The organism is Streptomyces sp. DSM 15324 (assembly GCF_001514285.1).
Classification (GTDB): domain Bacteria; phylum Actinomycetota; class Actinomycetes; order Streptomycetales; family Streptomycetaceae; genus Streptomyces.
The window spans coordinates 55,678-112,596 of the sequence record NZ_KQ949039.1 but is presented as its reverse complement, the minus strand read 5'-3'; the positions used below and the strand labels follow the sequence as shown (position 1 = coordinate 112,596).

Annotated in this window: 50 protein-coding genes, 1 pseudogene and 1 riboswitch (2 of these 52 cut by a window edge); of the genes and pseudogenes, 25 read left to right on the top strand and 26 right to left on the bottom strand. The window is 72.7% G+C overall.

Annotation, left to right across the window (positions count from 1 at the left end):
• The 3 genes from AQJ58_RS37425 to AQJ58_RS37415 all read right to left on the bottom strand — a co-directional run.
• On the bottom strand, positions 1–652 hold the start of the coding sequence (locus tag AQJ58_RS37425) for a hypothetical protein (RefSeq protein WP_199844779.1). 785 nt of this gene lie to the left of the window's left edge; the window shows 652 of its 1,437 coding nt (coding positions 1–652); it begins with the start codon at positions 650–652; its stop codon lies beyond the left edge, outside the window.
• Between the two features lie 170 nt (positions 653–822).
• The gene (locus tag AQJ58_RS37420; RefSeq protein WP_067258718.1) at positions 823–1,959 is read right to left on the bottom strand and encodes an alpha/beta hydrolase; all 1,137 of its coding nucleotides are present in this window, start codon (positions 1,957–1,959) and stop codon (positions 823–825) included.
• 547 nt (positions 1,960–2,506) lie between these two features.
• The gene (locus tag AQJ58_RS37415; RefSeq protein ID WP_067258716.1) at positions 2,507–3,160 is read right to left on the bottom strand and encodes a class II aldolase/adducin family protein; all 654 of its coding nucleotides are present in this window, start codon (positions 3,158–3,160) and stop codon (positions 2,507–2,509) included.
• 163 nt (positions 3,161–3,323) lie between these two features.
• On the opposite strand from AQJ58_RS37415, the gene AQJ58_RS37410 reads away from it, so the two are divergent.
• From AQJ58_RS37410 to cobI, 9 genes are all read left to right on the top strand, one after another.
• On the top strand, positions 3,324–4,586 hold the full coding sequence (locus AQJ58_RS37410; RefSeq protein ID WP_067258715.1) for an inorganic phosphate transporter: 1,263 nt from the start codon (positions 3,324–3,326) through the stop codon (positions 4,584–4,586).
• 34 nt (positions 4,587–4,620) lie between these two features.
• Complete coding sequence (locus tag AQJ58_RS37405) at positions 4,621–4,842, top strand: hypothetical protein (protein WP_067258713.1); 222 nt, start codon at positions 4,621–4,623, stop codon at positions 4,840–4,842.
• Positions 4,843–4,992: 150 nt separating this feature from the next.
• Positions 4,993–5,125, top strand: a riboswitch (cobalamin riboswitch).
• Between the two features lie 121 nt (positions 5,126–5,246).
• Positions 5,247–6,188 carry a cobalamin biosynthesis protein gene (locus AQJ58_RS37400; protein WP_067258711.1) on the top strand — a complete coding sequence of 314 codons (942 nt, stop codon included), beginning with the start codon at positions 5,247–5,249 and terminating at the stop codon, positions 6,186–6,188.
• Positions 6,185–7,693: a cobyric acid synthase gene (locus AQJ58_RS37395; RefSeq protein ID WP_067258709.1), complete on the top strand. Its 1,509-nt coding sequence runs from the start codon at positions 6,185–6,187 to the stop codon at positions 7,691–7,693. The genes AQJ58_RS37400 and AQJ58_RS37395 overlap by 4 nt, the downstream gene beginning before the upstream one ends.
• Complete coding sequence (gene cobN, locus AQJ58_RS37390; protein ID WP_067258707.1) at positions 7,690–11,343, top strand: cobaltochelatase subunit CobN; 3,654 nt, start codon at positions 7,690–7,692, stop codon at positions 11,341–11,343. The genes AQJ58_RS37395 and cobN overlap by 4 nt, the downstream gene beginning before the upstream one ends.
• Positions 11,340–13,340: a putative cobaltochelatase gene (locus AQJ58_RS37385; protein WP_067258706.1), complete on the top strand. Its 2,001-nt coding sequence runs from the start codon at positions 11,340–11,342 to the stop codon at positions 13,338–13,340. Before cobN ends, AQJ58_RS37385 begins: the two co-directional genes overlap by 4 nt.
• Positions 13,340–13,939 carry a cob(I)yrinic acid a,c-diamide adenosyltransferase gene (gene cobO, locus AQJ58_RS37380; protein ID WP_067258704.1) on the top strand — a complete coding sequence of 200 codons (600 nt, stop codon included), beginning with the start codon at positions 13,340–13,342 and terminating at the stop codon, positions 13,937–13,939. Before AQJ58_RS37385 ends, cobO begins: the two co-directional genes overlap by 1 nt.
• Positions 13,933–15,312, top strand: coding sequence for a cobyrinic acid a,c-diamide synthase CobB (locus AQJ58_RS37375; protein WP_067258702.1), 1,380 nt, complete (start codon positions 13,933–13,935; stop codon positions 15,310–15,312). Before cobO ends, AQJ58_RS37375 begins: the two co-directional genes overlap by 7 nt.
• The gene (gene cobI, locus AQJ58_RS37370; RefSeq protein ID WP_234360430.1) at positions 15,309–16,046 is read left to right on the top strand and encodes a precorrin-2 C(20)-methyltransferase; all 738 of its coding nucleotides are present in this window, start codon (positions 15,309–15,311) and stop codon (positions 16,044–16,046) included. The genes AQJ58_RS37375 and cobI overlap by 4 nt, the downstream gene beginning before the upstream one ends.
• Positions 16,047–16,057: 11 nt before the next feature.
• On the opposite strand, the gene AQJ58_RS37365 is transcribed toward cobI, so the two are convergent.
• The gene (locus AQJ58_RS37365; RefSeq protein ID WP_067258699.1) at positions 16,058–16,786 is read right to left on the bottom strand and encodes a ZIP family metal transporter; all 729 of its coding nucleotides are present in this window, start codon (positions 16,784–16,786) and stop codon (positions 16,058–16,060) included.
• Positions 16,787–16,896: 110 nt separating this feature from the next.
• Here AQJ58_RS37365 and cobM point away from each other — a divergent pair, with 110 nt between their 5' ends.
• The 5 genes from cobM (at position 16,897) to cobC (ending at position 22,710) form a co-directional block, all read left to right on the top strand.
• Positions 16,897–17,715, top strand: coding sequence for a precorrin-4 C(11)-methyltransferase (gene cobM / locus AQJ58_RS37360; protein WP_067258698.1), 819 nt, complete (start codon positions 16,897–16,899; stop codon positions 17,713–17,715).
• Complete coding sequence (locus AQJ58_RS37355) at positions 17,712–18,947, top strand: bifunctional cobalt-precorrin-7 (C(5))-methyltransferase/cobalt-precorrin-6B (C(15))-methyltransferase (protein WP_067258696.1); 1,236 nt, start codon at positions 17,712–17,714, stop codon at positions 18,945–18,947. Before cobM ends, AQJ58_RS37355 begins: the two co-directional genes overlap by 4 nt.
• Entirely contained in the window at positions 18,944–20,635 is a 1,692-nt protein-coding gene (gene cobJ, locus AQJ58_RS37350) for a precorrin-3B C(17)-methyltransferase (protein ID WP_067258694.1), read from the top strand. The genes AQJ58_RS37355 and cobJ overlap by 4 nt, the downstream gene beginning before the upstream one ends.
• 76 nt (positions 20,636–20,711) lie before the next feature.
• A complete protein-coding gene (locus tag AQJ58_RS37345; protein WP_067258693.1) occupies positions 20,712–21,653 on the top strand; it encodes a sirohydrochlorin chelatase in 942 nt (313 codons plus the stop codon).
• A complete protein-coding gene (gene cobC, locus AQJ58_RS37340; protein WP_067258691.1) occupies positions 21,643–22,710 on the top strand; it encodes an Rv2231c family histidinol phosphate aminotransferase CobC in 1,068 nt (355 codons plus the stop codon). Before AQJ58_RS37345 ends, cobC begins: the two co-directional genes overlap by 11 nt.
• Positions 22,711–22,718: 8 nt before the next feature.
• Here the strand turns inward: cobC and AQJ58_RS37335 are convergent, their stop codons facing one another.
• From AQJ58_RS37335 to AQJ58_RS37315, 5 genes are all read right to left on the bottom strand, one after another.
• Positions 22,719–23,672, bottom strand: coding sequence for an SCO1860 family LAETG-anchored protein (locus AQJ58_RS37335; protein ID WP_067258690.1), 954 nt, complete (start codon positions 23,670–23,672; stop codon positions 22,719–22,721).
• 137 nt (positions 23,673–23,809) lie between these two features.
• Positions 23,810–24,904, bottom strand: a complete 1,095-nt coding sequence (locus AQJ58_RS37330) for an amidohydrolase family protein (RefSeq protein ID WP_067258689.1) — start codon at positions 24,902–24,904, stop codon at positions 23,810–23,812.
• Positions 24,905–25,080: 176 nt separating this feature from the next.
• Positions 25,081–25,851: an amino acid ABC transporter ATP-binding protein gene (locus tag AQJ58_RS37325; protein WP_067258688.1), complete on the bottom strand. Its 771-nt coding sequence runs from the start codon at positions 25,849–25,851 to the stop codon at positions 25,081–25,083.
• Positions 25,848–26,681 (bottom strand): amino acid ABC transporter permease, encoded by an 834-nt coding sequence (locus AQJ58_RS37320; RefSeq protein ID WP_067258822.1) that lies wholly within the window; start codon positions 26,679–26,681, stop codon positions 25,848–25,850. Before AQJ58_RS37320 ends, AQJ58_RS37325 begins: the two co-directional genes overlap by 4 nt.
• Positions 26,678–27,565 (bottom strand): transporter substrate-binding domain-containing protein, encoded by an 888-nt coding sequence (locus tag AQJ58_RS37315; RefSeq protein WP_067258685.1) that lies wholly within the window; start codon positions 27,563–27,565, stop codon positions 26,678–26,680. The genes AQJ58_RS37320 and AQJ58_RS37315 overlap by 4 nt, the downstream gene beginning before the upstream one ends.
• A 174-nt stretch (positions 27,566–27,739) precedes the next feature.
• Between AQJ58_RS37315 and AQJ58_RS37310 the strand changes: the two genes are divergently transcribed.
• The 5 genes from AQJ58_RS37310 (at position 27,740) to thpD (ending at position 32,343) form a co-directional block, all read left to right on the top strand.
• Positions 27,740–28,840, top strand: coding sequence for a pyridoxal-phosphate-dependent aminotransferase family protein (locus tag AQJ58_RS37310; protein ID WP_067258684.1), 1,101 nt, complete (start codon positions 27,740–27,742; stop codon positions 28,838–28,840).
• A 292-nt stretch (positions 28,841–29,132) separates the two neighbouring features.
• Positions 29,133–29,645 (top strand): diaminobutyrate acetyltransferase, encoded by a 513-nt coding sequence (ectA, locus tag AQJ58_RS37305; RefSeq protein ID WP_067258683.1) that lies wholly within the window; start codon positions 29,133–29,135, stop codon positions 29,643–29,645.
• Positions 29,646–29,689: 44 nt separating this feature from the next.
• Complete coding sequence (gene ectB, locus AQJ58_RS37300) at positions 29,690–30,979, top strand: diaminobutyrate--2-oxoglutarate transaminase (RefSeq protein ID WP_067258682.1); 1,290 nt, start codon at positions 29,690–29,692, stop codon at positions 30,977–30,979.
• A 21-nt stretch (positions 30,980–31,000) separates the two neighbouring features.
• Positions 31,001–31,450 (top strand): ectoine synthase, encoded by a 450-nt coding sequence (locus tag AQJ58_RS37295; RefSeq protein WP_067258680.1) that lies wholly within the window; start codon positions 31,001–31,003, stop codon positions 31,448–31,450.
• A gap of 5 nt (positions 31,451–31,455) precedes the next feature.
• Positions 31,456–32,343: an ectoine hydroxylase gene (gene thpD / locus AQJ58_RS37290; RefSeq protein WP_067258821.1), complete on the top strand. Its 888-nt coding sequence runs from the start codon at positions 31,456–31,458 to the stop codon at positions 32,341–32,343.
• A gap of 43 nt (positions 32,344–32,386) precedes the next feature.
• Here thpD and AQJ58_RS37285 read toward each other — a convergent pair whose 3' ends face one another.
• The 5 genes from AQJ58_RS37285 to AQJ58_RS37265 all read right to left on the bottom strand — a co-directional run bounded on the left by AQJ58_RS37285 (position 32,387) and on the right by AQJ58_RS37265 (position 37,121).
• On the bottom strand, positions 32,387–33,439 hold the full coding sequence (locus AQJ58_RS37285) for an aminotransferase class V-fold PLP-dependent enzyme (RefSeq protein ID WP_067258820.1): 1,053 nt from the start codon (positions 33,437–33,439) through the stop codon (positions 32,387–32,389).
• 112 nt (positions 33,440–33,551) lie between these two features.
• Complete coding sequence (locus AQJ58_RS37280; RefSeq protein WP_067258679.1) at positions 33,552–34,268, bottom strand: DsbA family oxidoreductase; 717 nt, start codon at positions 34,266–34,268, stop codon at positions 33,552–33,554.
• Positions 34,269–34,344: 76 nt separating this feature from the next.
• Positions 34,345–34,860, bottom strand: coding sequence for a GNAT family N-acetyltransferase (locus AQJ58_RS37275; protein WP_067258677.1), 516 nt, complete (start codon positions 34,858–34,860; stop codon positions 34,345–34,347).
• A 44-nt stretch (positions 34,861–34,904) separates the two neighbouring features.
• Positions 34,905–35,513, bottom strand: coding sequence for a DUF1349 domain-containing protein (locus AQJ58_RS37270; RefSeq protein WP_067258672.1), 609 nt, complete (start codon positions 35,511–35,513; stop codon positions 34,905–34,907).
• Between the two features lie 78 nt (positions 35,514–35,591).
• Complete coding sequence (locus AQJ58_RS37265) at positions 35,592–37,121, bottom strand: aldehyde dehydrogenase (NADP(+)) (protein WP_079079469.1); 1,530 nt, start codon at positions 37,119–37,121, stop codon at positions 35,592–35,594.
• Positions 37,122–37,260: 139 nt separating this feature from the next.
• On the opposite strand from AQJ58_RS37265, the gene AQJ58_RS37260 reads away from it, so the two are divergent.
• The 3 genes from AQJ58_RS37260 to AQJ58_RS37250 all read left to right on the top strand — a co-directional run bounded on the left by AQJ58_RS37260 (position 37,261) and on the right by AQJ58_RS37250 (position 40,099).
• Positions 37,261–38,034, top strand: a complete 774-nt coding sequence (locus tag AQJ58_RS37260; RefSeq protein WP_067258668.1) for an IclR family transcriptional regulator — start codon at positions 37,261–37,263, stop codon at positions 38,032–38,034.
• A gap of 38 nt (positions 38,035–38,072) precedes the next feature.
• The gene (locus AQJ58_RS37255) at positions 38,073–38,543 is read left to right on the top strand and encodes a GNAT family N-acetyltransferase (protein WP_067258666.1); all 471 of its coding nucleotides are present in this window, start codon (positions 38,073–38,075) and stop codon (positions 38,541–38,543) included.
• A gap of 107 nt (positions 38,544–38,650) precedes the next feature.
• Positions 38,651–40,099 (top strand): peptidoglycan D,D-transpeptidase FtsI family protein, encoded by a 1,449-nt coding sequence (locus AQJ58_RS37250; RefSeq protein WP_067258664.1) that lies wholly within the window; start codon positions 38,651–38,653, stop codon positions 40,097–40,099.
• Positions 40,100–40,108: 9 nt separating this feature from the next.
• Here the strand turns inward: AQJ58_RS37250 and AQJ58_RS37245 are convergent, their stop codons facing one another.
• Positions 40,109–41,509 (bottom strand): NCS2 family permease, encoded by a 1,401-nt coding sequence (locus tag AQJ58_RS37245; RefSeq protein ID WP_199844778.1) that lies wholly within the window; start codon positions 41,507–41,509, stop codon positions 40,109–40,111.
• A gap of 257 nt (positions 41,510–41,766) precedes the next feature.
• Between AQJ58_RS37245 and AQJ58_RS37240 the strand changes: the two genes are divergently transcribed.
• The 3 genes from AQJ58_RS37240 to AQJ58_RS37230 all read left to right on the top strand — a co-directional run bounded on the left by AQJ58_RS37240 (position 41,767) and on the right by AQJ58_RS37230 (position 45,224).
• Positions 41,767–42,330: a SigE family RNA polymerase sigma factor gene (locus AQJ58_RS37240; RefSeq protein ID WP_067258660.1), complete on the top strand. Its 564-nt coding sequence runs from the start codon at positions 41,767–41,769 to the stop codon at positions 42,328–42,330.
• Complete coding sequence (locus AQJ58_RS37235; RefSeq protein WP_067258658.1) at positions 42,327–43,211, top strand: hypothetical protein; 885 nt, start codon at positions 42,327–42,329, stop codon at positions 43,209–43,211. Before AQJ58_RS37240 ends, AQJ58_RS37235 begins: the two co-directional genes overlap by 4 nt.
• Positions 43,212–43,538: 327 nt before the next feature.
• Positions 43,539–45,224, top strand: coding sequence for a rhamnogalacturonan lyase B N-terminal domain-containing protein (locus AQJ58_RS37230; protein WP_067258656.1), 1,686 nt, complete (start codon positions 43,539–43,541; stop codon positions 45,222–45,224).
• A gap of 88 nt (positions 45,225–45,312) precedes the next feature.
• Here AQJ58_RS37230 and AQJ58_RS37225 read toward each other — a convergent pair whose 3' ends face one another.
• The 11 genes and pseudogenes from AQJ58_RS37225 to AQJ58_RS37180 all read right to left on the bottom strand — a co-directional run.
• The gene (locus AQJ58_RS37225) at positions 45,313–46,467 is read right to left on the bottom strand and encodes a right-handed parallel beta-helix repeat-containing protein (RefSeq protein ID WP_067258654.1); all 1,155 of its coding nucleotides are present in this window, start codon (positions 46,465–46,467) and stop codon (positions 45,313–45,315) included.
• Between the two features lie 296 nt (positions 46,468–46,763).
• Positions 46,764–47,561, bottom strand: a complete 798-nt coding sequence (locus AQJ58_RS37220; protein WP_067258652.1) for an HAD family acid phosphatase — start codon at positions 47,559–47,561, stop codon at positions 46,764–46,766.
• Positions 47,562–47,700: 139 nt separating this feature from the next.
• The gene (locus tag AQJ58_RS37215; protein ID WP_067258651.1) at positions 47,701–48,813 is read right to left on the bottom strand and encodes a right-handed parallel beta-helix repeat-containing protein; all 1,113 of its coding nucleotides are present in this window, start codon (positions 48,811–48,813) and stop codon (positions 47,701–47,703) included.
• Positions 48,814–48,864: 51 nt separating this feature from the next.
• The gene (locus AQJ58_RS37210) at positions 48,865–49,890 is read right to left on the bottom strand and encodes a pectinesterase family protein (protein ID WP_067258819.1); all 1,026 of its coding nucleotides are present in this window, start codon (positions 49,888–49,890) and stop codon (positions 48,865–48,867) included.
• A gap of 7 nt (positions 49,891–49,897) precedes the next feature.
• Complete coding sequence (locus tag AQJ58_RS37205) at positions 49,898–51,013, bottom strand: pectinesterase family protein (RefSeq protein ID WP_067258649.1); 1,116 nt, start codon at positions 51,011–51,013, stop codon at positions 49,898–49,900.
• 99 nt (positions 51,014–51,112) lie between these two features.
• Complete coding sequence (locus AQJ58_RS37200) at positions 51,113–52,426, bottom strand: pectate lyase family protein (RefSeq protein ID WP_067258647.1); 1,314 nt, start codon at positions 52,424–52,426, stop codon at positions 51,113–51,115.
• 83 nt (positions 52,427–52,509) lie between these two features.
• Positions 52,510–53,301, bottom strand: coding sequence for a rhamnogalacturonan acetylesterase (locus tag AQJ58_RS37195; RefSeq protein ID WP_067258646.1), 792 nt, complete (start codon positions 53,299–53,301; stop codon positions 52,510–52,512).
• A 121-nt stretch (positions 53,302–53,422) separates the two neighbouring features.
• On the bottom strand, positions 53,423–54,760 hold the full coding sequence (locus tag AQJ58_RS37190) for an ABC transporter substrate-binding protein (RefSeq protein ID WP_067258644.1): 1,338 nt from the start codon (positions 54,758–54,760) through the stop codon (positions 53,423–53,425).
• 565 nt (positions 54,761–55,325) lie between these two features.
• Positions 55,326–55,629: pseudogene (locus AQJ58_RS45555) on the bottom strand (DUF6807 family protein); the annotation flags it as partial.
• Positions 55,629–56,783, bottom strand: coding sequence for a Gfo/Idh/MocA family protein (locus AQJ58_RS37185; RefSeq protein ID WP_067258643.1), 1,155 nt, complete (start codon positions 56,781–56,783; stop codon positions 55,629–55,631). The pseudogene AQJ58_RS45555 and the gene AQJ58_RS37185, both read right to left, overlap by 1 nt.
• Positions 56,780–56,919, bottom strand: the 3' portion of a protein-coding gene (locus AQJ58_RS37180; protein WP_067258641.1) for a hypothetical protein. The gene runs 121 nt beyond the window's last position; 140 of the gene's 261 nt are visible here — the last part of the coding sequence; its start codon lies beyond the right edge, outside the window — the gene reads right to left on this strand; its stop codon occupies positions 56,780–56,782. The genes AQJ58_RS37185 and AQJ58_RS37180 overlap by 4 nt, the downstream gene beginning before the upstream one ends.

Genomic DNA, 56,919 nt, shown 5'->3' with positions numbered 1-56,919 from the left:
CGGCGGCGTCGGCGGCGTAGGGGACCTCGCAGCGCTCGGTGCGCAGCTCGGTGACCCGCTGGCGCAGCAGGTCCAGCAGCTGGTCCACGGGGACGGGTCCGGCGGACAGCTGGAGGAAGGAGAGCACCTGGGGCATGGCCGAGACCACCTCGGCGACGGCCGCGGGCTCCTCCTCGGCGGGTTCCGGGGTGGCGAGGGACCAGGCGTCGAACAGGGCGACCCAGCCGCGCAGGACGGCGGTGTCGTCGCGGTCCCAGGCGCGCAGCCGCCAGCCGGGGCGGGCGCTGTCGCCGTGCACCTCGACGAGGCCCGCCAGCCGGGCGGTGTCCCAGTCGTGGCGGACCTGATCGGGGGTCAGGGCCAGATCGCGGGCCGCCCGTTCGGCGGTCGCGTCGGAGAGCGTGGCCTTGCCGTCCGCGGTCGCGGCGTCACCGCCGGGGCCGAGGACGCCGTCGGCCCAGCGCGCGACACGGGCCGCGGCGGCCAGACCTGAGCGTGCCATTCTGGCCAGCTCCGCCGGGGCCGGAGTGCCCTCCGGGGGGCGGGGCGCGGGGCGGCGCGGGCGCCGCTGGTTCACAGCTGTGGGGGCGGCGGCCAGGGGTCGCGGGCGGACGAGTCGAAGCCTGGAGTCGCGCGGGATACGGGACGTCACGGGGGCAGTCTTCCGGTTGACGGTCCGAAAACCCAAACGGAATGTCACCGCGGGCGACGGGACTGGCCAACGCACGGGGCCCGAGAAGCGCCGAGGAGACGGGTTCAGGCCAGTGGTACGGGCTTAAACGGAACCTTCGGGACCGGTACGGCGGGGAGGGGCCGCGCGGTTCAGCTGAGGGGGGTGAGGAAGCGGCGGAGGGCCTCTTCGTAGGCCGTGGGGTCCGCGTTCCACATGGCGCCGTGCGGGGCCTGCGCGACGGTGTGGAGGGCGACCAGGTCGGGGCGGCGGGCGGCGAGGCGCCGGGAGACGTGCCAGGGGGCCACGGTGTCGTCGGGGCCGTGGAAGATCAGGGTCGGCACGGTGAGCGCGGCCGGGTCGGCGATGTCGTCGCCCGCTCCGTCGGGGGTGGTGTGCAGACCGGTGCGGCCCTGGGCGGCGCGGACGGCGAGCGGCAGCAGCACGCCGGGGGTGTGCCGGGCGGCGGCCAGGGCGCGCAGGGTGGACGGCCAGTCCAGCACCGGGGAGTCCAGGACGAGCCCGGAGACGAGGTCGCGCAGTCCGGAGCGGGCGGCGGCGCGCAGGGCCATGGTGGCGCCGGTGGACCAGCCGAGCAGGACGAGGCGCTCGGCGCCGTAGCGGACGGCATAGCGCATGGCCGCGTCCAGGTCGCGCCACTCGGTCCGGCCGAGGTGGTTGAGGCCGTCGGTGGGGCGGGGGGCGCCGAGGTCGCCGCGGTAGGACAGGGCGAGTACGGGGAAGCGGCGTTGGTGCAGGAAGCCCAGGAGGTTCAGGGCCTGTTCGCGGGTGGTGCCGAGGCCGTGCACCGCGATGACCCAGGTGCGGCGGGCGCCGGGGACGAACCAGGCGGGCAGGTTGCCGAGTTCGCCGGGTACGTCGATGTCGGCGTGGTCGAGGCCCAGGGTGCCGCTCGGGGTGCCGACGTGGAGGTTGGGGGTGAGCCAGACCGCGTCGCCGGGGTCGAGGGTGCCGTGCGTCACCCGTTCGAGGCGGCGGACGACGGTGTCGGCGGAGTGGGCGGCACCGGCGACGACGGGGCCCACGACCGCGTGGGAGCCGTCGCCGGCGAGGCCGTAGGTCCCGGGGCGCAGGCTGGCGAGGTGCCGGGTGAGGGTCACCTGGCCGGCGGCGGTGCCGTGCACGGTGAGCCGGGGTTCGGTGGGCAGGGGTCGGCCGGGCGGCGCCTTGAGGGCGGCGTCGCTGGCGAGCCGGCCGGCGGCGACACTGGCGGCGCCGGCGGCCAGGGCTGCGGTGACGGCGGCGGCCGTCGCGGTGACAGTGCGCACCCGTCCAGTGTCCTGGCCATCCCTCTCGACGGCCAGTGGGGGCGACGTGGGTTGTGAGGGGCGAGGGGGGGGCCACGGGGTGAGGTGAGGGGCGAGGGGGAGTGAGGGGCGGCGGGGGTGCGGGAGGTTCGGCACCGCCGGTGTGCGCCGTCTGGGGCTGGGCACCGTCGCGGCGGCGAGACCCGACCGGCTGAAGAACAGGCGCCGGGACGAAAACACCGGCCCAAAACAGGGCGACAGGCGACGCCACCGGCAGGAGAGGGCGACGAAGGCGGGCAGGCTGCGGCGGCGAAGGTGCCGGAGGTTCGGCACCGCCCGTATGCGCCGTCTGGGGCTGGGCACCGTCGCGGCGGCGAGACCCGACCGGCTGAAGAACAGGCGCCGGGACGAAGGCACCGGCCGAGGGAAGGACCGCGGGACAGCCGGTGTCCGAGGGGAAGGCAGCGGGAGGAAGGCACCGGCCGAGGGAAGGGCAGCCGGGACGGAGTCACCGGGCGGAAAGCGGGCAGCCGGGGCGTGGGCGGCCGTCGGGGGGATCGGGGGCGGGTCAGCGTTGGCCGTAGGTGTGTAGGCGGGTGGCCGCCTCGGCTATCTGGGCGGGCGTCAGGAGGGTCGGGGTGTGGCCGGGGACCGAGGACGCGGTGAGCCAGAGGTGGCACATCCACTCCAGCTGGGCCGTTCGGTCGAAGGCCTGGTCGAGCGTGGCGCCGTAGGTGAGCGTGCCGTGGTTCTGGAGGAGGCAGCCGGTGCGGTCGGCCAGGGCGCGCAGGGCGTGCTCGGCCAACTCCTCGGTGCCGTAGGTCGCGTAGGGGGCGACCCGGACGGGGCCGCCGAGGGCGCCGGCCATGTAGTGGACGGTGGGGAGCTCGGCGACGAGGGTCGAGACGGCGGTGGCGTGCACGGCGTGCGTGTGTACGATCGCCCGCGCGTCGGTGTCGCGGTACACGGCCAGGTGCAGGGGCAGCTCGCTGGTCGGCACGAGGGTGCCGCGGACCTGCCGGCCGGTGAGGTCGACGCCCGTGACGTCGTCGGGCGTGAGACGGTCGTAGGGCACGCCCGACGGGGTGACGAGCACGGTGTCGCCGACCCGCACGGAGACGTTGCCCGAGGTCCCGACGACGAGGCCGTCCGTGACGGTGCGGCGGGCCGTCGCCACCAGCGCCGCCCAGGCCTGCCGTTCGTCGCTCAGATGTTCACCCATGCCCCCGATCCTGCCAGTGCGCGAGGCACTCGACACGGGGAGCTACCGAGTGAGGAGTGTCTCACTCCACAAGGACACCTTGACGCCCATCCCAGTTCACCTTCCGTTCACTCAGGTTACTTAACTTCAACGAACCAATGACTTCGAACGATTGCCTGGGTAAATGGAAAGCTTCTCGCTGATCCTCGCGATTGTGGTGATCACCGCACTCGCGTTCGATTTCACGAACGGTTTCCACGACACCGCCAACGCGATGGCCACCACCATCTCGACCGGTGCACTCAAGCCCAAGGTCGCGGTGGCCATGTCCGCCGTGCTCAACCTTGTGGGCGCCTTCCTCTCGGTGGAGGTCGCGAACACGATCTCCAAGGGTCTCGTCGACGAGACCGGCATCCGTCCCGAGGTCATCTTCGCCGCCCTGGTCGGCGCGATCCTCTGGAACCTGCTGACCTGGCTGGTGGGACTGCCCTCCAGCTCCTCGCACGCCCTCATGGGCGGCCTGATCGGCGCCACCATCGCCTCGGCGGGTCTGGGCGCGGTGCACGGTGACGTGCTGGTCACCAAGGTCCTGATCCCGGCCGTCGCGGCCCCGATCGTGGCGGGCGTCGCCGCGATGCTCGCGACCCGGCTGTCCTACACCCTGAGCAGGAAGGCCGACGGCAAGGCCGCGGCGAAGGGCTACCGCGCGGGCCAGATCGCCTCGGCCGGCCTGGTCTCCCTGGCGCACGGCACCAACGACGCGCAGAAGACGATGGGCATCATCACCCTGGCCCTGGTCGCGGGCGGCGCCGTCGCCCCCGACTCGGACCCGCCCACCTGGGTCATCCTCTCCGCCGGCCTGGCCATCGCGCTCGGCACCTACCTCGGCGGCTGGCGCATCATCCGCACCATGGGCAAGGGCCTGACCGACCTTCAGCCGCAGCAGGGCTTCGCCGCCCAGACCAGCGCGGCCACGGTCATCCTGGCCTCCTCCCACCTCGGCTTCTCCCTGTCGACCACACACTCCGTCTCCGGTTCGGTGATGGGCGCGGGCCTGGGCCGCACGGGCGGTGTGGTCCGCTGGTCGACGGCGACCCGGATGTTCGTGGCCTGGGGCCTGACGCTCCCGGCGGCCGCCCTGGTCGGCGCGCTGGCCGAGTCGGTCACCGGCCTGGGCGACTGGGGCACCGCGGTGGTCGCGGTCTTCCTGATCGCCTCCAGCGCCGCGATCTGGAAGGTCTCCCGCCGCGAGGTCGTGGACGCCTCGAACGTCAACGCGACCGAGGAGCCGCCCGGCGTCGTCACCACGGCGATCGCGGCGGTCACCCCGCCCCCCGCGGGCACGGTCACCGAGGACCTGACGGCCACCATCCCGTCCCCGGCCGCGACGGCCACCACGGTCACCCCGGCGGCCACCACCACCGAGCCCACGGCTCCGGCCGCCTGAGCCCGCCCACCCGGTACGAAGGAAGAGAATCAGCATGGACATCGACTGGGCGGCCCTGGGCTCCGTGTTCGGCGTCAGCCTCGTGGTCACGGTGGGCCTGGTGGCCCTGTTCACCCTCGGCGTCATGGGCCTGTCCCGCCAGGAGCGGGCCACCGCCGAGGGCGGCTCGGCCGGCCTCGCGGTGACGGGCGCGTACGTGTGCTTCGCGGCCTGCGCGGCGGCGGTGGCGTACGGGATCTCACTGATCGTCGCCTGACCCGCTGCGCCGACTCCGAAGGGGTGCGGGACGGATCGCCGTCCCGCACCCCTTCCGCATGCCCTGCCCGTATGACGTCGGGAACCACCCCCGTGTGGGCTTCTGCACACTCTCCCCGCGCAGGTCAACGGCAAGTTGACGGCCCTTCCGGGGGCGTGGTGGACTGCCGGGGCCATGTACGGCGGCAGAAGAGGAAGCCGGTGAGAATCCGGCGCGGTCCCGCCACTGTCACCGGGGTAGGTAGCCCCGGGAGCCAGGAACTCTCGCCGCCGGTCTCGTCGAACCAGGGCGTGGACACCCTGAGTGAGGACATATCACCATGCTCGCCTGCCGTTCGAGGGTCCGCCCGCGGGCTCTCGGGTACAGCCCAGGACCGCTGCCCGCCCCCACGGCCGGCTGAGCCGATGCGAGCCGATCGCGTCTTCGCGTACGGCGCCGCCGCCGGCCTCCTCGGTGACCTGCTCCTCGGCGATCCCCGCCGGGCGCACCCGGTCGCCGCGTTCGGGCGGGCCGCCGCTGCCGTGGAGCGGCTGCTGTGGCGGGACCACCGGGGACGGGGCGCCCTGCACACCGCCGTGTGCGCGGGTGGGGCGGTCGCCCTCGGGTCCCTCGCCGAGCGGGCCGTACGCCGCTCCCCCGCCGCCTCCGTCGCACTGACCGCCGCCGCCACCTGGGCCGTGGTCGGAGGGACCTCGCTGGTCCGCGAGGCCCGGACCGTCGGGCGGGCCCTGGAGGCGGGGGACGTCGGGGCGGCGCGGGCCCGGCTGCCGCATCTGTGCGGGCGGGACCCGCAGGCGCTCGACGCCGACGGGATCGCGCGGGCCGTCGTGGAGTCCGTCGCGGAGAACACCTCGGACGCCGTCGTGGGGGCCCTGGTGTGGGGCGCGGTGGGCGGGGTGCCGGGGCTGCTCGGGTTCCGGGCCGTCAACACACTGGACGCGATGGTGGGTCACCGGTCCGCCCGCTACCGGCGGTTCGGGTGGGCCTCGGCCCGGCTCGACGACGTCGCCGGGTGGCCGGGGGCACGGCTGACCGCCGGGCTCGCCGCGCTGGCCGGGGACGATCCGCGAGGTGCCGTACGGGCCTGGCGGCAGGACGCGGACCGGCATCCCAGCCCCAACGCCGGGCCCGTCGAGGCCTCGTTCGCGGGAGCCCTCGGGGTGCGGCTCGGCGGGACGCTGTCGTACGGCGGCCGGGTCGAGCACCGGCCCGTGCTCAACGGGGAAGGACGCGCCGTCGCCACGGGCGACATCGAGCGGGCCGTACGGCTCTCCCGGCGCGTCGGTCTGCTCGCGCTCGGCGTCTGTGTCGCCGGGCGCCTCATCGCAAGGGGGCACAGGTCATGAGCGGGGGTCTCCTCGTCGCCGGCACCACCTCCGACGCCGGCAAGAGTGTCGTCACGGCCGGGATCTGCCGGTGGCTGGTCCGCCAGGGCGTCAAGGTCGCGCCCTTCAAGGCGCAGAACATGTCGCTGAACTCCTTCGTGACGCGGGAGGGCGCCGAGATCGGGCGGGCGCAGGCCATGCAGGCGCAGGCCTGCCGCGTCGAGCCGACCGCGCTGATGAATCCCGTGCTGCTCAAGCCCGGTGGCGAGCAGAGCAGTCAAGTGGTGCTGCTCGGCAAGCCGGTGGGCGAGATGAGTGCGCGCGGCTATCACGGCGGGCGGCAGCGGAAACTCCTCGGGACCGTGCTCGACTGTCTCGCCGAGTTGCGGGGCACGTATGACGCGGTGATCTGTGAGGGGGCCGGTTCTCCCGCCGAGATCAATCTCCGGCGGACCGACATCGTCAACATGGGGATCGCCCGGGGCGCCGGGCTCCCGGTCCTCGTCGTCGGCGACATCGACCGCGGCGGGGTCTTCGCCTCGTTCTTCGGGACGGTGGCGCTGCTCTCCCCCGAGGACCAGGGGCTGGTCGCCGGGTTCCTCGTCAACAAGTTCCGCGGGGACGTCTCGCTGCTGGAGCCGGGCCTCGACATGCTGCACGGGCTGACCGGGCGGCGGACCTACGGGGTCCTGCCGTTCCGGCACGGGCTCGGGATCGACGAGGAGGACGGGCTGCGGGTGTCCCTGCGCGGGACCGTGCGGGAGTCGAACGTCTCGCCGCCCGTCGGCGAGGACGTGCTGCGGGTCGCGGTGTGCGCGATCCCGCTGATGTCCAACTTCACCGACGTGGACGCCCTCGCCGCCGAACCGGGGGTCGTGGTGCGGTTCGTGGACCGGCCGGAGGAGCTGGCGGACGCCGACCTGGTGGTGATCCCGGGTACCCGCGGGACCGTACGGGCGCTGGAGTGGCTGCGTGAGCGGGGGCTCGCCGAGGCCCTGCGGCGCAGGGCCGCCGAGGGCCGGCCGGTCCTCGGGATCTGCGGCGGCTTCCAGATCCTCGGCGAGCACATCGAGGACGACGTCGAGAGCCGGCGGGGGCACGTCGACGGGCTCGGGGTGCTGCCGGTCCGGGTGCGGTTCGCCCGGGAGAAGACCCTCACCCGGCCGGTCGGCCGGGCCCTCGGCGAGCCGGTCGAGGGGTACGAGATCCATCACGGGGTCGCCGAGGTAGGCGAGGGCGAGCCCTTCCTGGACGGCGTCCGGGTCGGGCAGACCTGGGGCACCCACTGGCACGGCTCGCTGGAGTCCGACGGCTTCCGGCGGGCCTTCCTGCGCGAGGTGGCGGCCGCCGCGGGCCGCCGGTTCGTGCCGGCGCCGGACACCTCGTTCGCCGCGCTGCGCGAGGAGCAGCTCGACCGGCTCGGCGATCTGATCGAACAGCACGCGGACACGGACGCGCTGATGCGGCTCATCGAGTCGGGCGCGCCGCAAGGACTGCCTTTCATTCCACCGGGAGCGCCCGCATGAGCACTGTGTTGTTGTTGTCGACCGCCGACACCGATCTGCTGGCGGCCCGGGCCGCCACCGGCGCCGGCTACCGGATCGGCAACCCGACCCGCGTCGACGTCACGGACGAGTTGCCCGGTCTCCTGGACGGCGCGGACCTCGTCGTCGTACGGCTGCTCGGCGGCAAGCGGGCCTGGGAGGACGGGCTGGCCGTGCTGAAGGCGTCCGGGATCCCGACCGTGCTGCTGGGCGGGGAGAGCGTGCCGGACGCCGAGCTGATGGCCGAGTCGTCGGTGCCGGCCGGTGTGGTGGCCGAGGCGCTGCGGTACCTCGTCGAGGGCGGGCCCGACAACCTCACCGAACTCGCCCGGTTCCTCTCGGACACCGTGCTGCTGACCGGCGAGGGGTTCGTCGAGCCGCGGAAGATGCCCGAGTACGGCGTCCACGGGGAGCGCGCCCGGGAGGCGGGCCGGCCGACCGTCGGCGTGCTCTTCTACCGGGCCCACGAGCTGAGCGGCAACACCGCTTTCGTGGACACGCTGTGCGAGGCGATCGAGGCGCAGGGGGCCAACGCGCTGCCCGTGTACTGCGGTTCGCTGCGCGGGGCGGACGCCGGGCTGTACGAGATCCTCGGCGGGACGGACGCCCTGGTCGCCACCGTGCTCGCCGCGGGCGGCACGCACGCCTCGCAGGCGTCGGCCGGCGGGGACGAGGAGGCGTGGGACATCGGGGCGCTCGCCGAGCTGAACGTCCCCGTGCTGCAGGGACTGTGCCTGACCTCCTCGCGGCAGGCGTGGGACGAGTCCGACGCCGCCCTGTCCCCCATGGACGCGGCGATGCAGGTCGCGATCCCGGAGTTCGACGGCCGGCTGATCACCGTCCCGTTCTCGTTCAAGGAGCAGGGGCCGGACGGCGTCCCGGTGTACGTCGCCGACCCCGAGCGGGCCGGGCGCGTCGCCGGGATCGCGGTGCGGCACGCGCGGCTCGCGCACAAGCCGAACGCCGAGAAGAGGATCGCGCTGGTCTTCACCGCGTACCCGACCAAGCACTCACGGGTCGGCAACGCGGTCGGGCTGGACACGCCCGCGTCGGCGGTCCGGGTGCTGGACGCGCTGCGGGACGCCGGATACGGCCTCACCGCGTACCCCGCCGAGGGCGACGAGCTGATCCACCGGCTGATCGAGGCCGGCGGGCACGACGTCGAGTGGCTGACGGAGGAGCAGCTGGCCGCCGCGCCCGCACGGGTGCCCCTCGCGGACTACCGGGCCTGGTTCGACCGGCTGGACCCGCAGCTGCGGGACGCCATGCTGGAGGCGTGGGGCGAGCCGCCCGGCTCGCTCTACGTCGACGGCGAGGACATCGTGCTCGCGTCGCTGCGGTTCGGGAACGTCGTCGTGATGATCCAGCCGCCGCGCGGCTTCGGGGAGAACCCGATCGCGATCTACCACGACCCCGACATGCCGCCGTCGCACCACTACCTGGCCGCCTACCGGTGGCTGGAGAACAGCTTCGGTGCCGACGCGATCGTGCACATGGGCAAGCACGGCACGATGGAGTGGCTGCCCGGCAAGGGCCTCGGCCTCGGCCGCGGCTGCGCCCCGGACGCGGTCCTCGGCGATCTGCCGCTGATCTACCCGTTCATCGTCAACGACCCGGGCGAGGGCACGCAGGCCAAGCGGCGCGGGCACGCCACCGTCGTGGACCACCTGGTGCCGCCGATGGCCCGGGCGGACACCTACGGCGACCTGGCGAAGCTGGAACAGCTCCTCGACGAGTACGCGCTCGTCTCCGACCTGGACCCGGTGAAGGCGCCGGCGGTGCGGGCCCAGATCTGGACGCTGGTGAAGGCGGCCGAGCTCCACCATGACCTGCACGTCGACGAGCAGCCGGACGAGGACGACTTCGACGAGTTCGTCATGCACATCGACGGCTACCTCTGCGAGATCAAGGACGTGCAGATCCGCGACGGTCTGCACGTGCTGGGCGGGGGCCCGGTCGACGAGGCGCGGGTGAACCTGGTGCTCGCCGTGCTGCGCGCCTCGCAGGTGTGGGGCGGGCAGGCGAACGCGCTGCCGGGGCTGCGGGCCTCCTTCGCGGCCCATTTCGGGCTGGTGGAGAAGGAGTTGCTGGCCGAGCCGGGGGCACCGGTGAAGGTGCCGGTGGAGCTGTCGGACCTGGTGGAGGGTCCGGCGCGGACCGCGGCCGACGCGATCGATCTGCTGGAGCAGCTGTGCCGGCGGGTCGCGGAGGGCCTGGAAGCGCGCGGCTGGGACGTCACCGCCGCCCGGCCCCTGGTGCGGGACGTCCTCGGCGCCGAACTCCCCGAGGCCGTCGCGGTGCTGGAGTTCGCGTGCACCGAGGTGGTGCCGCGGCTGGCGCGGACCACGGACGAGATCGGGCACATCCTCAAGGCGCTGGACGGCGGTTACGTCCCGGCCGGACCGTCGGGCTCACCGACCCGCGGTCTGGTCAACGTCCTGCCGACCGGCCGGAACTTCTACTCCGTCGACCCCAAGGCGATCCCGTCCCGGCTGAGCTGGGAGGTCGGGCAGTCGCTCGCCGACTCGCTCGTGCAGCGGTACCTCGAGGACACCGGCGCGTACCCGAGGTCCGTCGGTCTGACGGTGTGGGGCACGTCCGCGATGCGCACGCAGGGCGACGACATCGCCGAGATCCTCGCCCTGCTGGGCTGCCGCCCGGTCTGGGACGACGCCTCGCGCCGGGTGACCGGCTTCGAGGTGATCCCCCCGGCCGAGCTGGGCCGGCCGCGCATCGATGTCACGGTCCGTATCTCCGGGTTCTTCCGGGACGCGTTCCCGCACGTGGTGGGGCTGATCGACGACGCCGTGCGGACGGTGGCCGAGCTGGACGAGCCGGCCGAGAGCAACTTCGTGAAGGCGCACGCCGACGAGGACACCGCCGCGCACGGCGACCGGCGGCGCGCGACGGCCCGGGTCTTCGGCTCCAAGCCGGGGGCGTACGGGGCCGGTCTGCTGCCGCTGATCGACGCCCGCAACTGGCGCAGCGACGCCGACCTCGCCGAGGTGTACGCCGTCTGGGGCGGCTATGCCTACGGGCGCGGGCTCGACGGGCGGGCGGCGCGCGGGGACATGGAGACGGCGTTCCGGCGGATCGCCGTCGCCGCCAAGAACGTCGACACCCGTGAGCACGACCTCGTGGACGCCGACGACTACTTCCAGTACCACGGCGGCATGGTCGCCATGGTGCGGCATCTGACGGGCGCCAGCCCCGAGGCGTACGTCGGCGACTCCGCGGTGCCGGACCAGGTGAGGACCCGCACGCTGGGCGAGGAGACGCACCGGGTGTTCCGCGCCCGGGTGGTCAACCCGCGCTGGATGGCGGCGATGCGCCGGCACGGCTACAAGGGCGCCTTCGAGATGGCGGCGACCGTTGACTACCTCTTCGGCTACGACGCGACGGCCGGGGTGGTCGACGACTGGATGTACGAGAAGCTCAGCGCCGAGTACGTCTTCGAGCCGGAGAACCGGGACTTCATGAAGAAGTCCAACCCGTGGGCCCTGCGCGGGATCACCGAACGCCTGCTGGAGGCCGCCGAGCGCGGGCTGTGGGCGGAACCGGACGCCGACACCCTGGAGCGGCTGCGGGCCACCTATCTGGAGCTGGAAGGCGACCTGGAGGGCGACCAGTGAGCAGCATCCCCTTTCCGTTCACGGCCGTGGTCGGCCAGGACGACCTGCGGCTCGCGCTGCTGCTGAACGCCGTGTCACCGGCGGTCGGCGGCGTGCTGGTGCGCGGTGAGAAGGGCACCGCCAAGTCCACGGCCGTACGGGCCCTGTCGGCGCTGCTGCCGGCGCTGGAGGTGGTCTCCGGCTGCCGGTTCTCCTGCGACCCCGGCTCCCCCGACCCGGGGTGCCCGGACGGGCCGCACGAGCCGGGGGCGTTCGAGACCCGGCCGGCGCGGCTGGTCGAGCTGCCCGTGGGCGCCTCGGAGGACCGGCTGGTGGGCGCGCTCGACATCGAACGGGCGCTCGCCGAGGGCGTGAAGGCCTTCGAGCCGGGGCTGCTGGCCGACGCGCACCGCGGGATCCTGTACGTCGACGAGGTCAACCTCCTCCACGACCACCTGGTCGACCTGCTGCTGGACGCGGCGGCGATGGGTGCCTCGTACGTGGAGCGCGAGGGGGTCTCCGTACGGCATGCCGCGCGGTTCCTGCTGGTCGGGACCATGAACCCGGAGGAGGGCGAACTGCGGCCGCAGTTGCTCGACCGGTTCGGGCTGACCGTGGAGGTGACCGCCTCGCGCGAGCCCGACCAGCGGGTGGAGGTCGTCCGGCGGCGGCTCGCCCACGACGACGATCCCGCGGCGTTCGCCGCGCGGTGGGCGGACGAGGAGGCCGCCGTACGGGCCCGGATCGCGGCGGCACGGGAGCTGTTGCCGTCGGTGCGGCTGGGCGACGGGGCGCTGCGGCAGATCGCGGCGACCTGCGCGGCCTTCGAGGTGGACGGCATGCGCGCCGACATCGTGATGGCGCGCACGGCGACCGCGCTGGCCGCGTGGGCCGGGCGGACGGACGTCCTCGCCGAGGACGTGCGGCAGGCGGCGCTGCTCGCGCTGCCGCACCGCCGGCGCCGCAACCCCTTCGACGCGCCGGGCCTCGACGAGGACAGGCTGGACCGGACGCTGGAGGAGTTCTCCGGGGACGACGACCCCGATCCCGACCCCGATCCGGACGGGCCGGGTGGCGGCGGGGACGGAGGCGGGCAGCCCGCTCCGGACGCCGGTCCGCGGGGCGGGGACACCGGGGCGCGGCCCGAGGAGGGCGAGGGCGGTGAGCCGCAGGCCTCCGGCGCGGGCGAGCAGTCGGCCGTACGGGCCGCCGAGCCGTTCCGCGCGAAGGTGCTGAGCGTGCCCGGGATCGGTGCGGGGGCCGCCGGGCGGCGCTCGCGGGCGCGGACCGAGCACGGGCGGACCACCGGGGCCCGGCGGCCCCGGGGCGCCCTGACCAAGCTGCACCTGGCGGCGACCGTGCAGGCCGCCGCGCCGCACCAGCGGGCGCGCGGGCGGTCGGGGCCGGGGCTGGTGCTGCGCCGGGACGATCTGCGGCAGGCGACCCGGGAGGGGCGCGAGGGCAACCTCGTGCTGTTCGTCGTGGACGCCTCCGGGTCGATGGCGGCGCGGCAGCGGATGAGCGCCGTGAAGGGCGCCGTGCTCTCGCTGCTGCTCGACGCCTATCAGCGGCGGGACAAGGTGGGGCTGGTGACGTTCCGGGGGGCCGCGGCCGAGGTCGCGCTGCCTCCGACGTCGTCGGTGGACGCCGCCGCGGCCCGGCTGGAGTCGCTGCCCACCGGCGGCCGTACTCCGCTCGCCGCGGGACTGCTCAGGGCGCACGACGTGCTGCGGGTGGAGCGGCTGCGTGATCCCGCGCGGCGGGCGCTGGTCGTGGTCGTCACGGACGGGCGGGCCACCGGCGGGCCGGAGCCGGTGGCGCTCGCGGGGCGGGCGGCCCGGCTGTTCGCCGCCGAGGGCGTGGCGTCCGTGGTCGTGGACTGCGAGTCGGGGCCGGTGCGGCTCGGGCTCGCCGGACAGCTCGCGGGTGAACTGGGCGGGACGGCGGTGACGCTCGACGAGCTGCGGGCGGACTCCCTCGCAGGACTGGTGAACGACGTACGCAGGAGGGTCGCCTGATGCCACAGGGACAGCCGAGTGTCGTGCCCGACGACGGGCTGACCACGCGTCAGCGCCGCAACCGGCCGCTGCTGGTCGTGCACACGGGGATCGGGAAGGGGAAGTCGACCGCCGCCTTCGGGCTCGCGCTGCGGGCCTGGAACCAGGGGTGGCCCATCGGGGTGTTCCAGTTTGTCAAGTCGGCGAAGTGGAAGGTCGGCGAGGAGAACGCGCTGCGGGTGCTGGGCGCCTCCGGCGAGGGCGGCAGCGTCGACTGGCACAAGATGGGCGAGGGCTGGTCCTGGGTCCAGCGCGACGCGCAGATGGACAACGAGGAGAAGGCCCGGGAGGGCTGGGAGCAGGTCAAGCGGGACCTGGCCGCCGAGACGTACCGGCTGTACGTGCTCGACGAGTTCGCCTACCCCATGCACTGGGGGTGGGTGGACACCGACGAGGTGGTCGAGGTGCTGCGGGACCGGCCCGGCACCCAGCATGTCGTGATCACCGGCCGCAACGCCCCGCAGAAGCTGGTGGAGTGCGCCGATCTGGTGACCGACATGTCGAAGGTCAAGCACCCGATGGACGCCGGCCAGAAGGGCCAGAAGGGCATCGAGTGGTGACTGCGGTACCCCGGCTGGTCGTCGCCGCGCCGTCGTCCGGCAGCGGCAAGACCACCGTCGCCACGGGGCTGATGGCCGCGTTCGCCGCGCGGGGGCTCACCGTGTCCCCGCACAAGGTGGGACCGGACTACATCGACCCCGGGTATCACGCCCTCGCGACCGGGCGGCCGGGGCGCAACCTCGACGCGTACCTGTGCGGGCCGGAGCTGATCGCTCCGCTCTTCCTGCACGGCGCGCGCGGGTGCGACCTCGCCGTCGTCGAGGGCGTGATGGGGATGTACGACGGGGCGGCGGGCGAGGGAGAACTGGCGTCCACCGCCCAGGTCGCGAAGATCCTGGGGGCGCCCGTGGTGCTCGTCGTGGACGCGTCGTCGCAGTCGCGGTCGGTGGCGGCGCTGGTGCACGGGTTCGTCTCCTGGGATCCCGGGGTGCGGGTGGGGGGCGTGATCCTGAACAAGGTCGCGTCGGACCGGCACGAGGCTTTGCTGCGGGAGGCGTTGGAGTCGGCCGGGGTGCCGGTGCTCGGCGCGTTGCGGCGGGCCGCGCCTTTGGAGACCCCATCCCGGCACCTCGGGTTGGTTCCCGTCGCCGAACGGCGGGCTGCTGCTGTCGAGGCGGTCGCGGCGATGGGCGCGCTGGTCGCCGACGGCTGTGACCTCGCGGCGCTGGAGGCGCTGGCCCGTACCGCCCTTGCCGTACCAGGGGGCGCCGCCCCCTGGACCCCCGGCCTGCCCACCCACGACCGCCCGTCTCGGTCAGTTGAAAGGCGAGGCCCGGTCGTCGCCGTCGCCGGTGGCGCCGCCTTCACCTTCTCCTACGCCGAGCAGGTCGAGCTGCTCACCGCCGCCGGAGCCGACGTCGTCGTCTTCGATCCGCTGCGGGACGACTCCCTCCCGCAGGGCACCGCCGGGCTGGTCGTCGGCGGCGGGTTCCCCGAGGTCTACGCCGCCGAGCTGTCCGCCAACGAGCCCCTGCGCAAGGAGGTCGCCGCGCTCGCGGAGTCCGGCGCGCCCGTCGCCGCCGAGTGCGCGGGGCTGCTGTACCTGTGCCGGGAGCTGGACGGGCAGCCGATGTGCGGGGTGCTGGACGCCGCCGCGCGGATGTCGGAGCGGCTGACCCTCGGCTACCGGGACGCGGTCGCCGTGAGCGACAGTGTGCTGGCGCCGGTCGGTACCCGCCTGCGGGGGCACGAGTTCCACCGGACGGTCGTCGAGCCGGGGGCCGGGGCGGCTCCGGCGTGGGGGATGCGCGCCCCCGAGCCGCGCGTCGAAGGCTTCGTACAACAAGGTGTGCACGCGAGTTATCTGCACACGCACTGGGCGGCCGAACCCGGTGTGGCCCGTAGGTTCGTGGAGAGGTGCCGGACGTCATGAGCGAGCGCAGCAGGCTGATCGGGGTCGGGGTGGGCCCCGGGGATCCGGAGCTGGTGACGGTGAAGGGCGTCAACGCGCTGCGGGCGGCCGACGTCGTCGTCGTGCCCGTGATGGACACCGGGGAGCGGGGGCGCGCCGAGGCGACCGTGCTGCACTACGTGGCGCCCGAGAAGGTCGTCCGGGTGGTGTTCGCGCTGAACGAGCGGACCGACCGGGGGCGGCGGGAGGCCGCCTGGGACGCGGCCGGGGAGCGGGTCGCCGAGCTGCTGCGGCGGCACGGCAGCGTGGCCTTCGCGACCATCGGTGACCCGAACGTGTACTCGACCTTCACCTATCTCGCGCAGACGATCGCCGCGCTGGTGCCGGGGACGGAGATCGGGACCGTCCCGGGGATCACCGCCATGCAGGATCTCGCCGCGCGCTCGGGCGCCGTGCTCACCGAGGGCACCGAGCCGTTGACGCTGGTGCCGGTGACCGCCGGTGCGGCCGTGCTGAAGGACGCGCTGGCCGGGCCGGGGACGGTCGTGGCGTACAAGTTCGGGCGGCAGGCCGCCGAGGTCGCCGAGGCGCTGCGGGAGACCGGGCGGATCGAGGACGCGGTGTGGGGGTCGGCGCTGGGGCTCACGGAGGAGTCCATCCGGCCGGCCGGTGACCTGGACGGCGGGCCGCTGCCCTACCTCTCGACGCTGATCGCGCCCGCGCGGCGCGAGGGCGGGCGGGGCGGCAAGCTGTGAGAACGGCCGGATCAGGCCGCCAGGCCCACCACCAGCCAGATGAAGGCCGCGCCCGCGATCGTGCACAGCACGGTCGAGCGGGCGGGGTGTTCGTGGTGGGCCTCGGGGAGGATCTCGGCGGCCGCGAGGTAGAGCAGCGCGCCGCCGAAGAGGCCGAGATAACCGCCGAGCAGTTGCTCCGGGACGGTGACGACGGTCGCCGCCGCCGCGCCGGCCACGGGGGCCGCCGCGTCCGCGACCAGCATGAGCTGGGCTCGTCGGCGGGCGTTCCCGTACAGGCTCGTGATCGTGTACGTGTTGAAGCCGTCGGCGAAGTCGTGGGCGATCACCGCCACGGCCACCGCCAGGCCCATGCCGCCGCCGACCTGGAAGGCCGCGCCGATGGCCAGGCCGTCCATGGCGCTGTGGCCGACCATCGCCGCGGCGGCCGTCAGGCCCACCTCGGGGACCCGGCCGTCGTGCTCGTCGCCGCCGTGCGCGGCCTGGCGCACCGCGAGCAGGCGTTCCACCAGATGGGCCAGCAGGAAGCCCGCGACGAACAGCAGGAGTGCCGCCGGGACGCCGAAGACCTCGGTGCCGGCCGCGTCCAGGGCCTCCGGCAGCAGGTCCAGGCCGACGACGCCCAGCATGAGGCCGCCGGCCAGGCCGAGGACGAGATGGCGGCGGTCGGTGACACGCTGTGCCGTCCAGCCGCCGGCCAGCGTCATGAGGAACGCGCCGAGCGCGACGAAGACCGCCATGGGCCCTTCGTATCCGATCAGCCCCCGGCCGCGCACATCCGGCCATGCCCCTGACCCGCCGCACGACCCTTTGTGCCCCGTAGTGACCCGTTATGAGAGGACCCGAGACCATGGCCGAAGCCCCCGCCGGCAAGGTGACCTTCGTCGGTGCCGGCCCCGGCGCCGCCGATCTGCTGACGTTCCGCGCCGCGCGCGCCATCGCGGAGGCGGATGTCGTGATCTGGGCCGCCAGCCTGGTGCAGGCGGAGGTCCTGGACCATGCGCGGGAGGGTGCGGAGATCCTCGACTCGGCCACGATGTCCCTGGAGGACGTCGTCGCGGTGTACGAGCGGGCGCTGGCCGAGGGACTGCGGGTGGCGAGGATCCACTCCGGCGACCCGGCCCTGTGGGGCGGCACCCAGGAGCAGCTCGACCGGTGCGAGGCGCTCGGGATCGAGACCGAGATCGTGCCGGGGGTGTCGTCGTTCTCCGCGGTGGCCGCGCTCGCCCGGCGTGAGCTGACGATCCCCGAGGTCGCGCAGTCCGTCGTGCTCACCCGGCTGGGCGGCGGCAAGACGCCGATGCCGCCGGGTGAGGAGGTGCGGGAGTTCGCCCGGCACGGCACCACCATGGCGGTGTTCCTGTCCGCCGCCCGCAGCGGGCAGCTGGTGCGGGAGCTGCTGGAGGGCGGCTACCCGACCGACACCCCGGTCGTGGTGGCGTACCAGGCGACCTGGCCGGAGGAGCTGGTCGTGAAGTGCACGATCGGCACGCTGGAGGAGACGGTCAAGGAGCACAAGCTCTGGAAGCACACCCTCTTCCTGGTCGGCCCGGCCCTGGACGCGCACGGCACCCGTTCGCACCTGTACCACCCGGGCCACTTCCACGGCTTCCGCAAGGCCGACCCCGAGGCGCGGCGGGCGCTGCGCGAGCGGGGTGCGAGTACATGATCACGGTCATCGGCACGGGCACGGGCGCCCCGCCCGGCCCCGCGGAGCTGGCCGGCGCGGAGCTGGTCGTGGGCGGGCGGCGCCATCTGGACGCCGTACGGCTGCCCGACGGGGCCGAGCGGATCGTGCTCGGTCCGCTCGCCCCGGCCCTGGAGACGATCGCGGAGTACGACGCCGAGGACCGGGCGGTGGTGGTGCTGGCCTCGGGCGATCCGGGGTTCTTCGGGATCGTGCGGGCGCTCGCCGAGCGGTTCGGGCCGGCGCGCCTCGACGTGCGTCCCGGGGTGTCGTCGGTCGCGACCGCCTTCGCCCGGCAGGGTCTGACCTGGGACGACGCGGTCGTGGTCAGCGCGCACGGACGCGATCCGCGCACGGCGGTCAACATCTGCCGGGCGTTTCCGAAGGTCGCCGTGCTGACCGGGCCCGGCGCCGGGCCCGCGGAGCTGGGGGCCGCGCTCGCCCGGTCGGGGCGGACGCTCGTGGTCGCCTCCGCGCTGGGCGACCCGCAGGACGAGCGGGTGGTGCGCGTCACCGCCGCGCAGGCCGCCGAACGGGAGTGGGGTACGGCGGTGAGTGTCGTCCTCTGCCTGGACGAGAGCCGGGTGCTGTCTCCCGCGCGGACGCTCGCCGGGCCCGCCGTCCGACCGGCCGGGTGGGCGCTGGCCGAGGACGGCTTCGCGCACCGCGACTCGATGATCACCAAGTTCGAGGTGCGGGCGCTGGCCCTGGCCCGGCTCGGGCCGCGCCCCGGCGACCTGGTGTGGGACGTCGGCTCGGGGTCGGGCTCGGTGGCCGTGGAGTGCGCCCGGCTCGGGGCGGCCGTCGACGCGGTGGAGCGGGCGGCGGACGGGGTGGAGCGGATCCGCGCCAACGCCCTCGCGCACGGTGTCTACGTCGACGCCGTGCACGGCCCGGCACCGCGGGCGCTGGCCGGCCTGGCGGAGCCCGACGCCGTGTTCGTGGGCGGCGGGGGCGCGGAGCTGGCCGACATCGTGGCGGTGTGCGCGCGGCGGGCCCGGCGGACGGTGGTGGTCGCCCTGGCCGCGCTGGACCGGGTGCCGGCGGCGCGGGCCGCGCTGCTGGACGCCGGGTACGACGTGGACGGCGTCCTGCTCCAGTCCGCGCGGCTCGCACCGCTGCCGGGGGACGTGACCCGGCTCGCGGCGGTCAATCCCGTTTTTCTGCTGTGGGGTGTGCGCGCCCCGGTGTCCAGTGAAGGAGTAGCTCAGTGATCGGTCTCATTTCCGCCACCGCGGCGGGGGCGGCGGCGCGGGACCGGCTGGCCGCGGCGTGGCCGGACCGCACGCGGGTGTACGACGGGCCCGTGGGGGACGCCGTCCGGCGGGCGTTCGCGGAGTGCGAGCAGCTCGTGTGTTTCCTCGCGACGGGGGCCGTGGTGCGGCTCGTCGCCCCGCTGCTCGGCGACAAGGCCGCGGACCCGGGGGTGGTCTGTGTCGACGAGGGCGGACGGTTCGCCGTGCCGCTGCTCGGCGGGCACGCCGGCGGCGCCAACGCACTCGCGCTGGAGGTGGCGGAGTCGCTCGGCGCCCAGCCGGTGGTGACCACCGCGACGGACGCCGTCGGCCTGCCCGGCCTGGACACCCTCGGGCTGCCCGTGGAGGGCGAGGTCGCCGCGGTGACCCGGGCCCTGCTGGACGGCGAACCGGTGGCGCTGGAGACGGAGGTGGCGTGGCCGCTGCCGCCGCTGCCGTGCACGGGGTCGTCCGCCGTGGGCGGGTACACCGTGCGGGTCACGGACCGGGCCGTCGAGCCCGGCGCCCGGGAGGTGCTGCTGCGGCCGCCGACCCTCGTCGTCGGGGTCGGCGCGTCCCGGGGTGCCCCCGCCGAGGAGGTCCTGGAGGTGATCGAGGGCGCGCTGCGGGAGGCGGGGCTGTCCCGCCGTAGTGTCGCCTCGCTCGCCACCGTGGACGCCAAGGCCGAGGAGCCCGGCATTCTGGAGGCCGCCGCGCGGCTCGGGGTGCCCGTGGTGACGTACTCGGCCGGTGAGCTGGCCTCCGTGCCGGTGCCGAACCCCTCCGACGCGCCGCTCGCCGCCGTCGGCACCCCCTCCGTCGCGGAGGCCGCCGCCCTGCGCGAGGGCGGCGAACTCCTCGTGCCCAAGCGGAAGTCGGGCGGCTCCCCGGCGATGGCGACCTGTGCGGTCGTACGGCGGCCGGGGCGCGGGCGGCTCGCGGTGGTCGGCCTCGGGCCGGGCGCCCGGGACCTGCTCACCCCGCGGGCCAAGGACGAGCTGCGGCGGGCCTCCGTGCTCGTGGGGCTCGACCAGTACGTCGACCAGATCCGGGATCTGCTGCGGCCGGGCACCAGGATCCTGGAGTCGGGGCTCGGCGCCGAGGAGGAGCGGGCGCGCACGGCGGTCGCCGAGGCCCGGCGCGGGCACGCGGTCGCGCTGATCGGCAGCGGGGACGCCGGTGTGTACGCGATGGCCTCCCCGGCGCTCGCGGAGGCCTCCGCGGACATCGACGTGGTCGGGGTGCCCGGGGTGACCGCGGCGCTGGCGGCGGCCGCGCTGCTCGGCGCGCCGCTCGGCCACGACCACGTCTCCATCAGCCTGTCCGATCTGCACACGCCGTGGGAGGTCATCGAGCGGCGGGTGCGGGCGGCGGCCGAGGCGGACCTCGTCGTCACCTTCTACAACCCGCGTTCCCGCGGCCGTGACTGGCAGCTGCCCAAGGCGCTGGCGATCCTCGCGGAGCACCGGCGGCCGGGTACGCCCGTCGGGGTCGTGCGCAACGCCTCCCGCCCGGACGGCACCGCCCGGGTGACGACGCTGGCCGGCCTCGACCCGGCGACGGTCGACATGATGACCGTCGTGACCGTGGGCAACACCGCGACCCGGACGGTCGCGGGGCGCATGGTGACGCCCCGCGGCTACCGCTGGCAGGAGGAGCCCGCGTGACCGGCCCCCTGCCCGACCAGGCGATTTCACCGCTTCCCCCCCTTTCGACCCATCCCGTTCCCGCCGAGGAGACCCAGTGACCACCCCGCCGCCCGCCCTGCTCATCGCCGGCCACGGCACCCGGGACGAGGCCGGAGCCGAGGCGTTCCGTGATTTCGTACGGGAGCTCGGGCGCCGCCATCCGGACCTGCCCGTCGCGGGCGGATTCATCGAGCTGTCGCCTCCCCCGCTGGGCGAGGCCGTGACCGAACTGGTGGAGCGCGGGGTGCGCCGGTTCGCCGCCGTCCCGCTGATGCTGGTGTCCGCCGGGCACGCCAAGGGGGACATCCCGGCCGCGCTGGCCCGTGAGAAGGAACGGCACCCGGGGATCTCGTACACCTACGGCCGTCCGCTGGGCCCGCACCCCGCGCTGTTGAACGTCCTGGAGCGGCGCCTCGACGAGGCGCTGGGCAGCCCGGCCGGGCGCACCCCGGACGACCGCTCCGACGTCACGGTGCTGCTGGTGGGGCGCGGGTCGACGGACCCGGACGCCAACGCCGAGGTGCACAAGGCGGCCCGGCTGCTGTGGGAGGGACGCGGATACGCGGGTGTGGAGACGGCGTTCGTGTCGCTGGCCGCGCCGGACGTGCCGAGCGGCCTGGACCGGTGTGTGCGCCTGGGCGCCCGCCGGATCGTCGTCCTGCCGTACTTCCTGTTCACGGGCATCCTTCCGGACCGGGTGCGCCGGCAGACCGAGGGCTGGGCGGCCGCGCACCCGGAGGTGGAGGTGCGCTCGGCGGACGTCATCGGGCCCGAGCCGGAGCTGCTCGACCTGGTGATGGAGCGGTACGAGGAGGCGCTCAAGGGCGACCTGCGGATGAACTGCGACTCGTGCGTGTACCGGATCGCGCTGCCCGGGTTCGAGGACAAGGTGGGCCTGGCGCAGCAGCCGCACTTCCACCCGGACGACGACGGCGACCACCACGGGCACCACGGGCACGGGCATCACCATCACGGCGGACATGCCCATGCGCACTGACGGGCACGATCTGCGGCACCACGGGGACGCCGAGGTGCGCGACGGCGGCTCCGCGCTGGTCGACCTCGCGGTGAACGTCCGCGCGGACACGCCCCCGCACTGGCTGCGGGAGCGGATAGCCGCCTCGCTGACCGGCCTCGCGGCCTACCCGGACGGGCGGGCCGCGCGGGCGGCGGTGGCGGCGCGGCACGGGCTGCCGGTGGAGTGGGTGCTGCTGACGGCGGGCGCCGCGGAGGCGTTCGTGCTGCTGGCGCGGGCGCTGAAGGTGCGTCGGCCGGTCGTGGTGCATCCGCAGTTCACCGAGCCCGAGGCGGCGCTGCGGGACGCCGGGCACAGCGTGGACCGGGTGGTGCTGCGGGCCGGGGACGGTTTCCGGCTGGATCCGGCGGCGGTCCCCGAGGACGCCGACCTGGTGGTGATCGGCAACCCCACGAACCCCACTTCGGTGCTGCACCCGGCGAAGACGATCGCGCGGCTGGCCCGGCCGGGGCGGACGCTGGTGGTCGACGAGGCGTTCATGGACGCGGTGCCCGGCGAACGCGAGGCCCTCGCCGGGCGCACGGACGTGCCCGGTCTCGTGGTGCTGCGCAGCCTGACCAAGACCTGGGGGCTCGCGGGACTGCGGATCGGGTACGTCCTCGCCGACCCGGAGACGATCGCCGCGCTGGAGCGGGCTCAGCCGCTGTGGCCGGTGTCCACGCCGGCGCTGGCCGCGGCCGAGGCGTGCGTCTCCCCGCGGGCACTGGCGGAGGCGGCGCACGCCGCGCACCGGATCGCCACGGACCGGGCCCATCTCGTCGCCGGGCTGGAGGAGTTCGCCTCCGACGGAGTGCGGGTCGCCGGACCGGCCGAGGGCCCCTTCGTACTGATCCGCCTGCCGGGGGCGGCGGCGGTGCGCCGGCATCTGCGGGACCTGGGGTTCGCGGTCCGGCGCGGGGACACCTTCCCGGGGCTCGACGAGGAGTGGCTGCGGCTCGCGGTCCGGGACCGGAGCACGGTCAACTCGTTCCTCCAGGCCCTGGACCGGGCGCTGTCAGCGGCGGGTCACCAGAACTGACGGGGTGTTCAGGTGCGGCGGCGGGCCAGTGCCACCGCTCCCCCGCCCGCCGCCAGCAGCGCCGCCGCGCCGCCCGCGAGGTACGGCGTGAGGGGACTGCCCCCGGTGCTGGCGAGGTCCGTTCCGGCGGGCGCGCTCTGCGGTCTGACGTCGCTCTCCGGGGTCGGGACCGGCCCGGTGGCCCGCTCGGCCGCGGGCGGGGCCGCGCAGCGCGCCTCGGCCAGGGTCAGCGTGCCGGTGATCTCGGCGACGTTCAGTTTCAGGGGGTTGACGGAGACGGTGAGGCGCAGGGCGGTCGCGGCGGCCGTGCGGGAGGTGGTCTGGCGCTGGGACCAGGTGAGCCGGACCTCTCCCACGCCGGGCACCCGCACGTCCGTGGGGCCGCCGGCGCCCACCGAGACCTTCTGGCCGAGGACCGTCACCGAGCCGGGGAGACGGGAGGTGGCGACCGGCGGCTTGCCGGCCTCGCAGGTCGCCGCGGAGGTGACCGCGTCGACCTCGATCAGGGAGAGCAGCGGCAGACCGGGCAGGTGCAGCCGGGCGCGGGTGAGCCGGGTGGAGGCCTCGGCCCCGGTGCCGTCGACGGCGGCCTTCGCCTCGGCGACGTCGGCGCGCAGGACGCTGAAGGTCCGGCCGTCGTCGACACCGTCCAGCCGGGCCGTCAGCGCCGTCTTCTGTTCGGCCTCCGGTTCGGCCTTCTGTGCGGCCTTCTGTGCGGCCTTCTGTGCGCTCTGCGGGGCGCGCACCTCGTTGAGGGCGACGGCGAGCGGCATCCGGACGGTTCTGTTCACCAGGGCCACGTCGAGGCCGGTGCGCAGGACGGCCGCGCTCGCGCTCCCCTCGGCGTCGGTGGCGTGTGCCGGGCCCGCTCCCGCGAGGGCGGCGGGGCCGGCGGTCAGGACGCCGGCCGCCGCGACGGCGGCGAGACGGCGTGCGGGCATGCGGAAGGACAGGGTGCTCATGGGTGGGACCCCCGGAGGAAACGTGCTGCGGGACCCCGCAAGAATTACGTACGAAGGGTGAACGGTCAGCGAGCTGACGGGAGTTCACTCCAACGTGAGTTTGCCGCACATGTCTTCGACTGAGGCGGTGCGGTGGTTCAGCCCATGACCCTGCCGTTCATGACCACCCGGCGGGGTTCGGCGAGGACCCGGACGTCGGCGCGCGGGTCGGCGTCGTAGACGACGAGGTCGGCCGGGGCGCCCTCGTCGAGACCGGGGCGGCCGAGCCAGCGGCGCGCCTCCCAGGTGGTCGCGGCGAGCGCCGTGAGGGGCGGCAGTCCGGCCCCGGTCACCAGCTCCGCCACCTCGGCGGCCACCAGCCCGTGCGGGAGGCTGCCGCCGGCGTCCGTGCCGACGAAGACCGGGATACCGGCGTCGTGGGCGGAGCGCACGGTGTCGTAGCGGCGCTCGTGGAGCCGGCGCATATGAGCCGACCAGCGCGGGAACTTGGCCGCGCCGCCTGCGGCGAGCTGGGGGAAGGTGGCGATGTTGACGAGGGTGGGGACGATCGCGACGCCGTGCTCGACGAAGAGCGGGATGAGCTCCTCGGTGAGGCCCGTGGCGTGCTCGACGCAGTCGATGCCCGACTCGACGAGGTCGCGCAGGGAGTTCGTCGCGAAGCAGTGCGCGGTGACCCGGGCGCCCAGCCGGTGGGCCTCCGCGATGGCCGCCTCGGCCGCCTCCCGCGGCCAGCTGGGGGCCAGGTCGCCCACCTCGCGGTCGATCCAGTCGCCGACCAGCTTGACCCAGCCGTCGCCGCGCCGGGCCTCCCGGGCGACGTACGCGACGAGGTCCTCGGGCTCGATCTCATGGGCGTAGCCACGGATGTAGCGGCGGGTGCGGGCGATGTGCCGGCCGGCCCTGATGATCTTCGGGAGGTCGGCGCGGTCGTCGACCCAGCGGGTGTCGGAGGGCGAGCCGGCGTCGCGGATCAGCAGGGTGCCGGCCTCCCGGTCGGTGAGCGCCTGCTTCTCGGCGACGTCGGGCCCGACCGGGCCCTCGGGTCCGAGGCCCACATGGCAGTGGGCGTCGACCAGCCCGGGCAGGGCCCAGCCCTGGACGGTCCGCACGTCGCGGGCGCCGGCCGGACGGTCGTAGGAGATCCGGCCGGCGACGACCCACAGTTCGTCGCGGACGTCGTCGGGTCCTGCGAGGACCCTGCCCTTCACGTGCAGCACCGCGTGATCGCTCATGGGCGTCAGCCTAGGACGACGGGCAGTCCCTCCTCGATACGGGCCGGCAGCCGGCCCCGTGCACCCGCGGGGCATCGAAGCCGCGCAGGTCGCCGCAGTCGTCGGCGCCGTCGGCGCGGAGCACCTCGGGGACCAGGAGGGCGGCCGGGGTCACAGCGCACTGACAACGGCGCCGGTCAGGAGGTCTCCTCCTCCACCTCCGCCGTCGCCGGGTCGAGCAGCCGGGACAGGAAGTGGCGGGTGCGCTCGTTGCGCGGGTTGCCGATGACCTGGGTGGGGTTGCCGTCCTCGACGACCACTCCGCCGTCCATGAACACGACCCGGTCGGCGACCTCGCGGGCGAAGGACATCTCGTGGGTCACGACCATCATGGTCATGCCCTCGCGGGCGAGCCGGCGCATGACCGCGAGGACGTCGCCGACCAGTTCCGGGTCGAGCGCCGAGGTCGGCTCGTCGAACAGCATGACCTCGGGGCCCATGGCGAGGGCGCGGGCGATGGCGACGCGCTGCTGCTGGCCGCCGGAGAGGGAGGAGGGGTAGGCGTCCGCCTTCTCCGAGAGCCCGACGCGTTCGAGGTTCTCCGCGGCGGTCCGGGCGGCGCTCGCCCGGTCGCGCCGGAGCACCCGGCGCTGCGGCAGGGTGAGGTTCTCGGTCACGGTGAGGTGCGGGAAGAGGTTGAACTGCTGGAAGACCATGCCGATACGGCGGCGTACGGCGTCGATGTCGACGTCCGGGTCGGTGACCTCGGTGCCGCCGACGAAGACCTGGCCCTGCGTCGGCTCCTCCAGCAGGTTCACACATCTGAGCAGGGTGGACTTGCCCGAGCCGGAGGGGCCGATGACACAGACGACCTCGCCCTGGCCGATCTCCAGGTCGATGCCGCGCAGCACCTCGTTGCCGCCGAAGGACTTGTGCAGGCCGCGGACTTCGATCTCGGGCCGGGTCATCCGGCGGCCTCCTGGGTCTTGGCCTCCAGCCGGCGCACGACGAAGCCGAGCGGGACGGTCACCAGCAGGTAGCACAGGCCGGCGACCAGGATGGGGGTGGAGTTGGCGGTGGTGCTGGCGAGGTCGCGGCCGTACTTGGACAGTTCGCGCTCCTGGAGGGTGACGCCGAGCAGCAGCACCAGCGAGGAGTCCTTGAACAGCATGATGAACTCGTTGGTGAGCGGCGGGAGGATGATCCGGAACGCCTGCGGGACGACGATCGAGAACATGGCGCGGGTGGGTGAGAAGCCCAGGGAACGCGCCGCCTCCGTCTGCCCCTTGGGCACCGCCTGGATGCCGGCCCGGAAGGTCTCCGCGATGTAGGCGGCTCCGATCAGGCCGAGTCCCAGGGCGGCCTTGCCGTAGGTGCCGCCGACGATCTCCGTGCCGGGGAAGGCGAGCGGCACCGCGACGCCGATGAAGATGAAGATGAGCAGGGCGGGCAGGCCGCGGAAGATCTCGATGTACACGCCGGCCACCCAGCGGTACGGGCCGACCGAGGACAGTCGCATCAGCGCGACGACGAGACCGAGCAGCACCCCCAGCGCGAAGCCGGACACCGTGTACAGCACGGTGTTCTTCAGGGCCAGCGTGATGACGTCCGGGAACATCTGCCGCGCGATGTCCCCCTGGGCGAACTGGTTCTTCAGCCGGCCCCAGTCCGCCGAGACCGCGAAGGCGATCACGGCGGCGACGAAGACGAGGTACTGCGCGCCCCGGGAGAGTCTGCGCTTCTGTCGCCGGGTCAGGCCCTTCTTCTTCGGCTGGAGCGGTACGTCCGCGGCGCTCATGACGCGGACGGCGACGCGGACGGTGCGGCGGACGGTGCGGCGGCCGAGGCGTCGTAGGGGCCGATCCACTGCTCGTAGAGCTTCTTGTACGTGCCGTCCGCCTTGGCGTCGGCGAGCGCCTTGTCGATGGCGGCGAGGAGCGCGGTGTTGCCCTTCTTCACCGTGAAGCCGTACTGCTCGCCGGTGTTGAGGTTGTCGACGACCTTGAAGGCGTCGGCGTTGGCCTTGTCCTTCAGCCAGCCCTGGACCACCGGGTAGTCGATGACGACGGCCTTGACCTGGCCGGTGCGCAGTCCGTTGAGGACGGCGTCGGAGGACTCGAAGGAGACCGGGTCGAAGCCCTGCTTCTTGGCGTAGTCCTCGCCGGTGGTCTGCGCCTGGGCGCCCAGCTTGACGTTCTTGGACTTCACGTCGGCGAGGGAGGTGACCCCGGCGTCCTTGTCGACCAGGACGGCCTGGGTGGCGTCGAAGTAGGGGTCGGAGAAGTCGACGTTCTTCTTGCGCTCGGCGGTGATGGTCATGCCGGCCGCGGCCAGGTCGCACTCGCCGGAGTTCAGGAAGGCGCCCGTCTTGAAGTTCTCGAACGGCGTGTCGAGGATCTGCTGCTTCACTCCGAGGTCCTTGGCGACCAGGTCGATCAGCGAGACGTCGAAGCCCTGCACCTTGCCGTCGATCTCCGACTGGAACGGCGGGTACGGCAGGTGGGTGCAGGTGGTGAGCTGTCCGGCCTTGACCAGCTCGACCCCGCCGGCGGCCGTCTTGGTGCCGCCGGAGCCGCTGTCGCTGGAGGTGCAGGCGGAGACGAGCACCAGACCGGCCGTCGCGGTGAGGGCGGCCAGGACGCGGGGCAGGGTGCGGGCCCGGCGGCCGGGGACGGTGTTCAAGGGGACCTCCTGTGCGGGAACGATGAGCTCCGATTATAAGGAGATGTTTGGGTCTCTCAAATTAAACCGATGGTTACTGGGCTGCGCGACCTAAGAAGTCGCCGGTCGGGGAGCGGGGTGGGGAGACGGTTACGCTCGTGACCCCTACCCCGTGAGCGAGAAGAGAGCACCTCTGTGACGCACCCGTTCCTGGACCTGTCCCCGCTGAGCGCCGCCCGTTTCGCCTCGGTCGAGGACCGGGTGGCCCGTCTGCTGGGCACCCGGCAGGACGTCGTGATCATGCAGGGGGAGGCCCTGCTGCCGCTGGAGGGGGCGATCCGGGGGACCGCGGGGCCGGGCACCGTGGCCCTGAACGTGATCACCGGTCCGTACGGACAGACCTTCGGTGACTGGTTGCGGGACTGCGGCGCCACCGTGATCGACCTGGCGGTGCCCTTCCACACGGCGGTGACGGCCACGCAGGTCCGGGAGGCGTTCACCGAGCACCCGGAGATCGACTTCGTCTCGCTGGTGCACGCGGAGGCGGCGACCGGCAACACCAACCCGGTCGCGGAGATCGGCGAGGTGGTGAAGGAGCGGGGCGCGCTGTTCTACCTGGACGCCGTGGCCTCCGTGGGCGCCGAGCCGGTACTGCCGGACGCGTGGGGCGTGGACCTGTGCGTGATCGGCGCCCAGAAGGCCATGGGCGGGCCGGCGGGCGTTTCCGCGGTGTCGGTCAGCGAGCGGGCGTGGGCACGGATGGCGGCGAACCCCGGGGCCCCGCGGCGGTCGTACCTCTCGCTGCTGGACTGGAAGGCCCGCTGGATCGACGGCGGACGCGCCGCGCTGCCGCACGCCCCGGCGCAGCTGGAGATGCTGGCCCTGGAGGCGTGCGTGGAGCGGATCGAGGCGCAGGGCCTCGAGACGGTGATGCGCCGCCACGCGACGGCCGCGGCGGCGACGCGGGCGGGGGCGGTCGCGCTGGGCGGGGGCCTGGAGCCGTACGTCCACCGGGCGGCGGAGGCGGCGCCCGTGGCCACGACCCTGCGGGTCCCCGCGCACCTGGTGGCCTCGGAGCTGGTGGCACGGGCGCTGGCCACGGATCCCGCGCTGCCGCTGGCGGCGGGCGGGGGTGCGCTGGCCAAGGAGATGATCCGGGTGAACCACTACGGGGCGGACGCGACACCGGGCGCGGTGCGGGCGAGCCTGGTGGGCCTCGGCCAGGCGCTGGCCGAGGCGGGGCGGGACGTGGACGTGACCGCGGCGCTGCGGGCGGTGGAGGAGGCCTGGGCATAGGCCACTACAAGCCTCACGGGCATTCTTCGGGAAGAAATCGACGGAGTTATCGGAGTCTGAATTCAGGGAATTCCCGAGTTCTTCTGCCCGGATTTCCCTTCACTAAACCCGGGCGATTTCCCGGGTCCCCGACGGGCGTGACACATTGCACAAGTGGTGCGGTATGCACCTTTTTGCGCTACCACAAAAACCGCATACCGCCCCCCTACCTCACCTGCGTCACGGAATCCCCACGGCCTCTCCATGCGTTTTTTCATTCGCCTGGGTAAGTTCCTTCCGCATGACTTCCCGCATGACTTACGCAGCAGCAGACCTTCTCATCGACCGTCCTTCCGTGGCTGACGGCGCCGCTCTCTGGCGTATGGCCAGGGAATCGGGAAGTCTGGATCTGAACTCGTCCTACAGCTATCTGCTGTGGTGCCGCGACTTCGCCGGCACCTCGGCGGTGGTGCGTGCCGACGGCGGGGAACCGGTCGGGTTCGTCACCGGGTACGTACGACCGGCGGACCCCCGCACCCTGCTGGTCTGGCAGGTGGCCGTGGACGCCTCCCACCGGGGGCGTGGCCTCGCCGCGGCCCTGCTGGACGGGCTGACGGCACGGCTCGTGGCCGAGCGCGCGATCACGGCCGTCGAGGCCACCGTCACCCCGGACAACACCGCCTCCGAGCGGCTGTTCACCTCGTACGCCGCCCGGCACGGCGCCGAGGTCCGCCGCGAGGTGCTGTTCGACGCCGGGCTGTTCCCGGACGGGCCGCACGATCCCGAGGTGCTGTACCGCATCGGCCCCCTCTCCGCCCCCCGCTGACCCCGCTGCCCCCTCATCTCCCCCACACCGAGGAGCGATTCGCCGTGACCATCACCCAGCCCGACCTCAGCGTGTTCGAGACCGTCGAGTCCGAGGTGCGCAGCTACTGCCGCGGCTGGCCCGTCGTCTTCGACCGTGCGCAGGGCAGCCTCCTGTACGACGAGGACGGCCACCGGTACCTGGACTTCTTCGCCGGTGCCGGATCCCTCAACTACGGCCACAACAACCCCGTGCTGAAACGGGCGCTGATCGACTACCTCTCGCGGGACGGGATCGCCCATGCGCTCGACATGTCGACCGTCGCCAAACGGACGTTCCTGGAGACCTTCCAGCAGTCGGTGCTGCGGCCGCGCGACCTGCCGTACAAGGTGATGTTCCCCGGGCCGACCGGCACCAACGCGGTGGAGTCCGCGCTGAAGCTGGCGCGGAAGGTGAAGGGACGCGAGGCGATCGTGTCGTTCACCAACGCCTTCCACGGCATGTCGCTCGGGTCGCTCGCCGTCACCGGGAACGCCTTCAAGCGGGCCGGGGCCGGCATTCCGCTCGTGCACGGCACGCCGATGCCCTTCGACCACTACTTCGACGGGACCGTCCCGGACTTCCTGTGGTTCGAGCGGCTCCTGGAGGACCGGGGCTCCGGGCTCAACAAGCCGGCCGCGGTGATCGTGGAGACCGTGCAGGGCGAGGGCGGGATCAACGTGGCCCGGCCCGCGTGGCTGCGCGCCCTCAAGGAGTTGTGCGAGCGGCAGGACATGCTGCTGATCGTCGACGACATCCAGATGGGGTGCGGGCGCACCGGCGCGTTCTTCTCCTTCGAGGAGGCCGGGATCACGCCCGACGTCGTCACCGTCTCCAAGTCCGTCAGCGGGTACGGGCTGCCCATGTCGCTGTGCCTGTTCCGGCCGGAACTGGACGTGTGGGAGCCGGGCGAGCACAACGGCACCTTCCGCGGCAACAACCCGGCGTTCGTCACCGCGACGGCCGCGCTGGAGGCGTACTGGGCCGACGGGTCCGTGATGGAGAAACAGACCCTGGCGCGCGGCGAGCAGGTGGAGCAGGGGCTGATCTCGATCACCGAGGAGAACCTCGCCGATGTGAAGGAGTACCGGGGGCGCGGTCTCGTGTGGGGTCTGGAGTTCCACGAGAAGGAGCGGGCCTCGCGGGTGGCGCGGCGCGCCTTCGAGCTGGGGCTGCTGATCGAGACCTCCGGCCCGCAGAGCGAGGTCGTCAAGCTGCTGCCCGCCCTGACCATCACCCCGGAGGAACTGGACGAGGGGCTCGGCGTCCTCGCCCGGGCCGTCCGCGAGACCGTCCGCGAGACCGTCGGCCGGTAGTCGGCCGGCAGGAGGGACACCATGATCGTCCGTTCGTTCAAGGACATCGAGAACACCGACCGGCATGTGCGGGCCGCGTCCGGCACCTGGGAGAGCAAGCGGATCGTGCTGGCCCGGGAGCGCGTCGGATTCTCCCTGCACGAAACGATTCTGTACGCCGGCACCGAGACGTCGATGCGGTACGCCCACCACATCGAGGCCGTGGTCTGTGTGGAGGGCGCCGCCGAACTCACCGACCACGAGACCGGGACGACCCATGCGATCGCTCCCGGAACCATGTACCTCCTGGACGGCCACGAGCGGCACACGCTGCGCGTCCTGGAGGACTTCCGCTGCCTCTGCGTGTTCAACCCGCCCGTGACGGGACGGGAGGACCACGACGAGAACGGCGTCTATCCCCTGCTCACGGAACCCGAGCTCACGGAACCCGAGCTCACCGAACCCGGGACCACCCGCCCCGAGGAGGTGTGACCGTCATGACCACCGTCACCGATCGCTACCCCACCCGCGGCACCACCGAGGTGTCCGTCCCCCGCGAGGACCCCGTCGTCTGGGGCTCCCCGAGCACCCCGGGCCCGGTGTCCGCGGCCGAACTCCAGGCGTACGAACGCGACGGCTTCCTCAGCGTCGAGCAGCTCATCGGCGACGACGAGGTCGCCGTCTGCCGACGCGAGTTGGAGCGTCTCGTCGCCGACCCGGAGATCCGGGCCGACGAGCGGTCGATCGTGGAGCCGCGCTCCAAGGAGATCCGCTCGGTCTTCGAGGTGCACCGGCTGAGCCCGGTGTTCGCGGCGCTGGTGCGGGACGAGCGGGTCGTCGGGCGGGCCCGGCAGATCCTCGGCTCGGACGTGTACGTCCACCAGTCCCGGATCAACGTCAAGCCGGGCTTCGGGGCCGGCGGCTTCTACTGGCACTCCGACTTCGAGACCTGGCACGCCGAGGACGGGCTGCCGGGCATGCGGACGGTGTCGGTGTCGGTCGCGCTGACCGAGAACCTCGACACCAACGGCGGCCTGATGATCATGCCGGGCTCGCACCGGACGTTCCTGGGCTGCGCGGGCGCCACCCCCGAGGACAACTACAAGAAGTCGCTGCAGATGCAGGACGCGGGCACCCCCTCGGACGAGGCGCTGACCGCGCTGGCGGGCGAGTACGGCATCCGGCTGTTCACCGGCCGGGCGGGCTCGGCGACCTGGTTCGACTGCAACGCCATGCACGGCTCGGGCGACAACATCACGCCGTTCCCGCGCAGCAACGTCTTCATCGTGTTCAACAGCGTGGAGAACGCGGCGGTCGAGCCGTTCGCGGCCCCCGTGCGGCGGCCGGAGTTCATCGGTGCGAGGGACTTCACCCCGGTGTGCTGAGGTCCGGACGGGCCGCTCCCCGCACCGATGCCGGCGACCGCGGTCAGTCCGCCAGGACGTCCAGCAGGCGGTCGACGTCGGCGGGTGTGTTGTAGAGGTGGAAGGAGGCCCGCAGATGGCCCGCCCGGTCGGACACTTCGAGGCCGGCCGCGCTCAACTCCGGCTGGCGCCCGCCCAGTCCGGGCACGGAGACGATCGCGGAGCCGGGTGCGGGCACGGGCTCGTGCCCCAGGGAGGCGAGTCCGGCGCGGAAGCGGTCGGCGAGGGCGAGGTCGTGGGCGCGTACGGCGTCCACGCCGAGCTCCTCCAGGAGTTCGAGGGAGCGGCGCAGGCCGGCGTAGGTGAAGAGGGCGGGGGTGACGTCGAACCGCCTTGCCGAGCGGGCGAGTTCGGTGACGGGACCGTAGCAGCTGTCCCAGGGCCGTTCGCCCGCGACCCAGCCGGCCAGCACCGGGGTGAGCCCGCCGAAGTCCTCGGGGACGACGAGGAAGGCCGCGCCGTGCGGGCCGAGCAGCCACTTGTAGCAGACCGCGGCGCTGTAGTCGTACGCGCCGGCGTCCAGGGCGAGCCAGCCGGCGGCCTGGGAGAAGTCGACGTAGGTGCGGGCCCCGTGCGCGCGGGCCGCCTCGCGCAGGGCGGGCAGGTCGGCGATCCGGCCGTCGGCCGACTGGGCGGCGCTGACGGCGACGAGCGCGGTGCCCGGGCGGACCGACTCGGCGATGCGCTCCAGGGGAACGGCGCGCACCTTGAGATCGCCGCGGACGTGGAACGGGTTGAGGACGGAGGTGAAGTCGCCCTCGGCGGTGAGCACCTCGGCGCCGGCCGGCAGCGAGGCGGCGATCACGCCGGTGTGGGCGGCGACGGACGTTCCGGCCGCGACCCGCTCGACGGGGACGCCGGCCAGCCGGGCGTAGGCGGCGCGGGCCGCCTCGATGTCGGCGTAGAGCGAGGTCAGCGGCCTGCCCTCGGCCCGCACCAAGGCGGCCTCGTGGAGGGCCGTCACGGTGCGGGCCGGCAGCAGTCCGTTGCTCGCGGTGTTCAGGAAGGTGTTCTTCGGGGCGAACTCGGAACGGACGAGGCTCTCGAAGGTCTCCATGGCACCACTGTGCGGCCGGGCGAAGTCGAAGTCCATTGCGGATTTCTGCGCGGAACTCCTAAGGAACGCTTATACGTTGCCCTTGGCCTGCGGTTCTGCTGTTCTGCGATGCTCAGTGCCCGGGAACCGCGCACCCGTCCGGGCCACAGGCCTCGGCACCGCCGTCGTCGATCAGCTTCAGCGGGGAGCGGTCGCCCCAGGCCTGGGTGAGCGCCTGGGTGAAGACCTCGGCGGGCTGGGCGCCGGAGACGCCGTAGGCGCGGTCGAGGACGAAGAAGGGGACGCCGTTGGCGCCGAGCTGGGCGGCCTCGCGCTCGTCGGCGCGGACGTCGTCGGCGTAGGCGGCCGGGTCGGCGAGGACCTTGCGGACGGCGTCGGCGTCCAGGCCGGCCTCGACGGCCAGGTCCACGAGCCGCTCGTCGCCCTCGGTGAACAGGGACCGCTCCTCGGCGAAGTTCGCCCGGTAGAGGAGCTGGATCAGCTCGTCCTGGCGGCCCTGCTCCTTGGCGAAGTGCAGCAGGCGGTGCATGTCGAAGGTGTTGCCGTGGTCGCGGCCGCGGGTCCGGTACTCCAGGCCCTCGGCGGCGGCCTGGGTGCCCAGGTTCTCCTCGCCCGCCTGCGCCTGCTGCTCACTCATGCCGTACTTCTTGGTGAGCATCTTGATCACGGGCTGGACGTCGCCCTTGGCGCGTCCCGGGTCGAGCTCGAAGGAGCGGTGCACGACCTCGACCTGCTCGCGGTGCGGGAAGGCGGCGAGGGCCTTCTCGAAACGGGCCTTGCCGACGTAGCACCAGGGACAGGCGATGTCCGACCAGATCTCGACGCGCATCTTCTCGGCTCTCTCCAGCTCGTACGGGGGACGGAGACCCCCTCCGCCGAGTGCATGAACGTTCAAGCAGCCGGGTTCATTCCCCGGCCGCTCCCCCGTCCACCGGGAAGTACAGGGAGAGGTGGTGATCGTCCTCGGCGGGCGGGTCCTGCGGGTCCGGGCACCAGCCCTGACGTGCGTAGAAGGCCTGGGCGCGGCGGTTGTCGACATGCACGTCCAGCACGGCGGTCCGGCGGCCGTCCGTCCGCCATTGCTCCACGCACGCGGTGTGCAGCGCCGTACCGATGCCCGTCCGCCAGTGCCCGGGGTCGACGTGGAACTGGAACAGCTTGACCGTGTCCGCGCCCGCGCCCTCCGGCACCCGGAAGGAGGCCAGCCCGACGATCCGCCCCCGCTCCACGACGCACAGCACCTGCCCGTCGGGCCGGGCGAGGGCGGTGCGCCAGCCGCCGAGCCAGTCGGTACCGTCCTGGGGGACGCCGTCCGGATAGTAGGTGGCACGGGCGCGGGCGTGCAGTGCGGTGACGGCCTCCGCCTCGGCGGGCAGGGCGGTGCGGATGACGCGGCCCGGGGTGGGGGATTCTCCGATCATGCCCCGGAGGACGTGGCGTCGGCCGGACCGGTTCCGCCCGCCGCTCAGCTGCCGTCGCGCAGATCGTCCGGCCAGCTGTCCCGGAACTCGATGTGGTCGTACGTCACCACACAGCCCTCGCCCAACGGCGACTGGGTCATGAAGCCGACCAGTGCGGCACCGGTCTCCTTCTCGTCGCCCAGCGTGAAGAGCCGGACGAAGGTCCAGCGCCTGCCGTCGCGGGAGGCGTGGAAGGCGAAGGCGCGCCCGGTCCTGCTCACCCGGAGCCAGACCGAACTCCCCTCCACGGTGAAGGCGTTGGCGTCATCGGAGTGTCCCCGGGTGACGACCGTGCAGACGGTCGCCACATCCGGCGAGTACTCCAGACACAGCTTGGCCCAGGCGCGTTCGCCCACATGGACGTACAACACCCCGGCGTCGAAGGCCCAGTTGAACCCCACGGTGACCCGTGCGATCAGCTGGAAGTCCCCCTCGGGTGCCCCGAGCAGCCGCGGCGCGTCCCCGGCGGGCTCCAGCGCCTCCCCGGTGGGCGTGACGAACCGGTCCTGCCGGGGCCCGGCCCAGGCACTGAGCACCCCGTCCTCGTAGGCCCAGTGCCCGTCGGGACCGTATGTACGAAGCGCGAAGGGCAGTTCGGGAAGCGAGACATCCATGATCTGATTATCCAGGTGGAGGGCGTCGCTCAGGGGCGCGGGGAACCGCGCGACGAGCCACGCCCCACCCGCGGTGCGCTAGCGCTCGAGCCGCCCGTCGATCCGCCGCGGCAGCCCCAGCTCGTTCTCGTCCCGGAGCTCCACCGGCAGCAGCGCGACGGGGGCGTTCTGGTAGACGACCGGCCGCAGCCACCGCTCGATCGCGGTCCCGCCGACGGAGGTCGACGTGGACGTGGTGGCCGGGTAGGGCCCGCCGTGGTGCTGGGCGGCGGCCACGGCGACCCCGGTCGGCCATCCGTTCACCAGGACGCGTCCCGCCAGCGGCGTCAGCTCGGCGAGGATCTCCCCACCGCGCCCCTGCCCGGCGGCCTCCTCGTCGGACAGCTGCACGGTCGCCGTGAGGTTGCCCGGCAGCCGCGACAGCACCGCCCTGACCTCGGCGTCGTCCTCGTAGCGGGCGACCACGGTGACCGGCCCGAAGCACTCCTCCAGCAGCAGGTCGTGGTCCCCCGCGGTGGCCAGCCGGCCCGCCGGCACCGTGAGGAAGCCCGCGCTGACGGTGTGCTCGGAGCCCGCGCCGGGCGTCACCGGCGACTCGACCCCGGGCAGCTCCGCCCGCTCGGCCACCCCGGCGATGAAGTTGTCCCGCATCCGGTGGTCGAGCAGCACGCCCGCCTCGGTGGCGCTCACCGCGTCCGTGAGCGACTTGACCAGTCCGTCACCGGCCGCGCCGGACGGTACGAGGACCAGTCCGGGCTTGACGCAGAACTGGCCGACGCCCAGCGTCATCGAGCCCGCGAGGCCCGTGCCGATGGCCTCCGCGCGCTCGGCGGCGGCGGCCTCGGTGACGACCACCGGGTTCAGCGAGCCCAGCTCGCCGTGGAAGGGGATCGGGACCGGCCGGGCCGCCGCAGCGTCGAACAGCGCGCGTCCGCCCCGGATGGACCCGGTGAAGCCGGCCGCGGCGACCAGCGGGTGCTTGATCAGCTCGACGCCGGCCTCGAAGCCGTGCACGAGTCCGAGGACGTCCTCGGGGATGCCGTGGGCGGCGGCGGCCGTGCGCAGGACCTTGGCGACCAGCTCGGACAGGGCCGGGTGGTCCGGGTGCGCCTTGACGACGACCGGGTTGCCCGCGGCCAGCGCGCTCGCGGTGTCGCCGCCGGCGACGGAGAAGGCGAAGGGGAAGTTGGAGGCCGAGTAGACGGCGACGACGCCGAGCGGCACCTTGTAGCGGCGCAGGTCCGGGATCGGCGGGGTGGCGGTGTCGTCGGGGTGGTTGATCACGACGTCGAGGAAGGCGCCCTCGTCGACGATCCCGGCGAACGCGCGCAGCTGGTAACAGGTGCGGGCCAGCTCGCCGTTCAGCCGCACCGGACCGAGCGCGGTCTCCGCGTCGGCGACCTCGACCAGCTGCTCCTTGGCCGCCTCCAGCTTGTCGGCGGCGGTGCGCAGGAAGGCGGCACGGACGGCACGGTCGACGAGGGAGCCGCGCGTGGCGTGCGCGGCGCGGACGACGGTGTCCACCTCCTGGGCCGTGGCCTCCACCGCAACCTGTTCACGCTGCTTCCCGGTACGGGGGTCGACACTCCAGACTGGTGCTGCTGCCACCGCGGGTCCCTCCACACTTGCTCCTGGCCACGTTTGATACTGGCTGATTCACCAGGGATGTTCGATATACTGAACAGCGTTCCTCATGGTGAATATGCTGTCGGAGACTATTTCCCGTCGAACGAAGGGGTCAAGGGCGATGTCGGCTGGCGAGACGGGGGGCGGGGCCCAGGTCAAGTCCGCGGTGCGGACGGTTGAGCTGCTGGAATACTTCGCCGGCCGCCCCGGGATGCACTCCCTCGCGGCGGTCCAGGAGGCCGTCGGTTACCCCAAGTCCAGTCTCTACATGCTGCTGCGCACGCTCGTGGAGCTCGGCTGGGTGGAGACCGACGCGACGGGCACCCGGTACGGCATCGGGGTGCGGGCGCTGCTCGTCGGCACCTCCTACATCGACGGCGACGAGGTCGTGGCCGCCGCCCGGCCGACCCTGGACCGGCTCGCGGACGACACCACCGAGACCATCCACCTGGCCCGGCTCGACGGCACCAACGTGGTCTACCTCGCCACCCGCCAGTCCCAGCACTATCTGCGCCCCTTCACCCGCGTCGGCCGCCGGCTGCCCGCCCACTCCACCTCCCTCGGCAAGGCGCTGCTGAGCACGTACTCCGACGAACAGGTCCGCAAGCTGCTCCCGGAGACGCTCCCGGCACTCACCGAGCACACCGTCACCGACCGCGAGAAGCTCATCGAGGAGCTGCACCAGGTGCGCGACCAGGGCTTCGCCGTGGACCGCGAGGAGAACACGCTCGGTCTGCGCTGCTTCGGCGTGGCGATCCCGTACCGCACCCCGGCCCGGGACGCGATCAGCTGCTCGGTGCCGGTGGCCCGTCTCACCCCGGCGCACGAGCAGCTGGTGAAGGACGCCCTGTTCGACGCGCGGGACCGGCTGACCCTCGCCACCCGCCGGCTGTGACATCGGCGCGCTGAGTGCGACCGGCGTAGGCTCGGCTGATGGAAATCGTCCTGCGCCCGGTTCACGACAGTGATCTGCCCGTGTTCTACCGGCAGTTGAACGACCCCGAAGCCCTGTGGACGGCGGCCTTCACCCCGGAGGACCCCGCCGACCGGTCCGCCTTCGAGGACCACTGGAAACGGGTGAGGGCCTCCACCGCGCTGGTCCGCACCGTCCTCGCCGACGGGGACGTCGTCGGTCACACGGCGGTGTACGGGGACCCGGGTGAGCGCGAGGTGACCTACTGGGTGGACCGCGCCTACTGGGGCCGGGGCATCGCGACCGCGGCGCTGCGGGCCCTGCTGGCCGAGGCCCCCGAGCGCCCGCTGTACGCCCGGGCGGCGGCCGACAACGCCCGGTCCCTCAGGGTGCTGGAGAAGTGCGGCTTCCGCGTCACCGAACACGCCTCGGGGTTCGCCCCCGCACGCGGCGAGGAGATCCCGGAGGCCGTCCTCCGACTGGACGCCTGAGCGCACGCCTCAGGGGCGTAGGGCCACGCGCGTACGCCCATGAACGTCCGATGAGAAAAGCGGCCGGAGGGAACGCCCCCTTCTCCTCGCTCGTCTTCCCGGGCGCAATGAACAAGACGATCAGGCGTGCCTCGGTCTTCGCGCTGCTGCTGGTGTTCGCCCTGCTCGTCCGGGCGACCTGGGTGCAGTTCTACGAGGCCCGGGCTCTCGCGGACGACACGGACAACCGGCGCAACGCGATCGAGACGTACTCGCGGCCGCTGGGGAACATCATCGTGGCCGGGAAGGCGGTCACCGGCTCCGCCCGGACGACGGGCGGCGACCTCGCGTACAAGCGCACCTACACGAACGGCAGGCTGTACGCGGCGGTGACGGGTTACGCCTCACAGGCCTACGCCCCGACCCAGCTGGAGGGCATCTACACCCACCTGCTCAACGGGACGGACAACCGGCTGAAGACGGTGATGGACACGGTCACCGGCCGGCGGGCCGACCCCGGCGACGTGCTCACGACCATCGATCCGGCCGTGCAGAAGGCGGGCTACGACGCCCTCGGCGGCAAGAAGGGCGCGGCCGTCGCGATCGACCCGAAGACCGGCAGGATCCTGGCGGTCGTCTCGACGCCGTCCTACGACCCCTCCTCGCTCACCGACGCCAACACCGCGGGCACGGCCTGGCAGAAGCTGACCGCGGACCCCGACAAGCCCCTGGTCAACCGCGCCCTGCGGCAACCGCTGGCGCCGGGCTCGACCTTCAAGCTGGTCGTCGCGGCGGCTGCGCTGGAGGACGGCCTGTACGCGTCGGTGGACGAGAGGACCGACAGCCCGGACCCCTACACCCTGCCCGGCACCCGGACGGTCCTGAAGAACGAGAACACCTCGGCACCCTGCGAGAACGCCCCGATCCGGGTGGCACTCCAGTACTCCTGCAACAACGTCTTCGCGCACCTGGCCGTACAGCTCGGGCAGGACCGGCTCAGGGCGACGGCCGAGAAGTTCGGCTTCAACGACGACGCGCTGGACGTGCCGGTGCGGGCGTACGCCAGCGTGTACCCCTCCGGCATGGACAAGTCGTCCACCGCCCTGACCGGCATCGGCCAGTTCGACGTGACCGCGACCCCGTTGCAGATGGCCATGGTGTCCGCCGCGATCGCCAACGGCGGTGAACTTGTCTCGCCCCACATGGTCGCGCAGATCACCGACGGCGGCGGTGACGTGCTCAAGGACTACGACGACGAGGCCGCCTCGAAGCGGATCGTCAGCGCGTCCACGGCCGAGCAGCTCCAGTCGGCGATGCAGACGGTCGTCGAGAAGGGCACCGGCACGAACGCGCTCATCGACGGCGTCACCGTGGGCGGCAAGACGGGCACCGCCCAGAACGGCGAGAACAACAGCAAGGCCCCGTACGCCTGGTTCACGTCCTACGGCAAGGCGGACGGCAAGGAGGTGGCCGTGGCGGTGGTGGTGGAACAGTCCGACGCGGCGCGCTCCGAGGTCAGCGGCAACGGGCTGGCGGCACCGGTGGCCAGGGCCATGATGAAGGCGGCGCTCACCTGACCCACCGCCTCACTTCACGCCGAGGATCTGCTCGATCGGGTCGATGGCGAAGTACACCACGAACAGCGCCGAAGCCCCCCACAGCAGCCAGTGCACGTCCCGCGCCTTGCCCAGCACCGTCTTGATGACGACGTACGCCAGGAACCCGGCCCCGATGCCGTTGGTGATGGAGTACGTGAACGGCATCACGGCGATGGTCAGGAACGCCGGGACGGCGAACTCGTACGTGTCCCAGTCGATGGACTTGACCTGGGTCATCATCAGGAACCCGACCGCGACCAGCGCGGGTGCCGCCGCCTGGAGGGGGACGATCGTCAGGACCGGGGTGAGGAACAGCGCGAGCGCGAACAGGGAGCCGGTGACGAGGTTGGAGAAGCCCGTGCGCGAGCCCTCGCCGACACCGGCCGCGGACTCGATGTAGGAGGTCGCCGAGGACGCGGAGGCCGCGCCGCCGGCGACCGCCGCTGCGCCGTCGATCAGCAGCACCCGGCCGAGGTTCGGCACCTCGCCCTGCTCGTTCAGCAGCCCCGCCTCGGCGCTGATGCCGACGACCGTGCCCATGGTGTCGAAGAAGTCGGACAGGATGAGCGTGAAGACCAGCAGGACGACGGTGACGGCACCGGTCTCACCGAACGCGCCGAACAGGCTGAAGTGACCGATCAGCCCGAAGTCGGGGGCGTCGACGAGCCGGTCGGGCCAGGCCGGGGTGGTCAGTCCCCAGCTCTTCACGTCGGCGAGCGAGTCGATGACGATCGCGAGCACGGTCATCGCGACGATGCTGATCAGGATGGCGCCCTTGACCTTGCGGGCGAGCAGCGCGACGGTCAGCAGCACACCGAGGCAGAAGACCAGGACCGGCCAGCCGGTCAGGGTGCCGGTCCCGCCGAGCTGGACCGGGACCGTGGTGTGCGCGACGTCGGGGATCCGGCTGACGAACCCGGCGTCGACGAAGCCGATGAAGGCGATGAACAGGCCGATGCCCACGCTGATGGCCTGCTTCAGCGGCTTCGGGATGGCGTGCATGACGGCCTCGCGCAGACCGGTCAGCACCAGGACGCAGATCAGCAGGCCTTCGAGGACGATCAGGCCCATCGCGTCGTCCCAGCTCATCAGCGGGGCGATCTGGAAGGCGACCACCGCGTTGAGGCCGAGACCGGCGGCGAGGGCGAGCGGGAGGTTACCGCCGACGCCCATGACGATCGTCATCACGGCGGCCACCAGGGCCGTGGCCGTGGTGAGTTGCACACTGTCGAGCGTGTGGCCGAACTTGTCCTTCGCGTTTCCGAGGATGATCGGGTTCAGCACGAGGATGTAGGCCATGGTGAAGAACGTGGCGAAGCCGCCGCGTATCTCCCGGCCGAACGTGGAACCCCGTTCGGAGATCTTGAAGAACTGGTCGACTCTGTCCACGGGGGACTCCCTGCTGCCTGCTCGAACATGTGCGGATGCCTGCTGGATTGTTGCGTCGTTGCACCGTGCTCAGGTTTTCTGCGTGTTACGGATTCGGGCACCCGTTCGGCACCCGGCAGCCACTTGGCGTTCGAACCCCAGTACCAAACCGAATGGATGATCACTGCTACGCTTCCGGATCTCGTCCCGACGTCTTCTCGGGACATCCCCATGTCATTCGCATGACACGCACAGCAGCCATCGAGAAGAGGTCACCCGTGGGCACAGTCGTCGACGACGCCGCCTCCGTGGAATTCCATGCCTTCTTCGACCGTCACTACGCCGAACTGGCCCGGCTCGCCCACCTGTTGACCGGTGAGGCGGACGCCGCCGACGACCTGGCGGCGGACGCGCTCCTCGCGCTGTGGAACCGCTGGGACCGGGTCCGGGCGGCCGACCACCCGGTGGCGTACGCCCGCGGGGTCGTCGCCAATCTGGCCCGCACCCGGATCCGCAGCGCGGTCCGCGAGCGCCGCAGGATCGCCCTGTTCTGGTCGCAGCGCGAGGAGAAGACCGAGAACCCCGATGTCGCCGGCGTGGTGGACGTACAGTCCGCGCTGCGTAGACTCCCCTTCCGCAAACGGGCCTGCGTGGTGCTCCGGCACGCCTTCGACCTCTCGGAGAAGGACACCGCGCTCGCTCTGGGGGTCTCCGTGGGTACGGTGAAGAGCCAGACCTCCAAGGGAATAGCCGAGCTGCAGAAGCTGCTCGGCGCACAGAGAGCTCCGCTCACGGTGCACGCGATGGCGCGCACCCGAGAGACCTCGGGAAGGAACCGATGACGATGCAGCGGGACGTGCACGACGAGCTGCGCGCCCGGCTGCACGAGGCGGCCGAGGCGTACGAGCCGGACCGGGCCCGCATCCTGGCCCGGGTCGAGCGCGGCATGGCGGCTGGGCCCCAGGTGCAGCAACGGCGCGCGCACCGCGCGACCCGCCCGCTGGTCTGGGGCTGGACGCGGGTCGTGGGAGCCACGGCCGCGGTCGCGGGCATGCTCGCGGTCGGCGGGTACGCGGTGGCGTCCGCGGTGAAGGACGACACCCGCGTGGAGCAGACGGTCTCCGTCTCGCCGACACCGGTGCGTTCCCCCGACGCCACGAGCCGGCCGCCGGCCTCCCCGAAGGCCACCCCGACCTCCGGGTCCGGCGGCGGGTCGAAGGGCCCCAGGAAGCCGAGCGGTTCCCCGACGCCCTCCGCCACCTCGTCCCCCACCACGTCGGCCGTCGTGCTCCTGCCGGCCGTCGACGACAAGGAAGACGGGCCGCTGTCGTCGGACGGCTCCGTGGACCCCCACAGCAACGACTTCTGGGCCCAGAGCAACGTCACCGTCCGGGCCACGGAGGTCGCCACCGCGCTCACCGTGCAGCTGAGGATCGCCCAGACCGGCAAGGTGTCCGACACCGGGGCCTGGCGGTCGCTGCCGGAGCAGGACTTCGACCTGACGGTCACCGAACAGGACGGCTTCCTGGTCTACACCTGGGTGCTCAAGGAGGGCCGTACGGTCCCCGTGGGCGAGTGGGTGTTCGCCGGGCAGTACAACCACGACCACGGCGGCCGGGACGCCGACGGCGACAGCTATGTCATCACGGGCCGGTCGGACGGCAAGGCCCGCACCCTCGGCAGCGGTTTCGCCGCCGAGGACACCTCCGGCGGCGCCTCGTAGGGACCGCGCGCCCCGCCCGTACGGGGCGCGCGGAAAAAATTCCGGAACGGCGGCAACCCTTTCCCCACCGGTGGCGACCTGAGAGCGCAGGAGTCACCACCACCCGAGGAACCGGCACATGACTGCTTCCGCTGAACCGCGCACCCGGCACCGCCGCCGCGTCACCGGGCGACGGGCGCTGATCGCGGGCTCCACCGCCCCGGACCTCACCGGCGCGGCGCGCGTGACCACGCCGCTGCCGGCCCCGGTGGGAACCGCCTGCGGGTTTTCGTCATCTGCCCGCACGCACCAGTGACACAACCCGCACCGAGCGACGGAGAACGGACCGTGAGCACGCACAGAAGACGACCTCTCACGCGGCGACGCGTGCTCGGGGCCTCCGCCGTCGGGGTGGCCGCCACGGGCGCCGCAGTCGCGGGCGGCGCCGGACTGCTCTCGTCCGCCTCGGCGGCCGCGTTCGGCTACCGGGACGACGGCCGCGACTACGTCGTGGACACCGGTTCCTCGCTCGTCTTCAAGGTCTCCAAGACCACCGGCGACCTCACCTCCCTGGTCTACCGTGGCAAGGAGTACGAGGGTTACGGCGGCAGGCACTCGCACGTGGAGTCCGGCCTCGGCGCCTCCACGGTGACGATCAGGCAGTCGGGGTCCACGATCCTGATCAAGGTGGTGCACGGCCCGATCACCCAGTGGTACGCGGCCCGCAACGGCGAGAACAACATCTACCTGTGGACGGACAAGGCGGACGCGTCCTTCACCGCCACCCGCTACATCGTCCGCCTCAGGCCCGGCATGTTCCCCAACACCGGCTCGGACTCCTGGATCGAGGCCTCCGACACCGTCATCGAGGCCGGGGACGTCTGGCGGCGCGCCGACGGCACCACCCACTCCAAGCACTACTCGGGCAAGCGGACCGTCGACTACGACCACGTCGGCTTCACGACGGGCTCGGTCGGCCTGTACCTGGTCCGCTCGAACCACGAGAAGGCCTCCGGCGGCCCCTTCTACCGCTCGCTGCTGCGCCACTCCAACGACAAGGGCGCGGGCCTCTACGAGATCCTGCACTACAACGAGGCCCAGACCGAGCCGGAACGGTTCGGCCTCCAGGGCCCGTACGTCCTCGCCTTCACCGACGGCGGCGCGCCCTCCCCGTCCCTGGCCGCAGCCGGCCTCGACACCGCCTGGGTGGACGGCCTCGGCATCACCGGCTGGGTCGGCAGGGCCGGCCGCGGCAGGGTCGCGGGCGTGGGCCTGAAGGGCATGGACGCGCGGTATCCGTACACCGTCGGCTTCGCAGCCCCGGACGCCCAGTACTGGACGAGGGCGGCGGCCGATACGGGCGCGTTCTCCTGCAAGGGGATGCTGCCGGGGACGTACACCCTGACCGTCTTCAAGGGCGAACTGGCGGTCCTCACCCGGCAGGTGAAGGTGACCGCGGGCACCACCACCAGCCTGCACACCCTGACGATCACCGGCGACCCCTCCACGGCCAAGACCGTCTGGCGCCTCGGCGACTGGGACGGCACGCCCGGGGAGTTCAAGAACGCCCGGCTCATGACCTACGCGCACCCCTCCGACGCCCGCGCGGCGAAGTGGACCGGCAACGTCACGATCGGCGGCGCGGACCCCGCCCCGTCCTTCCCCGCCTACCTGTGGAAGGACGTCAACGACGGCGTGCTGGTCTACTTCAGGCTGACGAAGGAGCAGGCGGCGGCCGCCCACACCCTGCGCATCGGCGTCACCGACGCGTTCGCGGGCGGCCGCCCGCGCATCGGCGTGAACGACTGGGTCTCCGCGGTCCCGGCGGCGGTCGCCCAGCCCTCGACCCGTTCCCTGACCACGGGGTCCTACCGGGGCAACAACCACACCTTCACGTACCAGGTCCCGGCGACCGCCTGGAAGACGGACGTCTCGCAGGAGAACGTCCTCAGGATCAGCATCGTCAGCGGCTCGTCCGGCACGGCGTACCTGAGCCCGGGCACGTCCTTCGACTGCATCGATCTCCTCGCCTGAAAAGGACTTGCCGGCTTCAGCCCCTCTGCGGCCGGCAATCGGGAAAGCCCCCGTCGCTGGAACCCGACGGGGGCTTTTCCCGCATTCCTCAGTTCATCGGGGACCCGATGGCGGGGGAACCCGTGGTGAGAAAGGCCGTCGCCGGCAACGCGCCGTCCGACTTTCGCGCACCGTACGCGGAAGTCGCGTCCGTGGAAAGGAACTTGGGAACCGTCACGCCACTGTCCCAGTTGTTCGCGGCGGACACCGCCGAAGATCCCGGCTTCGACGATCCGCCTTTGTCGCCGACCGCGAGATTCCGGGTGAGGCGCGCCTTGCCGGTGGCGAAAGAGAATCCCGCCTTTGCATTGGAGTACGCCGTGTTGCGGTAGAGCACGATCGCGCCCGTGTTGGCGTTCTCGGTGAATCCGTTGCCCGTGTTGTCCCAGGCCGCGTCGTGGTGGACGACGTGCGCGACCGAGACGCCCCCGCCGCCCAGCTCGAACCCGTTGCCGTCGCCCTCGAACGCCGGGTCCCCCCAGCGGTTCCTGCCGTTGCCGAAGGCCCAGCTGTGCTCGATGGTGACCGGCGTGGAGAACTGCCAGAGTTCCAGCCCGTCATCCGCGTTGTCGTCCAGCCGCGCGCCGGTGACCTTGTTGCCGCTGCCGGAGCCGAACTTGATGGCGATGCCGTCCGCGTTCTGCCCGTGCCCGGCCGCGTCGTAGTTGCCGTGACTGTCCAGGTTCTGCACGAGGTTGCCGACCGTGCCGTCGCCGCGCAGGGTGAACCCGGAGTCGCCGTTGTCCGCGGTGACGAGGTTCTTGAAGACCCCGCCGGTGGAGGAGGTGACGACCAGGCCCTGGGCCGGGGAGTTCTGGAAGGTGAGGTTCTGGACGGTCCAGTAGCTGCCGTAGATGCCGGTGAGCCAGGAGCCGTCGGGCAGCTCGGAGCCGTCGATCCGCACCTTCTCGCGGCCGTAGGCCTGGAGCGTGATGCGCGCCGCGCTCGTGCCGCTGGCCGTGGAGGTGAGGGTGGCCGTCGGACGGTAGGTGCCGCCCCGGACCTGGATGACCGTGCCGGCGACCGCGTTCTTCACGGCCGCCTCCAGCTGCGCGGTGGTGGAGACGGTGACGGTGGCGGACGCGGCCCGGGCGCCGCCGCCCGACAGGCCGAGGTAGACCCCGCCGCCCCCCGAGGCGAGCGCCACGGCGGCGGCGATCGAGAGGGTGCGCGCCTTGCGGTGGCGTCCGGTACTCAAACGCACGGGTGTTCCTTTCAACAGGGGCTGCCGGGAGGAAGCGGGCCGGAGGGGCCGCCCCGGCCCGCTTCCGCACATCAGTCGCCGCCGCGACCGGAAAGGGTTGCCGGGCCGGACGGAGGAGACCGGCGGAAATTTCGCTGCCCCCGCGCTGCACGGGCGGGAGCTGTACGGCGGGCGGCCCCTGGTCCGAGGACGGCACCCGAGGGAGGACTACCGCGTGGCGTACGCGACGGGACCGTCCCCGCTGGGCCCGTGGACCGAGCGGGGGACGATCCCGTCCGAGCGTCCCGAGTACGGTCTCAGCTGACGAAGTACGTCGGGTTGGGCAGCTTGTACCGCCGGTCCGCGTAGCCGCCGTCGAGGTCGGAGTACTGGTCGCCGAAGGTGGCGACGATCTCGTACCCGAGGTCGTTCTCGATGTGCTTGCGGGTGCCCGCCTTGTACTGGACGGTGGTGCAGGTCCAGTTGTTCGGGGTGGCGCAGGCGCTCAGGTAGGACGGCGGGTTGGCCGCGTCCTTGAGGAACATGTGGGCGGCGTCGAGGTTGACGTCGGCGCCGACCTTCTTCAGGTTCGCGACGGCGGAGACGCGCTGGGACTCCTTCAGGCCCGAGTTGTAGAAGACCTCGACGCCCTGGGACTCGGCGTACTGCACCAGCTCGGGGCTGCCGAAGACCGCCGGACGGTCTGCCTTCGCCACGTACTCGGCCCAGGTGGCGGAGTTGTAGGTGTAGTTGGTCTTCTTCTCGTAGTCGAGGCTGAGCAGCAGCGTGTCGTCGATGTCGAAGACGACCGCGGGCTTCTCGCCGTGGTGGCGGGCCTTGCGGGCCGCCTTGTCGATGTACTTCCGCGCGGACTTGTCGATCGCCGCGAGGTCCTTGGCGTACGGGCTGGTCGGCGAGGCCTGGTACACGCCGTTCGCGTCCGCCGTGGTGCCGTAGTAGGTGTCGATGTCCTTCACCAGGAGCCCGATGTTGTAGGGCTCGTGCGTGGAGTTGGCCGTGGACTGGCCGGCCGTGGCCGCGCCGGCGCCGTAGAGGGCGGCACCGGCGAGGGCACAGGCGGCGACGGAGGCCGCGATGCGCAGTGACTTATGCATGACAGGTTTCTACGCGCGTCACGCCGCCGGGCGCGAGACCCGTTGCCCGATCGATACCCGTTCGGCGGGCAAAAATCGGGTCAAGCGCCCGGTTGGCCCAGTGGCGGGTCGGTGGCGGCGGTGGCGGGCCGGTCGGGGATCAGTCCATCGTCGCCCCGATCGTCGTCGACCCCGTCGTCAGGAACGTCGTGGCGGGCAGAGTCCCGCTGGAACCGCGGGCGTTGTACGTCGTGGAGGCGTTCGTCGACCTGAAGGCGGGCGTCGGGACGCCGCTGTCCCAGTTGTTGCCGGCCGAGGTGACCCTCGAGCCCTTGTTGACCGCGCCGCCGCCGTTGCCCACCGCGAGGTTCCTGCCGAGCCTGGCGGAGCCGGTCGCGAAGTAGTAGCCCCACTTGCTGTTGGCGTAGGCGGTGGTGCGGTTGAGGACGATCGCCCCGGTGTTGGAGTTCTCGGTGAAGCCGTTGCCCGCGTTGCCCCACGCGGCGGAGTTGTTGACGACGTGCGCGACGACCTCGCCGTCGCCGCCCAGCTTGTAGCCGTTGCCGTCGCCCGCGAACGCCGGGTCCGACCAGCGGTTGACGCCGTTGCCGAAGGACCAGGTGTGCTCGATGGTGACGGGCGAGGAGAAGGACCAGAAGTCGATCCCGTCGTCCGCGTTGTTGTAGAGGCGGGCGCCGGTGATCAGGTTGCCGGAACCGGAGCCGAACTTCACGGCGACCCCGTCGGCGTTCTCGCCGTGGCCTGCGGCGTCGTAGTTGCCGTAGGAGTCGATGTTCCGGACGGTGTTGTTGACCGTGCCGTCCCCGGTGAGGGTGAAGCCCGAGTCGCCGCCGTCGATGGTCTTGATGTTGTTCCAGACCGTGCCGGTGCAGGACTGGCAGACCACCGCGCTGTCCGGGGAGTTCTGGAAGGTGATGTTCGAGACGTTCCAGTAGTCGGCGGTCAGCTTGAAGATCCAGTCGCCGTCGGGGAGCGAGGAGCCGTCGATCCTCACCGTCTCCGAGCCGTACGCGGTGAGCGTGATCGGCGAGGAGGAACTGCCGTTGGCGGTGGACTGGAGGGTGGCCGTCGGGTAGTAGGTGCCGCCCCGGACCTGGATGACCGTGCCCGCGGTGGCGTTCCTGATGGCGTTGGACAGGGCGGTGGAGTTGCTGACGACCACCGTGGCGGCCTGCGCCTGGGCCGGGAGGACGGCGAGACCTGCGCCGAGGGCGAGGGCCGCGCCGAGCGCGAAGGCGGTGCGACGAGACATGGCGTGCGGGTCCTTTCTCGTGTGGGGAGAGGAGAGAGGTGGTGCGGTGGTTCACCGGACGCGGTCGAGCCAGTCCCCGAGGTAGGTCCGTCGCGTATGGAGGGCTGCCTCCTCCGCCGTGAGCCGGGGCCGGTTCTCGGGTACGGAGATCTCCGCGCCGGGGCCGGAGTTGGCGTGCTCGCTGAAGCGCATGGTCTGCCAGGGGTGGGCGTCCCGCATGTTCGTGTAGGGGGCGGTCGCGTCGATGCCGGGGCCGATCCAGGTGTCCCGGACGACCAGGGAGGGCCAGGCGGTCGTCTCGTACGACGGCACCCAGGGCCGGGCGATCTTGTACGCGGCGTCCTCGGCGGCGGAGGTGATCCGGGAGCCGAGGGCCAGGAAGCCGTAGGGGTTGGCCCGGGCGGTGGAGGGGGCGAAGACCATCCCCTTGGGGGTGAAGGTCACGTCCCGCTCCAGGGTGTGGAAGCGGCAGCCCTCGAAGACGGCCCGGGCCCGCCCGAAGACGAAGTCGACGTCTCCCTCGATGTGGCAGTGGCGGTAGTACTGCCGGTCGAAGGCGTCGAGCGCGGTGGTGTCCGCGAAGAGGGTGTCCTGGTGGGCGAGGAGGCGCACGTTCTCGAAGTGGCTGCGGTCGCCGGTGACATGGGCGGCGACCGCCTGGGTGCCGGTGATGTCCGGATGGTCGGCGCGCAGCCAGTCGTTGGCGAGGGTGAGGCCGTGGACGGTGAGCCCGGGGGCGGCGGAGGTGAAGGTGGCGGAGCCCGCCGTGCCGTGGGTGCCCGAACCGTCGGGCCTCGGCGTCCCGCCCGCGTTGTCGTAGACGATCACGGCGGCACGGGGGTCACGGCTCGCGCCGCACAGGGTCAACTCCCCTTTGTCGGCAGTGATGTTCACGACTTCGCGGTAGGTCCCCGGGTGCACGACGATCGTCCAGCCGGGGCCGTCGGCCGTGTCCACCGCCGCCTGGACGGAGTCGCCGGGACGGACGTCGAGGATGCGGCGGGACCCTGCGTGGGCGGGGGTGGTGCCGAGCAGTGCGGCGCTGGTGAGGCCCGCCAGGAGGGTGCGTCTGCACAGCGACATCTCAGCACTCCCCCCGCCAGGGCTCCCAGTCACCGAGGTAGGTCTGCCGGGTCGCCGACGCGGCCTGTCCGTCGGTGAGTTGCGGGCGGTTCTCGGGGACGGTGACCTCGGCTCCCGGGCCGGTGTTGCGGTACTCGGCGAACCGCTGGTTCTGCCAGGGGAAGGAGGCCGACATGGCGGTGTAGGGGGCCACCGCGTCGAGGCCGGCACCGAGGTGGGTGTCCCGGACGGTCAGCGAGGGCCGGGCGGTGGGGGCGGAGCTGGGCACCCAGGGGCGGGCCAGCTTGTAGCAGGCGTCCGGGGCCTCGCTGCTGATCCGGCTGCGGGTCACCAGGTAGCCGCGCGGGTTGGCGCCCGCCGTGGAGGGGGCGAGGACGAACCCGTAGGGGGCGGATGCCAGGTCGGTGCGGTTCAGGGTGCGGAAGTGGCAGTGCTCGTAGACGGCGGTGGCCCGGCCGAAGACGACGTCGACGTCGCCCTCGACGTAGCAGTGGGCGTAGTACTGCCGGGCGAAGGCGCTCAGGGCGATCGAGTCGGCGTACAGCGTGTCCTGGTGACCGAGGAAGCGGCAGTGGTGGAAGGCGGAGCGGTCGCCCTGGACCTTGATGGCGACGGCCTGGGTGCCGGTGATGTCGGGGTGGTCGGCGCGCAGCCAGTCGTTGGCGAAGGTGATCCAGCGGGCGGTGAAGCCGGCGGCCTGCACGGTGGTGGTGGCCGAGCCGGTGGTGCCGTGGGTGCCGCCGCCGGGTTTGGGGGTGCCGGCCGCGTTGTCGTGGACGATGACGACGGCCCGCGGGTCCTCGGCGGCGCCGATCCAGGTGGCCTCGGTGCGGGTGGTGTCGAGGACGACCGTCTCGCGGTAGACGCCCGCGGCGAGGACGAGGGTCCAGCCGCTGCCGGTGGTGGCGGCGACGGCGTCGCGGACGGTGCCGAAGTCGCCCCGGCCGAGCGGGTCGACGTACAGGGTCCGGGGGGTGAGCCGGGCGGCCGGGCTGCCGTGGCGGCCGAAGGGGCCGCGTCGGCCGCGGGCGGCCTGCGCGGGCGTGGCGGCCGGCCCCAGGGCGGCCACCGTGCCGCCGGTCACGGCGAGGAACCGCCGTCGGGAAAGGGAGGGCATGCGGGTGCTCCTTGGCGGGGTGCGGCGGTGCGCAGTGGTGCGGGGCGGGGGCCGGGCGGCGGCGGGGTGCCGCCGCTGCGGCCCTGGAGGGCGGAGCGATCAGCCCAGGCGTCCCGCGCCCGCGCCGCAGTCGACGATCCGGGGCACGGACCGCGTGGGGTCGACCTCGGTGCGCAGGGTCGGGGTCCAGCCCGCGCCGGACTGGAGGACCTCGCCCGGGATCTGGGCGTTGTGGACGGCGATCAGGTCGGTGGCCGTGCCGTTGACGTAGTTGTCGGCGGCGGTCAGCGGCGAGATGTTCCAGCGCTTGAGCACTTTGGCCGCGCTGACCCCCTCGGGAAGGGTGAACGCGTTGTGCTCGGCGACGAGCCGGGACTCCTTGCCGATGCCGAAGCTGTAGGAGTAGTCGCCGTTCGCGACGAAGTGGTTGTTGTAGGAGTCGACCTGGCCGAAGCGGACCCGGGGGGCGCGCTCGACCAGGTTCGAGAACCGGTTGTGGTGGAAGGTCACCTTCAGGTGGCCCCGGTCGCCCGCCGCGGTCGACTCGCTGTCGCTGTTGCCGATGAGGATCGTCTTGTCGTGCTCGGTGAAGACGTTCCAGGAGGCGGTGACGTAGTCGGCGCCGCGCACGATGTCCAGCTCGCCGTCGTGCTGCTGGTACAGCATCCCGAAGTAGGTGGGGGCGGCGCTGTCGGGGTGGGAGCCGTCGGTGAAGGTGTTGTGGTCCAGCCAGACGTGGGTGGCCCCGTACACCACGGCGGTGTCGTACTCGGAGTTCCAGTTGCCGTGGGCGCCGTCGGTCGGGTCCCACTGCGGGAAGCAGTCGATCGGCGACTCGAAGGACAGATTGCGGATGATCACGTTGTCGACGGCCTTGATCTGGAGGCTGACGCCCTTGAATCCGGCGCCTCGGCCGATGCCGACGAGGGTGGTGTGGGAGGGGATGATCACCTTGATCGCCTTGTCCTGGTCGGCCTGCGAGACGCGGCGCAGTCCCTCGGGGCTGTCGTCGGGCTCGGCGCTGAGATCGGTGTCCAGCCCCCATGCCTGCGGCGAGTACTTCGCCAGGTAGGCGTCGAAGTCGTAGCCGGGCGCGGCGAAGGCGTCGCAGCCCTCGGCGACGGCGTCGATGACGCCCTTCACCTTGATGATCTTCGGGGCGGAGCCGCCGGCCGCGAGGGCGTCCTTGAACCCGGCCCAGGTGGTCACGGTGGAGACGTGCTCGGCGTCGGCGGCCGATCCGCCCGTGGTGCCCGTCCCGTACGAGGCCCAGCCGTCGTTCGCGGCGAGGACCTGCCGGCCGAGGTCGCGCGGGCCGGCGTGGGCGGACGCGGTGCCGGTGAGGGACAGCACCAGCGCGGTGCAGCCCACCAGTGCACCAATGATGCGTGCATGACATTCCTGTGTACGCACTGTGCGGTTCTCCTCCTGCTCAGGGCTCCTGCTGACGGCAGTTGCTACGGCTCTTGCTGACGGCTCTCGCTGACGGCTCTCGCTCACGACGGGTCGGGCCAGGTGATCCAGGACGCCGGGATCTCGTCGTGCAGCCGGACCACGTCCCGCGGTCCGAGCACCCGGGTCCGCAGCAGCTCCCGAGCGGCGAGCCGCGCCACGGCGATCGCGCCCGGCGGATTGACATGCGTGTTGTCCTGCTCGGTGCCGGTCCAGTTGAAGTAGGTCTTCGTCGCCTCGACACCCAGCTCCTGCCAGAGCGCCAGCGACAGCGCCTGGAGGTCGAGCAGCGCCACGCCCTCCTCCTCGGCGAGGGCCCGCATGGCCGCCGGGTACTCCCCGTGGGTCGGCAGCGCGTTCCCCCCGGCGTCGAACCGCCGCCGCTCCACGGGCGTGGCGAGCACCGGCCGCGCCCCCTTCGCCCGGGCACCGGAGAGGTACCTCCGCAGGTAGTCCTGGTACGTCGTCCAGGGCTCGGTGGAGCGGGTGGGGTCGGCGGTCTTCTCGTCGTTGTGCGCGAACTGGACGATCAGCACGTCACCGGGCCTGATGGCGGCGAGGACGGCGTCCAGTCGCCCCTCGTCGACGAAGCTCTTGGAGCTGCGCCCGTTGACGGCGTGATTGCCTACGGGCAGACCGGACCGGAGGAAGAAGGGCAGCGCCATGCCCCACCCGGTCTCGGGCGCGGCGTCGGAGTACTTCTGGGCCGCGGTGGAATCCCCGGCGATGTAGAGCGTGCGGCGCCGGCCGTGGGCCTCGGCGGTACCGGCCGCGGCCGGCGAGAGGGGTACGGCGGCGAGGGCCGCCGAGGTGACCTGTCTACGGGTGAGAGACAACGAACGTCCACCTCATGTCTTCCGGGGGCGCGGGGCGGTTTCGGCATGCGGCTCCGCCGCGCGGGGCGCGACCGGCCACGACGGACCCGCAGCTCCCCGCGGACGAAGACCACCCGAGCTGTTACCCGTGGTTCTTCTTCCAGTCGGCCTGGGCGGCGTTCAGCTGCTCGGCCAGCGTGTCCAGGAAGTCCTTCGCGCTCATCTTGCCGAGCAGCACCTTCTGGAAGTTCGGCTCGTTGTCGGCCTTGGAGATCGTGTTCCAGTCGGGCAGGTAGTAGGGCAGCTGCACGATCTCCGTGCCGTCCCCCGACAGCGCCTCGGCGGCGAGCTTCGTGGGCTCCGAGGACCGCACCCAGCTGTCCTGCGCCGCCTCCAGGTTCGCCGGCACCTGCCCGGCCGTCTCGTTCCACTTGCTGTTCGACTCGTGGCCCGCGGCGAACTCGATGAACTTCCAGGCGGCGGTCTTGTTCTTGCTCGACTTGAACAGCCCCAGCCCGTCGACGGGGTTGGACACCTGCACACGCGTGCCGTCGTCCCGCGTCGGCGCGGGGATGCCCTTGAACTTTCCGGCGAGCGCCTTCTGGTGGTCGCCGAAGGAGCCGAGGTTGTGGCTCAGCATGCCGATGGTGCCGCTGTCCCACTGGGCGACCATCTTGGTGAAGTCGTTGTTGACGTCGGCGGCCGGGGTGTCCTTCTTGTACAGGCCGGTGTACTTCTCCAGCGCGGCCACGTTCTCGGGGTCGTTGACCGTGGTCCTGTCACCGCTCCAGAACTCGGTGATGCCGCTCTGCCCGTAGGTGGCGTCGAGGGCCTGGGCGATGGACCCGGCACCGCCGCGGATGGTGTAGCCGAACGCGTTCTCGCCCTTGTTCGTGAGCTTGTCGGCGGCCGTGTAGAACTTCGTCCAGGTCGTGGGCGCCTCCAGGCCCGCCTGCTGGAACAGGTCGGTGCGGTACCACAGGGTGCCGTTGTTGGCGGAGGTCGGCACGCTGTACGTCTTGCGGTCGCCCCCGGCCGCCTTGACGCTGTCCAGGAACTTGGCGTTGAGCTGGTCCTTCAGGTCGCTCTCGGCGAGGCGGTCGTCCAGCGGTTCGAGGGCGCCCTGCGCCGCGACCTCGGCGAGCATCGCGGTGCCCACCCCGCCGACGTCGGGCAGGCCGCCGCCCTGGATGGCGGTGTCGTACTTGGACTGGACGCTGTCGGCGGGGACCCCGACGTACTTCACCTTGATGTCCGGGTTCGCCTTCTCGAAGTCGGCGATGATCTCCTTCCAGATGTCGGTGCGGACGCCGCCGTTGTTGTCCCAGAAGGTGATCTCGCCCTTGCCCGAGCCGTCGCCTCCCTTGTCCCCCGCGCTGCCACTGCCGTCGTCACCGCAGGCGGTGGCGGTCAGCGCGAGCACGGAGCCCAGGGCGACGGCCAGTGCGACGCGCCTGCTTCTGCGGATGCTGCTGTTCATCGGATCTCCTCCGTGGAAACCCCGGCCTTCGGGCCGGGAAGAAAACAGACCCCTGCGGAGCGGGGCCGCCGAAGACCAGGCCCCACCAGGACCGACCGGTGTCTCCGCGCAACGGTTCGCCCGAGGTCACCGGCTGATGCGTCGACAGGTGAGGCGTGAAGATGCCGCTCGGCGTCCGGTCGGTCCAGCGGTCGGCGGCGGGCGCGGCAGCCGGGGAGGCCTCGGTGAAGAGCGGCGGGGCGGCAGCCCTCGCCTCGCCGGCCACGCCGAGGCCCAGGGCGGCGACGAGACCGGCGACCGCGGCCGGCGCCACGGCCGTCCTCGGCCGGGGACGCTGCCGGGACTGCGGCGGCCGCCGATCTCGGTAAGCGCTTGCCATGGAAGGGCGACATTGCGGCTCCCGACGGCGAGTGGGGGAGGGGTCAGAGCGGTCTGATCCGGAACTCCGTGAACGAGGCCGCCCGGTCCCGGAAGCGCAGCAGGTCCAGTGTCGTGTCGGCGGTCACTGGCTCACCGCCTTCCTGACCAGTGCCGTCGCCTCGTCGCGGCCGGGGCGGCCGTCGGCGGTCGGGCCCTGGTGGCGGACGTAGGTGCGTGCACCGACCCGGTCCTGGACGCCGACTTGTCCGACCCCGGCGTTCCGCCCAGAAGGTGTGCCCCTCGGCGTCGGGTACGGCTGCACCGACGCCGAGGTGGTGGAGGTGGCCGGCGGGGGCCTGTTCGGTGACCTGGGTGCCGGCCAGGGTGGTGACGGGATGCAGGTGGGGCCGCGGGGAGAGCCGGGCGGGCAGCTCGGGCCGGGCGACGCAGCGGCCGACCGGGCGGCCCGCGACACGCAGTACGACCGGCGCCTCGGGGGCTTGCGCCATCAGGTGCTCACCTCTTTCGGATGCACGGTCGTGAGCGCCCAGGGGGCGCCCAGTTCGGAGTAGAGGGCGAGGGTGTCGGCGGCGGCGGCGACCAGTCCGTCGATGCCGGGGACGGCCCTGCGGTCCTCGTCCTCCAGCAGCCGCCAGGTGTCCTGGCCGAGCTGGACGGGGTCGGGAGCGACCCGGATCGCCTCGACGACCCGCATGAACGCCTCGGTGTCGGCGGGCGGGACGAGCAGGCCGGTGCCGTCGGTGAGGTGCTCGACGAGGTTCTCCAGCAGGTCGGTGCAGCCGTACTCGAACTCCTCGGGGCCGTGGCCGGCGCGCTGGAGCAGGACGCGGTCCTGCTTGTACCAGTAGGTGATCCGGCCCCGGTCGCCGTGGACGACGACATAGGGGTCGTCGGGGTCCACGGCGCACAGGGTCGCGGCGACCACGATCGGCAGGCCGTCCGTGGTGGTGACGCGGACGCAGGAGGTGTCGTCGGACTCGATGGCGTTGGCGTGCGCCAGTTCCGTCTCGATGCCGGCGACGTCCTCGGCGCGGGTGGCGCCGGCCAGGGCGAGGGCGGTGGCGACGGCGTGCGCGAACGGGTTGGTGAGGGCGCCGTCGATGACGTCGACGCCGTTCAGCCGTCGCCTGCCGGCCCAGGGGGCCCGCCGGAAGTAGGCCTCGGCGCGGGCCCACGCCCCGGCGCCGCCGACCCCGCCGACCTCGCCGATCGCCCCGTCGGCGAGCAGCCGGCGGATGGCGGGCACGGCGTGCGAGCCCAGCGACTGGAAGCCGATCTGGCAGACCACGCCCGCCGCGGCGACCCCGTCGGCCATCCGGCGGAACTCGGCGTAGGACGGGGCGGGCGGCTTCTCCAGGAGCAGGTGCACGCCTCGGGCGGCGGCCGTGAGGGCCAGGTCGGTGTGGGTCGGGATCGGGGTGCAGATCACCGCGATCCGGGCACCGGTGGAGTCGAGGAGCGCGCCGAAGTCGGCGGACTGCTCGGGGGTGCCGAGGCCGTCGGGGATCTCGTCCGGGGTGAGCGGGGTCAGTTCGCACAGGCCCGCCAGCCGGACGATGCCCTTGTTCTGGAGGCGGTGGATGTTGTCCAGGTGCCAGCGGCCGTGGCCGCGCGCGCCCGCCAGGACGATGTCGATGGTCATGGGATTCTCCCTGCGCCCGCGCCGCGTGCCACCTCACGGTCGGCCACCGCGGCGCTGTCGATCTTCCCGTGCAGGGTAGGCGGCCGGCCGACGTCATGGGCGTCGTCGTCGGCGGCGCAGCCGGTGGTGCCGGCGC

Bases quoted from the DNA above. Each gene is read 5' to 3' on its own strand.
- AQJ58_RS37330 (WP_067258689.1), bottom strand. From the start codon at position 24,904: ATGAGCGATCACGCGGTGCTGCACGTGAAGGGCAGGGTCCTCGCAGGA.
- AQJ58_RS37320 (WP_067258822.1), bottom strand. From the start codon at position 26,681: ATGAGCGCCGCGGACGTACCGCTCCAGCCGAAGAAGAAGGGCCTGACC.
- AQJ58_RS37365 (WP_067258699.1), bottom strand. From the start codon at position 16,786: ATGGCGGTCTTCGTCGCGCTCGGCGCGTTCCTCATGACGCTGGCCGGC.
- AQJ58_RS37355 (WP_067258696.1), top strand. From the start codon at position 17,712: ATGATCACGGTCATCGGCACGGGCACGGGCGCCCCGCCCGGCCCCGCG.
- AQJ58_RS37395 (WP_067258709.1), top strand. From the start codon at position 6,185: ATGAGCGGGGGTCTCCTCGTCGCCGGCACCACCTCCGACGCCGGCAAG.
- cobI (WP_234360430.1), top strand. From the start codon at position 15,309: ATGAGCGAGCGCAGCAGGCTGATCGGGGTCGGGGTGGGCCCCGGGGAT.
- AQJ58_RS37275 (WP_067258677.1), bottom strand. From the start codon at position 34,860: ATGATCGGAGAATCCCCCACCCCGGGCCGCGTCATCCGCACCGCCCTG.
- AQJ58_RS37255 (WP_067258666.1), top strand. From the start codon at position 38,073: ATGGAAATCGTCCTGCGCCCGGTTCACGACAGTGATCTGCCCGTGTTC.
- AQJ58_RS37190 (WP_067258644.1), bottom strand. From the start codon at position 54,760: ATGAACAGCAGCATCCGCAGAAGCAGGCGCGTCGCACTGGCCGTCGCC.
- cobO (WP_067258704.1), top strand. From the start codon at position 13,340: ATGCCACAGGGACAGCCGAGTGTCGTGCCCGACGACGGGCTGACCACG.
- AQJ58_RS37205 (WP_067258649.1), bottom strand. From the start codon at position 51,013: ATGCCCTCCCTTTCCCGACGGCGGTTCCTCGCCGTGACCGGCGGCACG.
- AQJ58_RS37220 (WP_067258652.1), bottom strand. From the start codon at position 47,561: ATGCATAAGTCACTGCGCATCGCGGCCTCCGTCGCCGCCTGTGCCCTC.
- AQJ58_RS37270 (WP_067258672.1), bottom strand. From the start codon at position 35,513: ATGGATGTCTCGCTTCCCGAACTGCCCTTCGCGCTTCGTACATACGGT.
- AQJ58_RS37410 (WP_067258715.1), top strand. From the start codon at position 3,324: ATGGAAAGCTTCTCGCTGATCCTCGCGATTGTGGTGATCACCGCACTC.
- ectA (WP_067258683.1), top strand. From the start codon at position 29,133: ATGACTTACGCAGCAGCAGACCTTCTCATCGACCGTCCTTCCGTGGCT.
- AQJ58_RS37325 (WP_067258688.1), bottom strand. From the start codon at position 25,851: ATGACCCGGCCCGAGATCGAAGTCCGCGGCCTGCACAAGTCCTTCGGC.
- AQJ58_RS37400 (WP_067258711.1), top strand. From the start codon at position 5,247: ATGCGAGCCGATCGCGTCTTCGCGTACGGCGCCGCCGCCGGCCTCCTC.
- cobM (WP_067258698.1), top strand. From the start codon at position 16,897: ATGGCCGAAGCCCCCGCCGGCAAGGTGACCTTCGTCGGTGCCGGCCCC.
- thpD (WP_067258821.1), top strand. From the start codon at position 31,456: ATGACCACCGTCACCGATCGCTACCCCACCCGCGGCACCACCGAGGTG.
- cobN (WP_067258707.1), top strand. From the start codon at position 7,690: ATGAGCACTGTGTTGTTGTTGTCGACCGCCGACACCGATCTGCTGGCG.
- AQJ58_RS37415 (WP_067258716.1), bottom strand. From the start codon at position 3,160: ATGGGTGAACATCTGAGCGACGAACGGCAGGCCTGGGCGGCGCTGGTG.
- AQJ58_RS37260 (WP_067258668.1), top strand. From the start codon at position 37,261: ATGTCGGCTGGCGAGACGGGGGGCGGGGCCCAGGTCAAGTCCGCGGTG.
- AQJ58_RS37295 (WP_067258680.1), top strand. From the start codon at position 31,001: ATGATCGTCCGTTCGTTCAAGGACATCGAGAACACCGACCGGCATGTG.
- AQJ58_RS37215 (WP_067258651.1), bottom strand. From the start codon at position 48,813: ATGTCTCGTCGCACCGCCTTCGCGCTCGGCGCGGCCCTCGCCCTCGGC.
- AQJ58_RS37250 (WP_067258664.1), top strand. From the start codon at position 38,651: ATGAACAAGACGATCAGGCGTGCCTCGGTCTTCGCGCTGCTGCTGGTG.
- AQJ58_RS37285 (WP_067258820.1), bottom strand. From the start codon at position 33,439: ATGGAGACCTTCGAGAGCCTCGTCCGTTCCGAGTTCGCCCCGAAGAAC.
- AQJ58_RS37405 (WP_067258713.1), top strand. From the start codon at position 4,621: ATGGACATCGACTGGGCGGCCCTGGGCTCCGTGTTCGGCGTCAGCCTC.
- AQJ58_RS37335 (WP_067258690.1), bottom strand. From the start codon at position 23,672: ATGAGCACCCTGTCCTTCCGCATGCCCGCACGCCGTCTCGCCGCCGTC.
- AQJ58_RS37235 (WP_067258658.1), top strand. From the start codon at position 42,327: ATGACGATGCAGCGGGACGTGCACGACGAGCTGCGCGCCCGGCTGCAC.
- cobC (WP_067258691.1), top strand. From the start codon at position 21,643: ATGCGCACTGACGGGCACGATCTGCGGCACCACGGGGACGCCGAGGTG.
- AQJ58_RS37185 (WP_067258643.1), bottom strand. From the start codon at position 56,783: ATGACCATCGACATCGTCCTGGCGGGCGCGCGCGGCCACGGCCGCTGG.
- AQJ58_RS37280 (WP_067258679.1), bottom strand. From the start codon at position 34,268: ATGCGCGTCGAGATCTGGTCGGACATCGCCTGTCCCTGGTGCTACGTC.